We start from the raw sequence: 55,293 nt of genomic DNA, 5'->3' as shown, positions 1-55,293 counted from the left end.
CCCGCGCTAGACGCGCGGTCACGCTAATGCCCTGCGAACCAGTGGTTCGCAAGCAGGGCATTAGCGCCCATCGTTGTCCGCGTCGCCGGGCATGGCGCGCTCGGCGCGGTGCCAGGCGGCCTTGACCGCGTTCTTGGCGCGGTCCCAGGCGAGCTCGGAGTTGCCCTTGAACTTCTCGTACTCGGACTTGAGCTCATTCTCGGCCTGGTCGAAGCCGCGGTCGCCGTAACGGCCGTAGCCTTCGTAGCCGGTGCGGTACGCGCCTTCGTAGTCCTCGAACTTGCGCCCGGGCTCGTAGTAGCTCTCGCTGTTGTACTGGTTCTTCCAGTAGTTGTTCTCGGTGGTCGGATCGATGTTGCGTGGGTTCTTCTGCGTCGCCATCAGAACGTCTCCTTTGTGTCGTCCTCTGTCTCGCGGCCAGGGGATGCCTCGAGTCGGATCAGGCTAGCGACGCGGACGTTAGGCGTGGATAAAGAAAATGTCGCGACAACGTGCATATCAGTGAATGGTTCATCGCCCTACCCGTCCGCCATGGCGCCGCCCGACGCGGTTGCCGGCAAGCGCGCATAACGCCACGCGATCAACACCGCGCCAGCCAGCAACACCGCCGCGATCAGAAACGGCGCGCCGGGCAGGTGCAGCGGCGCGAGCTCGCCGATGAACAAGCCGAAACTGCCGGCGAAGATCGCCGGGCCGATGATCCCGGCCAGGCTCACCAGGCTCATCAACGCGCCCTGGATGCGGCCCTGCACGTCGGCGCCGACCTGGCGCGTGATCAACGCCTGGGTCGCCGGCGCCGCGAGCGCCCACAGCGCGCTGATCGGGATGCCGACCAGGAACATCCAGCCCACGCCGGCGAAGCCGTAGATCACGAACCCGACCACGCCGCAGCCCAGGCCGAACATTAGCGCGCGGCGCTCGCCCAGGCGCTTGACCACGCGCCCGACCAGCACCGCGTTGACGATCACGCTGCACACGCCGACGGCGGCCAGCACCCAGCCGACCTCGCGCGGGCCCCACTGGTACTGGTAGTCGGCGAACAGCACGAAGATGCTCGGGTACACGTAGTGCGCGAGGTTGGCGATGAACACCACCGCCGCCAACCCGAACACCTGCGGGTAGCGCTTGAGCAGCAGCAGCGACCCCAGCGGGTTGGCGTGCGACCAGTCGAACTTCACCGCGCGTTTTTCCGCCGGCAGCGATTCGGGCAGCACGAACAGGCCGTACAGGAAGTTCAGCAGCGCCAGCCCGGCGGCGAACCAGAACGGCAGGCGCAGGTCGACCGCGCCGAGCCAGCCGCCGATCAGCGGCCCGACGATGAAGCCGAGCCCGAAAGCCGCGCCGATCATGCCGTAGCTCCTGGCGCGCTGCGCAGGCTCCGTGACGTCGGCGACGTAGGCATTGGCGGTGGTGAAGCTCGCCGAGGTGATGCCGGAGATGATGCGGCCGACCAGCAGCCACGGCAGCGAGTTGGCCAGCGCCATGAAGATGAAGTCGAGCCCGAGCCCGAGGCACGACATCAGGATCACCGGGCGCCGGCCGTGGCGGTCGGACAGCGCGCCCTGGATCGGCGCGGTCACGAACTGGATCAGCGCGAACACGGTGCCGAAGATCCCGACCCAGTACGCGGCCGTCGCGGTGTCGCCGCCGACGAAGTCCTCGATCAGGTGGGGCAGCACCGGAATGATCACGCCGAACGCGAGCACGTCGATCAGCACGGTGACGAAGATGAAGATCAGCGCGGCGCGGCGCGCACGCGGGGCAGAGGATGCCATCGGGAAATGGTGGGGAACTTTGGGAGGCGCGCAGTCTAGCGCGGCGGTGCTCTTGAACTGCAGACGCGTGGCTGTCGTAGATCCGAGCCTGCGCGGATCGGATTGTCACCCGTGCAGGAGGATGCCTTCGCCGCGACGGGCAGCAGCGATCCGAGCAGGCTCGGATCTACAGCGGCGCGGAGGCCGCGCGGCGAGCGGCTACGCGCCGGCCTGCGCCTGGTGCGCGCGGTCCTCGCGGAAGTTGTTCGGCAGCCGGTTGTGGATCGCGCAGGCGGCGACCGCGGCGTGGCCGACCGCGACGCTGATCTGGTTGAGCGCGCTGACGATGTCGCCGATCGCGTAGAGGCCGTCGACCGAGGTCTGCTGGTGCTTGTCGACGACCAGCGCGCCCTCGTCATCGCAGCGCGCACCCAGCGCCAGCGCGAGCGCCGACTGCGCGTCGCCACCGAGCACCGGGTACAGGGTGTCGAAGCGCCACGGCTCGCCGTGCGCGAACTCGACCACGCAGCCGCGCTCGTGGCGCAACGCGCTGGCCGGCGGCAGCAGCGCGACGTGCGCGCGCCGTGCGCGCGCGGCGTGCTCGGCATCCGGTTCGCCGTCCTGCGAGCGCACCACCGCGACGCTGCGCGAGAACGTACGCAGGAACAACGCGTGCTCGATCGCCTGCTCGACCGGGCCGTACACCGCGATGCGCTCGTCGCTGGCCTCGAAGCCGTCGCAGACCGCGCACAGGCGCACCGCGCCGCTGTCGATCGCCTCGTCGAGCTGCTCCATCGCCGGCATGCGGTCGACCACGCCGCTGGCGAGGCAGACGTAGTGCGCGCGCCACTGGCGGCGGCCGTTGCCGGCGATGAAGTCGTCGCCGTCGCGCTGCAGGGTCTCGATGCGGCCGTCGATGATCGGCACCGCGAAATCCTGCGCCTGCGCGCGCAGCCGCTGCAGCAGCGTGCTGCCGGCGACGCCGCCGGGAAAGCCCGGACAGTTATGGCTGGTCGGGATCCAGCGCGCACGGCTGTGGCCGTCGTCGACCACCAGGATGCGGCGATGGAAGCGCGCGAGGTAGGTGGCGGCGGTCAGGCCCGCGGGGCCGCCGCCGATGACCAGGCAGTCGAGCGTGGCGGCCGGCGCGGCGCTGCCGCGCGCACGCCGGTTGTCAGCGGCCGGGGCCGACGTCGATGAACTGGAGGAATTCGGCGCGGGTGCGGGCGTCATCACGGAAGCTGCCGAGCATCTTCGAGGTGATCATGCTGACCCCGCGCTTGTGCACGCCGCGTGTGGTCATGCACTCGTGCGCGCCCTCGATCACCACCCCGACGCCGCGCGGCATCAGCACGTGCTGGATGCAGTCGGCGATCTGCGCGGTCATCTTCTCCTGCACCTGCAGCCGCCGCGCGTAGGCCTCGACCACGCGCGCGAGCTTGCTGATGCCGACCACCTTGCCGTCGGGCAGGTAGCCGACGTGGGCCTTGCCGATGATCGGCGCCATGTGGTGCTCGCAGTGGCTCTCGAACTCGATGTCGCGCAGCACGATCATCTCGTCGTAGCCGGCCACTTCCTCGAAGGTTCGCGCGAGGTACTCCGGCGGGGTCTCGGCGTAGCCGCTGAACCAGTCGCCGTAGGCGTCGACCACGCGCTTGGGGGTGTCGATCAGGCCTTCGCGGCGCGGGTCGTCGCCGGCCCAGCTCAGCAGCGTGCGGACGGCGGCCTCGGCCTGTTCGCGGGTCGGCTTGTCGTCGGCGTTGGGTCCGGGGCTGGCCATGGTGGGCATCGCGATGGGGGACGCGCATCGTACTCCACGCGCTCGCTGCGACGACAACGCGCCATGTAGAAAGCGGGGCCGCTTTCGCGGCCCCGCTGGGTGGATCACTTTTTTAGGTGTGGCTCAGCGACCGGCCACCGCTGGACGCGGCGGCGTTCTTCAGGACGTGCGCCAATGGCGCAAAAGCGTCCCTTATCGCCCATCCCGGTCCGCGTCGCCGGGCATCGCGCGTTCGATGTGATGCCAACCGTCGCGCACGGCGCCGCGGGCTTCGTTCCAGGCCAGGCGCGAGTCGGCGCGGGTCGCGTCCCACTTGCGCTCGAGGTCGCCTTCGACATCCTCGAACTTCTGGCCGCGGTACTGGCCGTAGGTGTCGTAGCCGTACTTGTAGGCCGGCTCGTAGTCGGTCCATTCGCGGCCGGCGCTGTAGTACGGGGTGTTGCGGTATTCGTTCTTGAAACCGCTGATGTACTCGGTCGGGTTGACGGCTTCGGCGATCGAATCACCGGCCTTCGCGCCCATCACGCCACCGGCGATCGCGCCGACCACGCTGCCGACCGGACCGGCCACCGAACCGACCGCCGCACCGGTCACCGCGCCTGCTACCGCACCCGTGCCTGCACCGAGGCTATGGTCTTTCTTGACGTCGCTCATCTCGTACTCCGTTTGACTGGTGGGGGAACCTGCGCCCACGGCGCCGGTGCCATCCAACCTAGTCGCGCCCCGGTGCAACCCGAGTGAAGCGCGCGCAGAATTTTCTGAATGGCATAAACCGTTCAGCCGCGATTGCGGCATCTTTCCCAGTCAAGATTTCCGCAGCGCCTGCCGTGCCGACGCGCGAGGACGCGGCGATCAGAACGCGCTCGACGCCGACTCGCGCGCCTCGCCGATCAGCGCCGACTCGCGTCCGGGCAGGTCCATGCTGACGGTGTTGCGGCCGACGCCGCGCGCGCTGCGCAGCGCCTGCGCGGTGCGCGCGAGCAGCGCCGGCACCGACTCGCCGCGCTGAGAGCTGGCCATGCCGATGCTGACGCTGACCGCGATCTCGTGGCCGTCGATGCGGAACGGGCGCAGCGCGAAGCTGTCGGCGACCCGGCGCGCGAGGTGGTGGCAGTCTTCCGGCGGGCAATTGGTGACCACCGCGAAGCCGTCGCCGGGCATGCGCGCGATGGTGTCGTCGGGGCGCAGCACCGCGCGGATGCGCACCAGCGCCTGCTGCAGCACCGCATCGCCGACCGCGCGGCCGTAGCGTTCGTTGATTTCGCCGAAGCGGTCGAGGTCGAGCTGCAGCACGCCGTAGCTGCGTGCGCCGAGGCTGCCCAGTTGGTGCCAGGACTCGAGCATCTGCTCGAGCGCCTCGCGGTTGAGCGCGCCGGTCAGCGGGTCGCGGCCGAGGGTCTGTTGCGCGAGCACCGCGATCCGGTGGCGGTTGGCCGCGTGCTGGCTCAGCGCCAGTGCCAGCACCGCCGATTCGATCACCGCCGCCAGCGGCAGCGCGCGCTCGGCCCACGGCGCGTTGACGAGGCCCAACTGGTTACTGGCGGCCAGCGCCGCGACCGCGAACAGCGGCGTCCAACCCAGCAAGTAATAGCTGGCGTAGGTGGCGCCGCGCTGCCAGGCCAGCACTGCCACCGCGAGCAGCACCGGCACCGTGCAGATCAGCAGCGCGTTGCCGACCAGGTAGTACCAGCCATGCACGCGCGCGCCGCCGAACAGCAGCGTCGCCAGCAACGCCAGGTGCGCCCAGAACAGCACCTTGACCGCGATCGCGCCGCGCGGCAGCAGGCGGTCGAGTTCGAGGAAGCGCCAGGTGAACACCAGCTGCAGCGCCACCGCCAGGGTCGCCATTGCCCAGTTGCCGGTCGCGCCATAGGCGGCGAGGTTGGCCAGGCCCCAGATCTCGCCGGCGTCGCCGGACAGCAGCAGCGCATGGATGCCCGCGGCGGTGAGGTAGCCGGCGTAGCTCAGGTACAGCAGGTCGCGGAACGCGACGTAGATGCCCAGCATCGCCACCGCCATCAGCATCAGCACGGTGAACGCGGCGATGGCGTAGCGCGCGTGCGTGCGCTGCCCATGCGCGATCTCGCCGGCGCTGGCCAGGCGCAGGCGCAGCGGCTGCGTGGTCATGCCGTTGACGCGCAGGTAGGCGACGGACGCGGCCGGCCAGCCGCTGGGCAGGCTCAGCACCCAGCCGCGACGCAGCAGCTGCGAGCCGCCCTGCCCGGATTCGCGCACCACGCGCGGCTCGGCCGCCGGCGGGTAGAAGGTGACCGGGCCCAGTCCCTGCGCGCCTTCGAGCACCAGCAGCGTGTCCTCGCCTGGGGCGATCGCCGCGTCGGTGGTCAGGCGCAGCCAGTAGCTGCCGACCCGCTGCGGCAGCACCACGCGGGCGACGCGGCCGCGCGCGCCGGCGTCGACCCGTGCCAGCACCGGCGCCGAGGCCGGCGGCCCGTCGAGGTCGTCCTGGGTCAGCAGCAACTCGGCCTGCAGCGACTGCGCCGCCAGCGGCGGCGCGCACAGGCCGGCCACCAGCAGCAGGAGCAGCACCGCACAACCGCGCACCAACTCGCGCATTCGGGACCTCGAGGCCGCCGCGCGGATGCGCGTCCGGACGCGAGTCTAGCCGGGACCCGGCGCCGGAACTGTGCGCCCGGCCCCGGCCCCGGGGGCGCGCAACCGCGCGGCCAGCCCGGACACGCGCGCGGCGTGGCGGCCGAGCGCGGCGCGCAGCACCGGCTCGCTCGCGCACAGGTGCAGTTCGCGGCGCGCGCGGGTCAGCGCGGTGTACAGCAGCTCGCGCGAGCCGCTGCGCGCGTCGGCGCGCGGCAGTTGCAGCCAGACGCTGTCGAACTCCGAGCCCTGCGCCTTGTGCACGGTCATCGCGAACGCGCCGGCGTGCGCGGGCAGCGACGCCGGGTGGAACGGCCGCACGCCGTCGGCGCCGCCCGCGAACCAGGCCACGGCCGCGCCGTCGTCGCCGCGTCCCCCAAGGGGATTTCCGTCGGGGCGCCAGCACACGCCGATGTCGCCGTTGAACAGGCCGTGGCGGTAGCTGTTCTGGGTCACCAGCAGCAGCCGGCCGTGGAAGTACGGGTTGCGGTGGGCGCCGGCCAACGCCTCCTCGATGCGCGCGTTGAGCAGGGCCGCGCCCTGCGGGCCGTCGCGCAACGCGGTCAGCAGGCGCACGCGCGCGGCCTGGGCGAGCGCGGCGGCCGGGTCGGCGGCCGCGCCGATCGCGCGCCAGGCGCGCAGCAGCGGTTCGCGGGTCGCGCCGGCCAGTGGGTCGTGCAGGTCTTCGTGGAAGTGCACGCCGGCCAGGGTGCCGGCGCGCAGCAGCGCCAAAGCGGTATCGGCGTCGCCGGCGCGCACCGCGTCGGCCAGCGGCGCCAGGTCGAGTGCGTCGGACTGGCGGTAACCGCGCCGCAGCTGCACGCGGTGTCCGGCCAGCGGCGAGGAATCCGCGGGATCGGCCGGGATGGCATCCGCGGTCGCGGCGCCGAGGAACGGGGCCAGCGCCTGCGCGGCCTCCAGCGACAGGCTGTCGCCGTCACCGGCCGCATCGACGATCGCGGCGAGCACGTCGCCGGCCTCGACCGACGGCAGCTGGTCGCGATCGCCGAGCAAGACCAGTCGCGTACCGTCGGCGACCGCATCGACCAGCTTGCACATCAGCGGCAGGTCGACCATCGAGGCCTCGTCGACCACCACCACGTCGAACGGCAACGGATGGTCGGCGTGGTGGCGGAAGCGCGGGCTGTCCGGGATCGTGCCGAGCAGGCGGTGCAGCGTGCGCGCCTCGGCCGGCAACCCGTCGCACCACGCCGGCTCGACCCCGGGCAGCGCGCGCAACGCCGCGCTCGCGGCGCGCAGGCTTTCGGCCATGCGTTCGGCGGCGCGCCCGGTCGGCGCGGCCAGCGCGATCCGCGGCGGCGCGCTGCCGGCGTGCCGGGCCTGCGCGAGCAGCAACAGCAGCAGGCGGGTGATCGTGGTGGTCTTGCCGGTGCCGGGGCCACCGGTGACCAGCAGCAGCGGCCGCAGCAGCGCCAGCGCCGCCGCGCGCGCCTGGCGGTCGCCGCTACGCGCGTCGGGAAACAGGGTGGCGAACAGCGGCGCCAGCGCGGGCGCGTCGATCGTCGGCAGGGCCTGCGCCGCGATCCGGCGCAGGCCAGCGGCGAGGCGGCGCTCGTACTCGCGGTAGCGGCGCAGGTAGAGCAGGCCTTGCTCGAGCACCAGCGGCGCGCCGGGGTCGGCGGGCGCGTCCGGCCCGGGCGTGGCGACCCAGGCCGACGCCGCGAGCGCGGCCTGCCAGTCGCGCGCGTCGGGCCACTCGACCGGGTGATCGAGCAGCAGCCCGGGGCGCGCCGGATCAAACGCGGCATGGCCGTGGCCGATCGCCAGCGAGGCCAGCGCCGCGCCGGTAAACACGCTGTCCGGCGTGTCCGCGCCGGTGTGCGCCGGGTCGAGCCGGCGCAGGCTCTGGGCGAGCGCGTGGTCGACCACGCGCAACGCGCCATGGCGGTAGAGCGCGTCGAGCAGGCTCATGCGCGCGCCTCGCTTGGGTCGTGGCCAGGCGCGGCGAACAGAGCGTCGAGCGCGTCGACCAACGCCGCGGCCGGCTGCTGCGCGTGCACCCCGGGCGAGGCCGGGTCGTGCGCATCGAGGCCGCGGCAGAACAGATAACGCACGCCGCCGAAATCGCGCGCGTAATCGTAGCCGTCGCCGAGGCGGAAGCGCAGCCAGCGGTGCAGCGCCAGGGTGTAGATCAGCGCCTGCAGCGTGTACTCGCTGTCGGCCATCGCCTGCGCGACCGCGGTGGCGTCGTACGCCGGCAGCCGGTTGGACTTGTAGTCGAGCACGTAATAGCGGCCCTCATGAGCGTAGACGAGGTCGATCTTGCCGGTCATCAGGCCTTCGAGCCGGCGCCGCGCGCCGAACGCGTGGCGCTCGCGCAGCACCCCGTGCGCGTGCAGCACTGCCAGCAGTTCGTCGACGTGGGTCGGTTGCAGCGCGAAGTGGAATTCCATCTCGGCGCGGCGCGCGTCGGCAGGCAGCTCGCACAGGCGCACGCCCTCGGGCAGGGCGACGTTGAGGGTCTGCCCAACCAGCGCGGCGAGCAGCGGCAGGCCGTCGTCGAGGTCGGCCTGCGCGTAGCCTTCACCGTGCAGCGCCGCGCGCAGCGGCGCGTCCTGCGCGGGCGGCGCGCTGCCGTCGCAGACCCCGCGCCAGGCGGCGAAATCGACGTGCTCGAGCGCGGCGTGCAGCACGTTGCCGAAGCGGCTACCGCTGTAGCGCCGGTCGAACGCGGGCTCGTTTACGGCGTCGGCCGCGCGCGGCAGCGCGTCGACGGCGCGGGTTTCGTCGGCGGCGCCGCGCTCGCCGGCCTCGGCGCGAGCCAACGGGATTTCATCGGCAGCGGCGGCGCTGCCCTGTCCGGCGGCCTCGTGGGTGAGCTGGGTGAAGCTGTACACCCACCAGTCGCGCGCCAGCGTGCGGCGCGCGCGGCGCGCGGCGGGCAGCGCGCCGGCGTCCGGTGGCGGCAGCGGCGCGAGCCGCGGCGGTGGCAGGCCGCTGGCATCGACGACGATGCCGTGGTCTTCCGGCAACGAGGCCAGATCGCCGAGCATCGCCGCCAGCGGGGTGTCGTCGTGGCGGTACAGCGGTCCGCCCGCGAGCCACAGCGCGTGGCGGGCGCGGGTCAGGCCGACGTACAGCAGGCGCGCGTCCTCGGCGCGTTCCTCGCGCTGCCAGGCCCGGGTCGCCAGCGCCCACTGCGCGTCGTCGCCGGGCAGCTGCAGCACCCGGCCATCGGCGCTCGCGTTGGTGTCGGCAGACGCCAGCAGCGCCGCCGGCACCTCGCACCAGCGCCCGGGCTTGCGCTCCTTGCCAATGCCCGCGAACGGCAGCAGCACCAGCCCGAACTCCAGGCCCTTGCTCTTGTGCAGGGTCATCACCTGCACCCGGCGCGCATCGGACTCCAGCCGCAGCTGCTGGGTCTCGTCGAAATCGTCGGCCTGGGCGATGCGCGTGCGCAGCCAGTCGACCAGGCCGTGCAGGCCGAGCGCGCGGCGGTCGGCTTCCTGCAGCGCCTCGCCGAGCTGCAGCGTGTTGGTGAGGCGGCGCTCGCCATCGCCCAGCGCGAGCAGCCGCGGCGCGTGCTGCGCGCACAGGTCGGTGACCAGCGCCAGCGGGCCGTGGCGCTGCCAGCGCTCGCGCCAGGCCAGGGCGCGCAACTGCCAGTCGCGCTGCCAGGCCGCATCGCTGTCGCCGCGCGCGATCGCGTGCGCGTCCAGGCCGAGCAGCACCGTGGCCAGCGCGGCGCGCAGGCGGCCGTCGTCGCCGGGCTGCAGCAGCGCCTCGAACAAGGCCAGCAACTCGAGCGCCTGCTCGCTCGCGTACAGGCTCTGGCGGCCGGCGGCGACCGCGGGGATGCCGGCCGCGACCAGCGCCGCCTGCACCTGCGCGGCCTCGGCGTGGCTGCGCACCAGCACCGCGATGTCGGCCGGTTGCAGTGCGCGGCCCACGATCGTCGCGTCGCCGTCGCGCGCGGCGTGCAGCACGCCATGGATCTCGGCGACGCAGGCGCGGGTAGCGAGCTCGCGCGACTCCGGCGCGCTCCATTGCGCGGACTTGCGGCCGTCGGCGGGTGGCGGCAGCGCGCGCACGGTCAGCGCCGGCGCGGGTCGGCCGGCGCGCTGGAAATCGGCGTCGGCGACCCGGCCCCCGGCGGTCACCGGCCGGAACGCGATGCGTTCGTCGACGAACGCGCCCGCGCCGGCGCGCGCGTACAGCGCGTCGACCGCGCGCAGCAGCGCCGGGCGCGAGCGGAAGTTGTGCGCCAGCGGCGGCGCGTCCTGCGCGCTCGCGGCGGCATCGAGGTAAGTGTGCACGTCGCCGCCGCGGAAGCGGTAGATCGCCTGCTTCGGGTCGCCGATCAAAAACAGCGCCGGCGCGTCGTGATCCGCGACGGTGGCCTCGTCCACCTCGACCAACGCGCCGTCGTCGCGATCCGCCGCGCCGCCGAACACGCGCGCGAAGATCCCCCACTGGCGCGGGTCGGTGTCCTGGAATTCGTCGACCAGCGCCACCGCGTACTGCGCGCGCAGTCGCCGGGCGAGCGCGGCGCCGTGCGGGCCGTCGAGGGCGGCGGCGACGCCGTCGATCAGGTCGTCGTAGGTCTGCTCGCGGCGCAGGCGCTTGAGCTGCGCGAGCCGCGCGCCGGCTTGGGCGCGCACGCGGTGCACCAGCGCGACGCCCTGCGCGGCCAGCCACTGCTCGCGCGCGAGGTCGGCGGCGAACCACGCGGCCAGCGCGTCAAACAGCGGCGAGGCCGGCACGTCGTCCTCGCGCCCGGCCTTGGCGCACTCGCGCAGGCGCGCGGGCGTGAGCTTGTCCAGGTGCGCGGCGTCGCGCACGAGGGTGCCGCCGGCCACGCCCTGCGCGAGCGACGCCCACGCCTGCGCGTAGCTGGCCGCGCGCGCCTTGCGGCCGTCGATGACCTTGGCGTCGATCGCGGCATCGAGCCGCGCGCGCGCGTCGTCGCCGTGCGCGCCCTGCGCGGCGCGCAGTGCGGCGAACGCCTGGGTCAAGCCCGGCAGCGGGTCGGGGCTCGGCGACGGCAGCGCCGGCAGCACGCGCGTGGCGCGCAGCAACGCGCCCAGGTCGGCGGCGAGCGCGTCCGGGCCGCCCGGCCAGTGCCGCTGGAGCAACTGTGCGTCGAGCGGATCGGCGCCGAGTGCGCGCCACAGGTCGGTCGCGACCGCGGCGCGCAGTTCGCGGTCGCCGCCGACCATGGTCGGGGCCACGAACGCCTGCCCGGTTTCCAGCGCGTGCTCGCTCAACGCGCGCGCACAGAAGCCGTGGATGGTGAACACCGCGGCCAGGTCGATCTCGTGCGCGGCACGTTGCAGGCGCGCGCGCAGCGCCACCGCGTCCTCGCGCTGCAGCTGCGCCTCGATCAGGGTGCGGGTCAGCGCGACCTCGGCGTTGTCGTCGTCCCGGTACGCCGGCAAGTCGGTGGCGATGCGCGCGGCCAGCTGCAGGCGCCGGCGCAGGCGTTCGCGCAGCTCCTGGGTCGCCGCCTCGGTGAAGGTCACCGCGAGCACCTGGCTCACGCGCAGGCCACGCTCGATCACCAGCCGGGTGACCAGCGTCGCCAGGGTGTAGGTCTTGCCGGTGCCGGCGCTGGCCTCGATCAGGCGCAGGCCGCGCAGCTCGAGGTCGAGGTAGGGGTCGCGCGCGACGGCGCCGGTAGCAGGCAGGTTCATGCCGTGGCCTCGTCGCTGCGGCCGTGGAGCACGGCGTCGAACACGATCGTCGCGATCGCGCGGAAGCTCTCGCCCAGCTCGTCATTGGCGGCAGTGTCGCCAAATGGGTCGCGGCCGCGGAGCGCGAGGCGCGCGCTGGCGGTGCTCGCCTCGCCCCAGCTGCGGTCGCTGCCGTGCCACTGCTGCTCGGCCTTGCCCCAGCCGTCCTTGCCTTGCGCGTGCGCGTCGTACCAGAGCCAGCCGGCGCGCGGCCCGAACGGCAGCGGTTCGCGCAGGCCGTGGCGGCGCAGGGTCAGCAGCGCGCGCAACGCGGCGCGCGCCGCTTCGCGTGAGATCGGTTCGCGCCGGTGCGGGCCGGGGTCGCCGGTGCTGCCGGCGAATTGCAGCAACGCGTGCGGTTCGCCCAACGCCGACAGCACCAGCCAGTCGAGGCCGTGCGCGACCTGCGCCGGGCCGTGCAGCTCGTCGAAGCGCAGCCGCACGAGCGCGTCGGAATACAAGCCCTCGACGCAGCCGTGCAGGCGGGTGCCGTCGAGTTCGAGTTCGAACGTGCGCGATTGCGGCAGCGCCGGCTGGTCGTAGGTGTCGCGCCACTGCGCGAACGCGTCGGCGTACGGCCGCACCTCGCCGAGCAGGGCCGCCAGCTGCTGCCGGCCGAGCGGCCCGGACGGCAGCAGCGCGCGCGCGCGCAGGTGGGCGTGCAGCGCGTCGCCATCCAGCGCGCGGTCGCCGGCGACGCAGGCGTCGAACACCGCCTGCTGCAGCAGCTGCCGCTGCAGGCCGCGGCCGGGCAGCACCAGCGGCTCGACGTCGTCGGCGTGATCGGCCTCCTCGGGCAAGCGCAGCGCGAGGCGCTGGCGCAGGAACGCCGCCGGCGGGTCGCGCAGGAATGCGCGCAAGTCGGCCAATGCGACGTCGCTGTCGACCTCCTCGCTGCGCGCGTCCAGCGGTGCGGTGAGCCAAGCGCCCAGCTCGTGGCGTTCGCCGTGGCTCGCGGCCGCAGCAGGACGCCATTCGCTGCGGTAGCTGAAGCGGCGCGGCTCGGGCTCGCCGCCGGCCTCGTCGGCCGCGCCGAACGCCGCCGCCGCGAACGGCTGCAGCGGCTGGCGCACCACCAGCGCGGCGCGCGCGTCGTCGCCGGCGTGGTAGCGCGCGGCGGCGTCAAGCAGCTCGGCCACCAGCACCGACGGCTCGCGCTCGCTGCCGTCGCGCGGGTCGGCGCCCAGGTAGCTGAGGTAGAACACCTCGCCGGCCGCGGCCAGCAGTTGCAGGAACAGGAAGCGGTCGTCGTCGCGCAGCGAGCGGTCGCCGCGGCGGCGTGCGGCGGTGTCCAGTTCGGCGGTGAGCTGGTTGAGGCCGCCGCTGGGGTCGCGACGCGGGTAGTCGCCGTCGTTCATGCCGAGCAGGCAGATCACCCGGAACGGGATCAGCCGCATCGGCACCATGCGCCCGAAGCTGACGCCACCGGTGAGCAGCGGCGCGCGCGTGTCGGCTTCGGCCAGCACGGCCTGGAAATGCGCGCGCACCACGTCCGGCGGCACCGGCGCGTCGAAGCCGGCGGCCTGCGCGTCGGCAGCGAACGCGTCGAGCAGCGTGCGCAGGCGTTCGAGCGTGCGCTGGTCGGCGGGCTGGCGCGGCAGCTCGGGCAGCAGCGCGTCGAGCAGGCCGAGCAGGCGGTCGCGCCATTGCGACGGGGTCATCGCCGAGGCGAACGCGCGCTCGTGCCGGGCGAGCACGCGCAGCACGCGGATCAGCGCGCCGAGCGCGTCGAGCGCGCTGCCTTCGATGTCGGCGTAGGGCGCGACGCCGGCAATATCGACGTCACTGCCACTGGCATGGCCAAGCAGCAGCCGATCGAGCGCGAACGCCCAGGTGCTGGCGTCGTCGGCGGGCGCGTCGTGGCGCGCGCGGTGCTCGGCGTTTAGCCCCCAGCGCGCACCGGCGGCCTGCAGCCAGCCGCGCAGGCGTTCGAGTGCGGCGGCATCCAGGCCCGCCTGCTCGGCCAGCGCCGGCGTCGCGAGCAGGTCGAGCACCTCGTTCAAGCCGAAACGCGAGACCGGCAGCGCCAGCAGGCGCACGAACACCTGCGCCAGCGGCTCGGCCGCGAGCGGGCTGGTGTCGGCCAGGGTGTAGGCGATGAACTCCGCGCGCCCGGCGAGGCCACCGAACACCGCCTGCACGTGCGGCACGTACGGGTCGATGTCCGGCGCCAGCACCGCGATCTCGCGCGGCTGCAGCGGCGGGTCGAAGCGCGGGTCGTCGAGCAGCCCGCGCAGCTGGTCGTGCAGCACCTGCACCTCGCGCAGCGGGGTGTGGCAGGCGTGCACCTGCACGCTGGGGTCGTCGCGCTCGATGCCGGTGCGCCACGGCATCGGCGGCGGCGCGCGCCGGTGCAGCAAGTCGCGCTGCAGGCGTTGCAGCAGGGTGTCGGCCTGCGGGCGGTCGTCGTCGCGTTGCTCGGGGTCGGCGTAGGCGGCGATCTCACCGGACGGGTGCACGACCTCGTAGCCACCGAGCACCGCCATGAAGTCGCGCCCGGCCGCGCCCCAGGCCTGCAGCAGCGGGTTGTCGTCTTCGCCGCCAAAACCGGCGTCGTCGCCGTGACGCAACCGCTCGGCCAGCGTGCGCAGGTCGCCCCAGTACTTGCGCGTCGGCGTCGGCAGGTAGAAATGCAGGGTGCCGACGCGCGCCTGGCTCGCGATCACGCGCAGCACGTCCGGCGAGACGTTGAGCGTGGCGAACGCGAACAGCCGCGACGGCAGCCCGGCCGGCAGCGGCGCTTCGTCGCCCGCAAAGCGCGCCAGGTAGTCGTCGATCCGCCGCGCCCGGTGCATGCGACCGCCGGCGATGCGCCGCCACAGCAGCGCCTGCGGATCGCGCGGCGCCTGCCCGGCCTCCCAGCGCAGCAGCCAGTCGCGGCGCCAGGCCTGGTACTTCTCGAACGTCGCCGCCAGCTCGCCGGCCAGCGACCACGGCTTGAGCGGGTCGTCGCCGCCGCTGCCCTCGAGGTAGGCGCGCAGCGGCCGCAGTGCCGGCTCGCGCAGCACTGCCGGATCGGACAGCGCCGCGTACAGCCGCCAGCGCAGCGCGTCGGCATCGAGGTCCTCGCCGCGGCCGGGCACGTTGGCATCGAGCGCGCGCTGCACGAACTCGCCGGGGGTGAGGAACTCGAGGTTGGCGGCAATCCCGTGCGCCTGCGCCAGCGTCGCCTGCAACCAGCGCCGCATCGCCACCTGCGGGATCAGCACCAGGTCCGGCGCCAGCAGCGGCTGGCCCGGCGCCGGCGTGCGCAGCTCGGTGGCGAGCAATCCGGCCAGCACGTCCAAGGCATTGGAGTGGTAGAGGCGGAAGTCGGGCGCGGCGGGCATGGCGCATCTTGCCGCAGGGGCGTCGCAGCCGGCGAGATCCGCGGTTGCCGTTGGGTTTGATCTCGGGCTCTTCGCTTTGTCCGCGCCGTAGAGCTCGCCGACAAATCGCCGGGAGCGATTTGGACCGCCGCAGGCGCCCGCGAAGCGGGTGAGGCACATGGATGTGTCGAAGTCCGCACCGGAGGGCAAAGGGGGAAAAGGCGCCCTTGTCTGAGCGCAGCGAGTTGGGGCGCCGTACCCTTTGCTCGAGGAGCGCAGGGAACCGGAGACGGCTTCATCGTCTCCGGCGAGCGTCCGGCGCCAACGGTTTTGGTTACTTTTGCCAAGACAAAAGTGACTCGCGCGCGCAGCGTGCGAAAGCTTTTGATCCTGTAGTTGATCTTGCTCTTCGCTCGGATCAAATCTGCGAAGGAGAGCAACGGCACAGCTAAGTCACTGGATCCCCGCCTTCGCGGGGATGACGAGCAACCACACCGGCACCGAGTACTCGCCGTGCGCCCCCGCCCGCCCCCTGCGACAATGCCGGCCCGCTACAACCCACGTTCAGCCAGCGCCCGCCAAGCTGCGCACGTTTTGCGTGCCTGTCCGGCCGCGCCCCTATAGAAACGCATGACCGACGCCCCGCCCATCGTCCGCCTCACCGACCTGCGCCTCGATCGCGGGGGACGGGCGGTGCTGCGCGACATCAATCTCAACGTTCCGCGCGGCAGCATCACCGCGGTGCTGGGGCCTTCGGGCAGCGGCAAGTCGACGCTGCTGTCGGCGCTGACCGGCGAACTGGCGCCGGCCGCCGGCACGGTCGAGGTGTTCGGCCAGGCCGTGCCGCAGGCCAAGCGCGCGCTGCTGGAGCTGCGCAAGGGCATTGGCGTGCTGCTGCAGGGCAACGGCCTGCTGACCGACCTGACCGCGGCCGAGAACGTCGCGCTGCCGCTGCGCGCGCACACCGACCTGCCCGACGCGGTGATCCGCACCCTGGTGCTGATGAAGCTGCACGCGGTCGGCCTGCGCGCGGCCGCCGACGCGTACCCGCGCGAGCTGTCCGGCGGCATGGCGCGGCGGGTGGCGCTGGCGCGCGCGCTCGCGCTCGACCCGCCGCTGATGATCTACGACGAGCCGCTGACCGGCCTCGACCCGATTGCCTCGGGCGTGGTGATGGCGCTGGTGCGCCGCCTCAACGACACCCTCGGCCTGACCAGCATCGTGGTAACCCACCACGTCCACGAGACCCTGCCGATTGCCGACCACGCGATCGTGATCGCCAACGGCGGGATCGTGTTCTCGGGGTCGCCTGCTGAGCTGGAAGCCTCGTCGGACCCGCTGGTCCACCAGTTCCTCAAAGGCGAGCCGGACGGTCCGATCGCGTTCGATGCCGCCCCGCGCACCGCCAACGCCCCCGAGACGGACCCCGCCTGATGCCCTTCGTTGCCGCCACCCGCTCGGTCGGCCGCGCCGGCCTGTTCACGCTGTCGGTCCTGCGCGCGTCCCGGCCCAGCGCCGACCTGCTGCGCGAGCTGGTGCGCGAGATCTACAAGATCGGCGCGCGCTCGCTGCCGATCATTGCCGTCGGCGGCGCGTTCGTCGGCCTGTCGGTGACCCTGCTCGGCTACCGCGCGCTCGACACCTACGGCGCCAGCAACCAGGTCAGCGCGATGCTCGGGCTGGGCCTGTACCGCGAGCTCGGCCCGGTGCTGACCGCGCTGCTGTTTATCGGCCGCGCGGGTTCCTCCATTGCCGCGGAGCTGGGGCTGATGCGCGCCACCGACCAGATCACCGCGCTCGGGCTGATGGCGATCGACCCGGTCGGCAAGGTCGTCGCGCCGCGCTTCTGGGCGGCGGTGCTGTGCGTGCCGCTGCTGACCGGGTTCTTCTGCAGCCTGGCGATCGCCGCCAGCTACTTCCAGACCGTGCACGTGATCGGGCTCGACGCCGGCACGTTCTGGCAGGTGCTCAAGGACAGCGTCGATTTCGTCGACGATTTCCTGATGGCGTTCGTCAAGTCGGCGGTGTTCGGCGCGACCGCGGCGCTGGTCGCGGCCTACGTCGGCTTCCACGCCGAGCCGACCATCGAGGGCACCTCGGTCGCGACCACCAAGGCGGTGGTCAACGCCTCGCTGCTGGTGCTGATGTTCAACTTCGTCATGTCGGCGTTCCTGTTCAAGTGAACCCGACCTTCCAGGTGATCCAATGACTATCCGTGCACCGCGTATCGAATTCGCCGTCGGCGCGTTCCTGCTGCTGGCCCTGGCCTCGCTGCTGGTGCTGGCGATCGCCTCCACCAACGGCAACTGGGGTTTCGGTGGCAGCGACAGCTACACCCTGAAAGCGCGCTTCACCAGCATCGGCGCGCTGCGCCCGAACGCGCCGATCAAGATCAGCGGCGTCTCGGTCGGGCGCGTGGCCGACATCCAGGTCGACCCGGTCAAGTACGACTCGGTGGTGACCCTGGCGATCGACAACAAGTTCAAAGACCTGCCGGGCGACACCGCCGCCGGCATTTTCACCAGCGGGCTGCTGGGCGAGAGCTACATCGGCCTGACCCCGGGCGGCGACCCGGAGCCGCTCAAGCCCGGCGACGAGATCTACCTGACGCAGTCCGCGGTCGACCTGATCCAGATGGTCGGCAAATACATGTTCAGCGGCGGTGGCGCTAAGCCGGGTGACAGTGCACCCGACGCGGCCGGCTCCGATCCAGTGACGCCCGATTCGGCCAATGCAGATCCCGCCGCTCCCGACCTCCCCCAGGAATGAACCTTATGAAGCGCAGCCTCCTCACCCTCGTCATCGCCTCGGCCCTGCTCGCCGCGGCCCCGCTGGTGTTCGCGCAGAAGGCAACGGTCGCGGCCAAGGCCACCGTCAAGGCCGGCTCGCCGAGCCAGCTGGTGCTCGACAACTCCACCCGCATCCTGACCACGCTGGAAGCGCGCCGCCCGGAGTTCACCAAGAACCGCGCCGCGCTGAGCCGCTTCGTGTCCAGCGAGTTCAACCAGATGTTCGACCGCGACTACGCCGGCCGGCTGGTGCTGGGCGTGCACGGCCGCGGCGCCTCGGAGGCCGAGGTCAAGCTGTTCGCCGACGCGCTGGCCGACAACCTGATGCAGCGCTACGGCTCGTCGTTGCTCGACTTCAACACCAAGCTCAAGGTGCGGGTGAAGTCGGAAACGCCGCTGCGCGGCGGCGCGATCGTCAAGGTCGCTTCGGAGATGCTGCGCTCGGGCGGCGAACCCATCCCGGTCGACTACCTGATGCGCAAGAGCGGTTCGACCTGGAAGGTGTTCGACGTGATGGTCGAGGGCGTGAGCTTCGTGCAGACGTTCCGCACCCAGTTCGACGCGCCGCTGAAGCGCAAGTCGATCCCCCAGGTCGCGGCCGACCTCAAGGCCGGCAAGCTGCAGGCGGACGCGAACTGAGCATGGCCGCGACGGTTGCCCCGGGCAGCGGCGTGCAAGCCAGCGTGCGCCGCGACGGCGACGCGCTGGTGTTCGCCGGCGCGCTCGATCGCGCCGCGGTCGCCGCACTCTGGCGCCAGCTGCCGCCGCTGCGCGCCGGCGTGCGCCGGATCGAGCTGGCCGCGGTCAGCCACGTCGACAGCGCCGGCCTGGCGCTGCTGGCGGAGCTGGCCGATGGTGCAGCGGGCGGCATCGCCGTGACTGGCACGCCGCCGGGCCTGGCCGAGCTGCGTGCCGCGTACCGGCTCGATGAGCAGCTGGCCTACGCACGCTGAGCGCGCCGGTCGCGCGCTGCCGCGACCGGCTTGCACCCCGCCCCGTTTACACTGCCCGCATGCGCCCCCACGCCCGCTCCCTGTTCGCCCTGGCCTTGCTGGCCACCGCTCCTGTGTTTGCGCAAGTGTCCGCGCAGGACGCGCCGACGCCGGCCTCCGCGCCACCGGTCGCCGAAGCACCGGCCCTTGAGCTGCAAGCGGCCGAACCGCCAACCGCCGATGCGTCAGACGCGCCAGCGGCCGATGCGGTCGCCGAAAGCCCGGCTGTCATCGCTCCGGCGGCAGCGGCCACGGCACCGCCGGCGAACGGCGCCGACCCCCGCACCGACGCCGAACGCGAGTTCGACGCGCTGTACGCCCCGAAGGAAGTCCCCTTGCGGGATGGCAATGGCGACCAGGGCTACGACCCGGTCGCCGACCCCACCCTGCCCGCGCCGGCCAACGTGCCCGGCAGCTACGACCCGTGGGAGCGCTACAACCGGCAGATGCACCGCCTCAACAACGCGGTCGACCGCCGCGTCGCGCGGCCGCTGGCGCGCACCTACGTCGCGGTCGTGCCGCGCCCGGTGCGGCTGGGCGTCAGCAACTTCTTCAACAACCTCGGCCAGCCGCTGTCGGCGGTCAACGCCCTGCTGCAGGGCAAGCCCAGGCAGGCCGCGCAGTCGCTGGGGCGGTTCGCGCTCAACAGCACGCTCGGCATCGGCGGGGTGTTCGACCCGGCCTCGGACGCGCAACTGCCGAACAAGGGCGAGGACTTCGGCCAGACCCTGGGCGTGTGGGGCTGGGAGCGCTCGCGCTACGTCGAGCTGCCGCTGTTCGGCCCGCGCACCGTGCGCGACGTGGTCGGCATGGTCGGCGACGCGCCGCTGAGCCCGCTGCGCCAGGTCGATGCCGACAAGGTCCGCATCCCGATCCAGGGCCTGCAGCTGGTCGACGTGCGCACCCAGCTGCTGTCGACCGACTCGCTGCGCGAAGGCGCCGAGGACGACTACGCGCTGGTGCGCGATGCGTGGAGCCAGCGCCGCAACTACCAAATCTTCGGCGACCGCCAGACCCAAGACGGCGACCGCTTGCCCGACTACCTTCTGGAAGAGAACAACCCGACGGTGCCGGTCGACGCGATGCCGGTGATGCCGACCGACGGCGGTTGAGCCGTTACGCGACCGACTTCGCTTGCCGGTAGGAGCGGCTTCAGCCGCGAGCTGTTGCGGTACATCGAGGTCCGGAATGCGTTCGCGGCTGAAGCCGCTCCTACGCCCCGAAGGAAGTCCCCTTGGGGGACGCCGCAAATCAAGCCCCCTTGGGCGGACGCCCCGCAGGAAGTCCCCCTTGGGGACGAGCCGCCGCGACGGCCGCTAGACCGTGTCGTCGTCCGGCTCGGCGTCGGTGCCCAGCAGCTGTTGGCTCTGTTCGAACGGCAACGCCTCCACGTCGCGCAGCTTGCCGGTCAGCACCCGCGTCCGGCGCTGGGTGTCGTCGATCTTGTTGCCGGCCTCGACCAGCTTCTTCTTGACCCCGTCGAGCACCTCGCCGAACTTGCCGAACTCGGTCTTGACCGCGCCCAGCGTGCGCGCGATCTCGCTCGAACGTTCCTGGATCGCCAGCGTGCGGAAGCCCATCTGGAAGCTGGTCATCAGCGCCAGCAGCGTGGTCGGGCCGGCGACCGCGATGCGCTGGTCGCGCTGCAGCGCATCGACCAGGCCGGGGCGGCGCAGCACCTCGGCGTACAGGCCCTCGGTCGGCAGGAACAGGATCCCGAACTCGGTGGTGTGCGGCGCGGCGATGTACTTCTCGCGGATGCGCGTGGCTTCCTTGCGCACCGCGCGCTCGAGCGCGTCGCCGGCCGCGCGCGCGCCATCGGGATCGCCCTGCTCCTGCGCATCGAGCAGGCGCTCGTAGTCCTCGCGCGGGAACTTGGCGTCGATCGGCAGCCACACCGGGGCGTCGCCGGTCGAGCCGGGGAAGCGCACCGCGAACTCGACCCGCTCGGCGCTGCCCGGCACGGTCGCGACGTTGGCCGCGTACTGGTCCGGCGCGAACACCTGCTCCAGCAATCCCGCTAGTTGCACCTCGCCGAACACGCCGCGTGACTTGACGTTGGTCAGCACCCGCTGCAGCCCGCCGACGTCGGCGGCGAGCTTGCCCATGTCGCCCAGCCCCTGGTGCACCTGCGCCAGCATCGTGGTGACGTTGCCGAAGCTCTCGCTCAGGCGCGTCTCGAGCGTGGCGTGCAGCTTCTCGTCGACGGTCGCGCGCATCTGCTCGAGCTTGGCGGCGTTGTCGAGCTGCAGCTCGCGCAGCTTCTGTTCCAGGGTGGCGCGCATCTCGCCCAGGCGCAGTTCGTTGCGCTGGGTCATCTCGTTGAGGCGCTGGCCGAGCGACTCGGCGAAGCGCTGCTGCAGCTCCGCGCCTTCCGCGCGGCCGCGGCGCGCGTCCTCGGTCAGCGCCTCGCGCAGCACGTCCAGGCGCGCGTCGGTGCGCACGGTCAGTTCGGTGAGGCGGCCGCCGAAGCCGTCGATGCGCTGCTCCTGCTGCAGCGACATGCCTTCCAGCTGCTGGCGCAACTCGCCGCGACCCTCGCGCTGCTCGTCGCGCAGCGCCTGCTCGAGCCGCGCGCGGTGGCTTTCGAGCACCGCGTCGGGTTTGCGCAGCAGCAGGATGACGAGCAGGACGATCGCGATGAGCACCGCGACAAGGAGGGCGACCAAGAGCAATGAAGTTTCAGGCATGCGGCCAGTGTAGCCGCGCGCGTCTCAGGGGCCGCGACCCGGCAGGCGTCCGGCAACGTTGGCTGGGTTGGCTCCATCAACCCAGCTGGCGTCGGGATGAGGCGCTGGGTTGATGGAGCCAACCCAGCCTACGCGCTACGTGCCCCGTGAAAACCTGAGCCACGCGGTGGTCGTTGCCTCGACTGGGATACCGCGCTCAATCGTCATTGTTTCCAGCATCTCGGCAGGCCAGCCTGCGTCTGCGTCCCAAGCGCCTTGGGTGCGACGAATGCCAATCGTTTGTTGTTCCCGTGCAGCACGAACCATGTGCAACCCGCCCCCAGTTCGATGTGGGTGATCTCCTGCCAGAAGATTCTGCGGTCGCTGAAGGGCGAGCAACGCGCGATGTAGTGTGGACCCACCGTGGTCGTGCCGAGCATGCTAACTGCGCAGAGCACCATCAGGCCTGCGGCGATATAGGCCAGTGAGTACTGGGTAAGCGCGCCGAGGACGGCGAAGAAAACTGCCATGCCCAGGGCAATCATTGCTTGCGGGACTTCTGAGAAGTGATGAGTGTCGGTATTAACGACATTCAATCCAGCACCCGGCAGAACACGGCTTTCAGGTAGCGCGACTCCGGCACCTGCGCCAGCCACGGGTGGTCGGCGCCGGCGCCGGCCACTTTCAGGATCTGCACGGTGCGGTTCGAGTAGAACGCGGCGCGGCGGATCATGTCGAGGAACTGGTCCTCGCTGACCAGGCCGGTGCACGAGAACGTCGCGAACAGGCCGCCGGGCTTGACCACGCCGAGCGCGAGCTTGTTCATGTCGAGGTACTTCTTCAGCGCCGGGATCACCTGCTCGCGGTCGCGGGTCATCTTGGCCGGGTCGAGGACCACCACGTCGAAGCGCTCGCCGGCGTTGCCCATGTCGCGCAGCCACGGAAAGATGTCGGCCTGCACGAACTTGATGTGGGCGCCGTTGAGCTTGGCGTTGCCCTTGGCGATCTGCAGCACGTCGTCGTCGATGTCGACGCCGACCACCTCTTCGGCGCCGCGCACCTTGGCATAGACGCCGAAGCCGCCGGTGTTGCAGCACAGGTCGAGCACGCGCTTGCCCGCGCATTGCTGCGACAGCCACTCGCGGTTCTCGCGCTGGTCGGCGAAGAAGCCGGTCTTGTGCGCGCCGGCCGGGTCGGCGCGGAACTTCACGCCGTACTCGGTGATGATCGACGGTGCCGGCGGCTCGGTGCCGCGGAAGTCGAAGCTCTCCTGCTTCTGCACGTGCTCGTCGGCGAACATGTAGAAGCGGCAGCCGGGGAACTGCTCGCGCAGCGCGGCCTGGATCCACTCGCGGTGACGGAACGCGCCGGCGCTGAAGAACTCGAGCACCAGCAGGTCGCCGTAGCGGTCGACCACCAGGCCGCTGATGCCGTCGCCCTCGCTGTGCACGACGCGCCAGGCGTCGCTGACCTCGTCGAGCTTGAGCACGTCGCGGCGCAGGGACACGGCGTAGGCGATCTTGCGCGCGAACCAGCCGGCGTCGACCGCGACATTGGGGTCGTTCTCGAGCATGCGCAGGGCAATGCGCGAGTGGCCGTTGTAGAAGCCGCGGCCGATCCAGTCGCCGTCCACGCCGACCACGTTCACGATCTGGCCGGATTTGGGGCGGACGGCGGGTTTCTCGACCAGGCGCTGGAAGATCCACGGGTGGGTGGATTTCCAGGCGTTCTTGAGGTGGACGGTGGGGGTTTCAGTGTTCATCCGGGCATTGTACCGGCCGCATTGCGCATGCCCGGGGGCTTGGGTAGGATCGGCGCTGAAGGGGAGTAGCTCCCAATCGCTGGCACCGTCATTACGAGCGCAAGCTCCGGTCCAGCGGCAGGCCGCCCAGGCGCCCTGTGAGTCAGACCTTCGCCGTCCCGCGGCGAAGGTGCATTCCAGACAACCGGAAGCCCGGACCGCGGCCACACGTGTCGGTCGGGAGTCATCCATGGAAACCATCGGTAGTCCGTTGTTGTGGGGCGCCTTCGCGGCGCTCGTCGTCATTGCGTTGCTGGTCGACCTGGTGCTGATGCGCCACGGCGGGCCGCACAAGGTCACGTTCCGGGAGGCCGCACTGTGGAGCGTCGGCTGGGTCGCGCTGGCGCTGGCGTTCAACGCCGGGCTGTGGTGGTACGTGACCGAACAGTCCGGCGCGATCGTGGGCAACCGGGTCGGGCTGGAGTTCCTGACCGGGTACCTGGTGGAGAAGTCGCTGGCGGTCGACAACATCTTCGTGTTCCTGATGCTGTTCACCTACTTCGCGGTGCCCGAGGAGCAGCGCCAGAAGGTGCTGATCATCGGCGTGCTCGGCGCGATCGTGCTGCGCGCGGGGATGATCTTCCTGGGGGCGATGCTGCTCGCGAAGTTCCACTGGGTGCTGTACGTGTTCGGCGCGTTCCTGCTGCTGACCGGCATCAAGATGCTGTGGGCGGCGGGCAAGGCGCCGGACCTGGAGAAGAACCCGATCCTGCGCTGGCTGACCGGGCACCTGCCGATGACCCGCAACTACCACGGCAGCGCGCTGTGGATCAGCGAAGGCACGCGCCGCCGCTACACGCCGCTGTTCATCGTGATCGTGATGATCGGCATCACCGACCTGATCTTCGCGGTCGACTCGATCCCGGCGATCTTCGCGATCACCAGCGACCCGTTCATCGTGCTGACCTCCAACGTGTTCGCGGTGCTCGGCCTGCGCGCGATGTTCTTCATGCTCGCCGGGATGGCCGACCGCTTCCACCTGCTGCCGTACGGGCTGGCGCTGGTGTTGATCTTCATCGGCGTGAAGATGCTGGTGATCGATATCTACAAGATCCCGGTGCTGTGGTCGCTGGCGGTGGTCGCGGTGACGATCGGCGCGACGATCGTGCTCAGCCTCGCGCGCCCGCCGCGGCCGCCAGTGGCGGAATGAGCGTCACGGATCGGCATCGCGACCCCGCGGCACACCCGCTGCCGCGGGGTTGCAATTGGCCGGTGCGTCGCCACCCATGGTGGGATGCACCTGCCAACCCCCGAGCAGCCGCCCGACAGCCCGGACCAGCGCGCGTCCGATCGCCGCCGCCTGCTGCGCGCGCTGAATGCGAGCCTCGCGTTCGTGCTGGTGCTGGTGGCGGTGTTCAGCGCGCAGGGGCAGTTCGATGTCGCGGCGTGGACGGTGCAACCGTGGGCGTGGGATGGCTGGCGCGGCCTGCTCGCGGCGCCGCTGCTGCACGGCTCGGTCCAGCACCTGGCGACCAACGCGTTCTCACTGCTGCTGCTCGGCACGCTGGCCGGGGTGGTCTATCCGCGCGCGACCCTGCGCGCGCTGCCGCTGATCTGGCTGGGCTCGGGGCTGGGCGCGTGGCTGTTGGGCACGGCGGGCTCGCACCATCTCGGCGCGAGCGGGCTGACCCACGGCTTGATGTTCCTGCTGCTGGTGCTCGGGCTGCTGCGCCGGGATCGCCCGGCGATTGCCGCGGCGATGATCGCGTTCCTGCTGTACGGCGGGATGCTGCTGACGATCCTGCCCCGCGAACCGGGGATCTCGTGGCAGGCGCACCTGGGTGGCGCGGTCGCCGGCGTGCTCGCCGCCGGGCTGTTCCGCCAGCGCGACCCGCAGGCGCCCCGCAAGCGTTACAGCTGGGAGGACGAGGACGACAGCACGGTGCCCGCGCACGACGAGCTCGAACGCTCCGGTCTGGAGTTGCCGGCGCCGCGCGACGTGCCGGTGCTGTGGCGGCGGCCGCCGGAGGAGCGCGGCGTGGTGCTGCGGTTTCCGCCGCGACGGGAATGAAGCCATCGCCGATCAGCCCACGCGGACTCGGGGCTGCGGTGATTTCGGCGTGCCAGCTGTGAGTCGCGCGAAGCCGATCTCAGGACGAACTGTCGACTGCCGCATCGTTCCTAGCACTCGTCGCAGGGCACGAACCCCAATTCATGGCCGGTCGAGGTGAACAGGGTCAGGACTTTCCGGTCGAAGCGGTAGCGGGCGGTTTCGCTGAGCAGGCTGGTGAATTCCCCTTCGCGACGCAGCGCGGCCGGGTTCGCGCAGTCCGTGCTCGTCATCGCCAGCGATGGCACGGACAGCCGATCCTCGCGCGCGAGGTAGGTGGCGGTGTAATCGCGGCAACCCGCGTGCCCGCGCAGGGTCGACTCGGCGAACCGCAGCGTGATCGCCTGTGCCGCCGGGTGCGCGCGGCTGGCGCCATCGATCGTCACCAGCCGCCAGCCGCTGCCCGCCAGCAGCGCCGGATCCATCGCGAAGCGCGGCAGCCGCTCGAACGCGAGCAGCGGCTGGCCGTCGATGTCGGTCGCCAGCAGGCGCGTGCCCTCCCGATGCAGTGTCACCGCGGCCCGCAACGCCGCGTAGTACTGCTGCGACTGCAGCAAATGCGCTTCGCTCTGGCAGCCGCGCGCGGAGCTCTCGACGCCGCCCAGCAACTCGAACGAACGCGGATTGCCGGTCGGCGTATCCCGGAACTTCATCCCGTACCAGTTGCAGCCGTCGTAGCCGCCGAGCAGGTCGCGGCCGATCTCGAGGTTGATGTGCGAGTCCTCGACGAGCGGCTTGCCGCGCAGCCGGAGCAGCGTCCACTGCGTATCGGCCAGCTGCGACGACATGACCCGCACCGGCTCGCCGGGCGACGTGCCGGTCGCGGGCGTCGGCGCCGGTGACGCCGCAGGCGGGGTTTTGCCGCCGTCGGCCTGCGGCGCGGGCGCGCAGGCCGCCAGCGCCAGCGCGACCAGCACTGCCAGATGCCACGACGCGAGCGCCAAGGTGGGCGACGCCCGGCGCGACGAGCCGCTGCTGCAAGCCTTCATCACGGGCTACTCCCGGTGGTGGTCCGTACACCCAAGACCATGCGGCGATGGGCGTGAGCCGCGCGCGATGCTAGCGTCGGCTTTTCCGTCCGGGTCGCCTGCATGAAACGCGCCGCGATTGCCTTGCTCGTGCTGTTGACCGCGTCGTGCAAAGGCGATCGCCAAGACCTGTCTGCGGCCGCGCCGGATGCGGCGAGCGCCGCCGCCACGCGGATCGAGGCCGACGTGCGCTTTCTCGCCGATGACCTGCTCGAGGGCCGCGAGGCCGGCACCCGCGGCCACGAACTCGCGGCGCTGTACGTCGCGCAGCGCCTGCGCGCGATCGGACTGTCGCCGGCCGGCGATGGCGGCAGCTACTACCAGCGCGTGCCGCTGCTGCGCGCGACCCGGGTCGCCGATGGCGGCAGGCTGGTCATCACCCGCCACGGCGCGAGCACCGCGCTGACGTTCCGCGAGCAGTTCCTGCCGGCGCTCAACTACAACGGCGGCGACATGGCGGTCGAGGCGCCCGCGGTGTTCGTCGGCCAGGGCGTGCACGCGCCCGAACTGCGGCACGACGACTTCCGCGGCGTCGACCTGCGCGGCAGGATCGCGGTGCTGTTTGCCGGCGCCCCCGCATCGTTCGACCCCGACCGCCGCGCGTTCCATTCGTCGACCCGCGAGAAGCTGCGCGAGCTCAGCGCGCGCGGCGCGGTCGGCGCGGTGTTCGTCGACACCGACGCCGACGAGGCGCGCTCGCCGTGGTCGCGCGCGATGCAGGCCTGGGACAAACCCGGCATGTGTTTACGCCGCGAAGCAAGTCCCCTTGCGGGGCGCGCGGCTGATGGCGGCGGCATCGACACGTTTCCGCAGCTGCGCGTGGTCGCGCACGTCAGCGCCGCCGCCGCGGATGCGGTGCTGGCCGGCGACGGACGCAGCGCCGCGCAGCTGTTCCGCGCGGCGAAGGACGGCACGCTGAAGCCGTTCGCATTGCCCGGCACGATCGCGCTCGCTGCACGGACGGCGATCGTGCCGGTCACGTCGCGCAACGTCGTGGCGCGGCTGCCCGGCAGCGATCGCGCCCTGGCGAGCGAGCACGTGCTGTTCAGTGCGCATCTCGACCACGTCGGCATCGGCGCGCCGGTCGATGGTGACCGGATCTACAACGGCGCACTCGACAACGCGCTCGGCGTGGCGGTGATGCTGGAGGCCGCGCGGCAGCTGGCGGCGCTGCCACGCCAGCCGAAGCGCTCGCTGCTGTTCGTCGCGCTGACCGCGGAGGAGAAGGGCCTGCTCGGCGCGGAGTGGTACGCACGCCACCCGACCGTCGCGCGCGGTTCGCTGGTCGCCAACGTCAACATGGACATGCCGATGCTGCTGGTGCCGACCGACGACATCGTGCCGGTCGGCCTGTCGCATTCGACCCTGGAACCGCTGGTGCGGCGCGCAGCCAAGGAAGTCGGCGTGGCGCTGTCGCCGGACCCGTTCCCGGAGCAGACGATTTTCGTGCGCAGCGACCAGTACGCGTTCATCCGTGCCGGGATCCCGGCGGTGTACCTCACCGCCGGTACCGACGCCACGCATGCGCGCGATGACGCCAGCCTCGCGATGCAGGTCTTCCTGCGCGACCACTACCACCAGCCCAGCGACGACGTCACGCAGCCGATCCAGTACCCCGACGCCGCGCGCTTGGCGCGGCTTAACGCGCGGATCGGCGCGCTGATCGGCGATGCCGCGCAGCGGCCGGCGTGGCACCGCGGCGACTTTTTCGGCGAGCGTTTCGGCCGCACCGCAACGCCGGCGCCGACGTCGGCGCAGTGACCTTCGGCCGATGACGATGGCCGCCGGCGTGCGCACAGTGCAGCGCGCGCCACCGGCGTGATCGCCGCCACCGCCCTTCCTCCCTTTGCTCAAGGACCGCGTCATGACCCAGTGGTACTTCGTCGCCCCCAACAGCGCGCAGCGCATCGGTCCGCTCGATGACGCCGGCGCGCGCGCGCATGCGCAGCGCCACCGCGACCACCAGTGCTGGCGCGAAGGCCTCAGCGGCTGGCAGCCGGTGCGGGCGATGCCGGAGTTCGCGACCTCCGACGACGCGCCGCCGCCGCACATGCCGCCGCTGCCGTCTGCGTCGGGCAGCCAGCGCGCGCGCAGCGACGAGATCGACTACCGCATCGTCGGCAACGACATGCCGTTCGTCGAGGTCGAGCTCGACCCCGGCGAGAGCGCGATCGCCGAGGCCGGCGCGCTGATGTACAAGGACGCCAGCGTGCAGATGGACACCGTGTTCGGCGACGGCTCGCACAGCGGCCAGGGCGGCGGCTTCATGGACAAGCTGCTGTCGGCCGGCAAGCGCGTGATCACCGGCGAGAGCCTGTTCACCACCATGTTCACCCACACCGGCACGGGCAAGGCGCGGGTCGCGTTCGCGGCACCGTACCCGGGCACGGTGCTGGCGATGAAGCTCAGCGACCACGGCGGACGCCTGGTCTGCCAGAAGGACAGTTTCCTGGCCGGCGCGCGCGGGGTCACGGTCGGCATCCACTTCCAGCGCAAGATCCTCACCGGCCTGTTCGGTGGCGAAGGATTCATCATGCAGAAGCTCGAAGGCGACGGCTGGGTGTTCGTGCATGCCGGCGGCACCCTGGTCGAGCGCGACCTGGCCGCGGGCGAGCGCATTGACGTCGACACCGGCTGCGTGATGGCCTACCACCCGTCGGTGACGATGGACGTCAAGGCGGTCGGCGGCATCAAGAGCATGCTGTTCGGCGGCGAGGGCGTGTTCCTGGCGACCCTCACCGGGCCGGGCAAGGTCTGGCTGCAGTCGCTGCCGTTCTCGCGCATGGCCGGGCGGATGCTCGCGGCCGCGCCGCAGGGCGGCGGCAAGGATCGCGGCGAAGGATCGGTGCTGGGCGGGTTGGGGCGGCTGCTGGACGGCGACAACAACTTCTGAGGGTTGCCACGCCGCCGGCCCTCACGCCGTGCTGTTGCGACGCTCACTCGGCAACGGCTCGCGCGCCGCCAGCGGCTCGCGCGCGGGCCGGCGCCAACGGTTCGCCTGCAGCCGCAACCGTGCCCACAGCAGCGACCACGCCGGGCGCGGGTCGTCCCAGCGGAACACGTGGCAGTGGGCGTGCAGCCACTGCCGCGCGGCGCGCCATCGCGACTGGTGGACGCCGGCGGCGAGCACCGCCTTGAGGTCGCCGTCGAGGTTGACGCAGCCGGCACCAGTGACCGGCGCGCGCGCCGGGCGCGTGACCGGCAGCCCCTGCGCGTCCTCGTAGGCCATCGCGCAGACGTTGACGCCGCAGCGCGCGGCGAACTCGACGTACCACCACGCGCGCGTGTTGATCTCCAGGATGCGCAGCTCGCCACTGCGCGCATCGCGCTTGAACTCGGCGCTGAAGATGCCGCGGTACCTCAGGTCGGCCAGCAGCGCTTCCAGATGCCCGACCGCCGCGCCCAGCTGCGCCAGCGGCACGCTTTCGCAGTACGAGCTGTTGCCGAAGTCGGCCGGGTAGATCCGCCAGCGACGGCGCGCGAACAGCCCGGTCAGCGCACCTCCGGCATCACGGAAGCCGTCGATGAAGTAATGGTCCGAGGCCCGGCCCGGCACGTACTCCTGTGCGATCAGCGCGAAGCCCTGGCTGTCGAGCCGGCTCCAGATCGCCTCGAACTCGGCGCGGGTCTTGGCCCAGATGCCCTTTGCGCCGATCGCCTGGTTGAAGCGCTGCGAATCGGCGGGCTTGATGAACACCCGGTCGAGTTCGTCGAACGGGATCGCGGCGATGTCGGCCGCGCTGGCGATGGTGAAGGTGCGCGGATGCGGCACGGCGGTGGTCGCCAGGTAGCGGCCGAAGCGCGCCTTGTCCTGCAGGATCTCCAGGCTCGCGCGCGGGCTGGAACTGACCGCGAAGCGTTTGACCAGATCGCCGTGCGGCAGGTCGGCCAGCCACAGCGCCGCGTCGTCGCGCCCCGGCACCAGCACCGCGCCCGGCAGCGGCAGCGCGCGCAGCCGCTCGGCGGTGCCCGCATCGGTGGAGCCGTCCCAGCCGGGGCCGGGCACCGGCCGGTACCAGCGCGAATGCGTCACCAGGTCGTCTTTCGGGCATGCGACGTAGGCGGGAATGCCGGCCAGCACCAGCGAGCGCAGGGTTCCCAGGCCGGTTTCACCGCGGCCGACCACGATCGCGGGCATGCGGCGGCCCGGCATGCCGCCCCGTCCAGACCCACCCATCCATCCCCCTTTGCGACAGCGCCCCGTCGGGTCGGCTGGTTGCCGATCCCGCCCTGCGCGTCTGCCCCTGTTCCTGCCCGTGCCACCGGTGCCGCCAACGCGCACCGCTCCTGGCAAGGGCAACGTGCCCGCCACCGCCGATCGGACAGGGCGCCAGGTGACCCGGCCCCGGGCGCTAGGGCTCGCGCGGTCCCGGCGATGCCCAGGAAGGGGCGATCGACTGGTCCGGCGCGTCGGGCACCGCCGGCACGGCCGGCGCGCGCCCGATCAGGGCGAAGCCCGGGTCGCTGGGCACGTCCTCCAGCGCCGCGAGCGCGTCTTCCAGCAGCCGCACTTCATGGCCCTCGAGCGCCTCATCGATCGCGTTGCTGCTGGCCAGCCCGCGCTCGAGCAGGTAGACCAGCACCTGCTGCACGCTCCAGCCGCGCGCGTCGGCGATGCGCTGCACGCAGGCGAGCAGGCCCGGTTCGATGTCCCGCAGGATCAGGTCCGACATCCGCCCTCCTCGATCCCCGTCCGCCGCGTCCGTGGCGTGGTAGGCGACTGCCACTGTCATGCCCCGGCCGCATCGCAGCGCACGATGCCGTGAGCCGACGTCCACGCCTTGTCAACGCGACCGCGCCGATCCGGCGGCCGCATTCTTGCTCGGGAGCCGCCCCGGCGCTGTCGCTCAGCGCGCCGGCAACGGCAGCCCGCGGAACGCCTTGACCGTGCGCAGCACGAAGCTGGAATTGACGTCGGCGACGCCGGCCTGGTTGAGCAAGCGGTCGAGCAGGAAGCGCGAGAAATGTTCCAGGTCGCGCACCGCGACCTGCAGCAGGTAGTCCATGTCGCCGGTCAGGGCGTGGCAGGCGACCACCTCGTCCCACTGGTCGACGAACGCGGTGAACGCCGCGATCGACTCGGCATCGTGGCGACCCAGCTGCACGCGCACGAACGCCTGCAGGCCCAGGCCGATGCGCTCGGGATCGACCTGCGCGGCGTAGCCGCCGATCACCCCGTCGCGCTCCAGGCGCTGCACCCGGCGCAGGCAGGCCGACGCCGACAGGTGCACGCGCTCGGCCAGCTCGGCGTTGGTCAGGCGACCGGCGCGTTGCAGTTCGGCCAGCAGCAGCAGGTCGGTGCGGTCGAGGTCGACGGCAGGCATGGTCGTGCAAGATTTTCGTTAATGACGCAAGAATCATGCGCCAGCGCCGGGAATGGGCGCAACAACGCAAGCCTGTTGCGCGATCCGGCGGTTACATTGCAGAAGGCGCCGGCTTGCCGGCACCGCCCACGTACCCAGGACCGCCGATGAATGCCACCACGCCCAGCCGCGTCGAACACCAGCTCACCGACAAGGGCTACGTGCCGGTCTACACCACCTCCGTGGTCGAGCAGCCGTGGGACAGCTACAGCGCAAGCGACCACGAGGTCTGGGCAACGCTGTTCGCGCGCCAGCGCGAGCTGCTGGTCGGCCGCGCCAGCGACGAGTTCCTGGTCGCGCAGGACGCGATGGGCATGACCCCGGACCGCATCCCGAAATTCGACGACCTCAACGCGGTGCTGCGCGCGGCGACCGGTTGGGAACTGGTCGGGGTCGAGGGCCTGCTGCCGGAGCTGACCTTCTTCGACCACCTCGCCAACCGCCGCTTCCCGGTGACCTGGTGGATCCGCACCCCCGAGCAGCTCGACTACCTGGCCGAGCCGGACCTGTTCCACGACCTGTTCGGCCACGTGCCGCTGCTGATGAACCCGGTGTTCGCCGACTACATGGCCGCCTACGGCCGCGGCGGCGTCAAGGCGCACGCGATCGGGCCGGAGGCGCTGGTCAACCTCACTCGCTTGTACTGGTACACGGTCGAGTTCGGCCTGATTCGGCAGAAGGACGGCCTGCGCATCTACGGCAGCGGCATCATCTCGAGCAAGGGCGAGTCGATCCATTGCCTGGAGAGCGACGCGCCGAACCGAATTGGTTTTGACCTCGAGCGGATCATGCGCACGCGCTACCGCATCGACACCTACCAGAAGACCTACTTCGTCATCGACAGCTTCGAGCAGTTGATGGAAGCCACGGGGCCGGACTTCACCCCGATCTACGCGCGGCTGGCGCAGCACGAGTCGATCCCGGCCGGCGACGTGCTGGCCACCGACGCCGTGTTCCACCGCGGCAGCGGCGAAGGCTGGCTCAACGACGGCGACGTGTAGGGCGGGTTTTCAACCCGCCATCGCCATCCCCGCGTGCCGCGCCAGCGACGCTCCGGGTGAAGGTAGGTCGCCTCGAATACGCGACGGCGGGTCAAACCCGCCTACGCCGCACGTGCCATCTCAGGCGCGGCGCCGCGGGCCTTCGGCTTCCAGCGCCGGTCGATCACCACCTTGGCGATGATTGCCACCACCACCGGCCCGAACCACGCGGCGTAGTGCAGCGCGGCGCCATCGATCGCCGGCAGCAACCTGGGCAGGCCGATCGCGAGGAACGCGATGTGGGTGGCGATGCCGTTGCCGAGCATCGCGCTGTAGTGCTCGACCAACCACCAGCGCGGTTGCGCGGCCAAGCGTTCGCGGTGGCGGCGCTTGCGCAGCATGTCCTGGCCGGTGAACAGGCCGATCGCCGAGAACCCCATCAGCAGCGGCGCGCCGGCCTTGATGCCCAGCGCCAGCACGCCCACCCCGGACAGCAGGCACAACCACGCGAAGCCAAGGTAGACCGCCGGTCGCGGTGATGACCACCAGGTAGGCCAGGAACGTCGCGATCACCGGTTGGCCTTGCGCGAACTTGACCGCCGCCATCGGCAGCGCGGTGACGATGATGCCGAGCATCGCCAGCAGGTAGCCCTGGCCGACGCGGCGGTGCAGCGGGCTGCCCTTGCGCAGGACCGCGGCCGACCAGAACGTCAGCAGTGCGGCGACCCCGACCGTGGCATGGGTGGCGACGAGGATCTGGTACGCGGTCATGACGGCGGCTCCGTGGCAGGGTGTGCACAGGCTGCGCGGCGGCCGCGCGCGCTCGCAGTGCCCGCGGTCATCGGATTGACCTGCTGAAAGTCACTTCCCGGCGCCATCCCCGGCGAGGCATTGCGGACTACGGATCTTCCGGCCCGGCCAGCCATGGCCGGGCGCTCGCCGGAGCAGCGCGGCTGTGCCGCGGTCATCGGTCGACCTGCTGAACTTCACTCCGATGCCATCCCTGGCGTCGCGTTACGAATCTCGGATCGTCCGGCCCGGCCAACCATGGCCGGGCGCGCACCGGAGCAGCGCGACAGTGCCGCAGCCATCGGGTCGACCTGCTGAACTTCACTTCGATGCCATCCCTGGCGTCGCATTACGAATCGCGGATCGTCCGGCCCGGCCAGCCATGGCCGGGCGCGCGCCGGAGCAGCGCGGCAGTGCCGCGGTCATCGGGTCGACCTGCTGAAGTTCAGCCGATGCCATCCTTGGCGTCGCATTACGAACCTCGGATCGTCCGGCCCGGCCAGCCATGGCCGGGCGCTCTTCAGCGCGGCGCGGCATGCCGCGCCAAGCACGCGCTGAATCGCCCTGCCGGAAGTCACTTTCGACGCGCGTGCCATTGCGACGTGCGGCCGCGCGCCGCAGCATGGGTGCATGTCGCGCTCCGGCCATCCGTTGTTCCCCGTCGCCCATGCCACCGCGTGGCACACGCGGCTGCGGCTGCTGATCCATCCGTTCAATATCGCCGGGCTGTTCACCTGGGGCGCGGTCGCGTTGTCACTGCGCTGGATCAAGCCCGAGTTGCTGGCCAGCGCGTGGGCGTTGTTGCTGGTGTACCTGGCGGCGATGCTCGCGCACGAACTGGCGCGCGCGCGCCGCCCGCTCCTCGCCGATGCGCTGCTGTGGCTGGAAGCGCTATGCGCGCTGGCGCTGATCTGGCTCGACCCGCGCATCGGCACCGCGCAGGTGCTGCTGGTGGTGTGGACCGCGCAGATCGCGGCGTGCTGGTCGCCGCGCGCGGCGCTGGGCGCGGTGCTGCTGGCCAATGCCGCGGTGTACGCGATCCTGCGTGCGGCCGGACACGACGCGCCGCTGACCATCGTCGCGCTGTACGCGGGCTTCCAGGCCTTCGCCGCGCTGTGCGCCTACTACGCCACCGCCGCCGAACGCGTGCGCGACCAGCTGGCGCTGGTCAACGCCGACCTGCTCGCGACCCGCGCCCTGCTCGCCGACAGTGCGCGCGATGCCGAGCGCCTGCGCGTCGCGCGCGAACTGCACGACGTCGCCGGCCACAAGCTCACCGCGATGACCCTCAACCTGCGCGCGCTGGCCGCCGACCCCGCATTCGCCGGCCGCCACGAGGTCGCGGTCGCGCAACAGATGTCGGCCGAACTGCTCGGCGACATCCGCAACGTGGTGCAGGCGCTGCGCGACACGCGCGGGCTCGACCTGGCCACCGCGTTGCGCGCGCTGGCCGCGCCGCTGCCGCGGCCCGCGCTGGCGCTGTCGATCGACGACGACGTCCAGGTCACCGACGCCGCCACCGCCGAAGCGGTGCTGCGGCTGGTGCAGGAGGCGCTGACCAACGCCGCGCGCCACGCCGACGCCGACACGGTGCACGTGCACCTGCGGCGCGACGGCCGCCGGCTGGCGCTGAGCGTCGAGGACGACGGCCACCTGCGCGGCCCGGTGCGCGAGGGTAACGGCCTGGCCGGCATGCGCGAACGCATCGCCGCGGCCGACGGCACGCTGGCCTTGTCGACCAGCGCGCGCGGCGCATTGCGGATCGACGCGAGCCTGCCGCTGTGAACGCGGCGCCATGCCTTCCGGCCTGCCTGCGATGAACGCGCCGCTGCGCAGTGCCGAGCGCCGGTCATGAGCGCACCACTGCGCATCGCGCTCGCCGACGACCAGGCGCTGGTGCGCGCCGGCCTGCGCGCGCTGCTCGAACGCCACGGCATTCAGATCGTGTTCGAGGCCGGCGATGGCGAGGCGCTGCTCGCGCAACTGGCGACGCAACGCGTCGACGTGGTGCTCAGCGACATCCGCATGCCCGGCATCGACGGCATCGAGGCGCTGCACAAGTTGCGCGAGCGCGGCGACCCCACCCCGGTGCTGCTGCTCACGACCTTCGACGACAGCGAGCTGCTGCTGCGCGCGACCGAAGCCGGCGCGCAGGGCTTCCTGCTCAAGGACGCCGCGCCCGAGGACCTGCGCGACGCGATCGCGCGCGTCGCCCGTGGCGAGACGCTGCTGCAGCCGGTCAGCACCGGCCCGGTGCGCGCGCGCTACCAGTTCCACGCCGCCGACGCGCCGAAGGAACGCTTCAGCGAGCGCGAGGTCGCGATCCTGCGCCTGCTCGCCGGCGGCTACTCGAACAAGGAGATCGCGCGCGCGATGTTCCTGGCCGAAGGAACGGTCAAGAACTACGTGTCGGTGATCCTGGAGAAACTCGACACCCGCGACCGCACCCGCGCCGTGCTCAAGGCCATCACCCTGCGGGTGATCTGAGCGCACGTCGCGCCGCGGGTGACCGGATCACTGCGGCGCGCCGACCGCACGCAGCTAGGCATCGAGACCGCGCAACGGATCGTCGATGAAGGTCGCGCCGGTCGCGGTGCACGCGGCGATGCGGTCCGGACGGAAGTTGCGGAAGCCGCCGCGCAGCCGGCACCAGGCGCCGCGCGTCCAGCTGCCGCCCGGAAACTGAGGCACGGCGGTTCGCGCGCGCGCTACTGCGCGCCTCGCCGTCGGGTAGTCCAGACAGGGCGCGGGCACGGCCGCTGGTCGCCGCGGACGGCGTATTGGCCAGTAACGCCCGACCTGCGGCCGACCTCACCGGCCGCTCACAAGCGCCTGCCGATCATCGCGGTCAGCGCAGGGCCGATCTCAGCGCCTGCGACCCGCCCCTTCGAGAATCGCTCCATGACGATAGGCGCCGACGAACTGCTCACCGAACTGGCCCGCGCCGACGCGAGCCTGGCCCTGGCCGTACGCCGCGCCGGGCAGGGCTGCGAGCCGGAGTTCGAACGCCGCCTCGACGGCCACGCGCGCAGCCTGCGCGCGCTGCTCGACGGCAACGGCGCCGAGGTCGCGACCGATACCGTCGAGGCCGCCAAGCGCGTGCTCGACGCCGCCGACCCGGCCGCGCCCTTGCTGATGCTGGCGATGGCGCGCGAGACCCTGACCGCGCTGGTGCGCCGGCAGGCCGCGCGGTTGACGCAACAGGCCGCATAACCGCGGTTCGAAACCGCGGACGGCCCACGGGTCCGGGCTGAAGCCGCGCCCGCACATCGGCGACAATGGCGCCCCCGTTGCCGCCCGCCTGCGTCCATGTCGAATCTCGCACCCCACCCCGCCCCGACCCCCACCGCGTCGACCGGCGCCGTGTCGCTGACCCGCTACCTGATCGAGGAGCAGCGCGCCGGCCGCATCAGCGCCGACCTGCGCCTGCTGGTCGAGGTCGTCGCGCGCGCCTGCAAGACCATCTCGATCGCGGTCGGCAAGGGCGCGCTCGGCGGCGTGCTCGGCGAGGCCGGCGGCGCCGGCAAGGCCAGCATCAACATCCAGGGCGAGGCGCAGAAGAAGCTCGACGTGATCGCGAACGATGTCCTGCTCGAGGCCAACGCCTGGGGCGGCCACCTCGCCGGCATGGCCTCGGAGGAAATGGACCACTCGGTGCCGATGTCCGACGCCAGCCCGCGCGGCAACTACCTGCTGCTGTTCGACCCGCTCGACGGCAGCAGCAACATCGACGTCAACATCTCGGTCGGCACGATCTTCTCGGTGCTGCGCTGCCCCGACGGCGTGACCAGCCCGGTCGACGCGGACTTCCTGCAGCCGGGCACCGCCCAGGTGTGCGCCGGCTACACCACCTACGGCCCGAGCACGATGCTGGTGCTGACCGTCGGCAACGGCACCCACGCGTTCACCCTCGACCGCGAGGTCGGCAGCTTCATGCTGACCACTCGCGGCATGACGATCCCGGCGCAGACCCGCGAATTCGCGGTCAACATGTCCAACCAGCGCCACTGGCAGGCGCCGATGCAGGCCTATGTCGGCGACCTGCTCGCCGGCAAGGACGGCCCGCGCGGCAAGGATTTCAACATGCGCTGGGTGGCCTCGATGGTCGCCGACGTGCACCGCATCCTGACCCGCGGCGGCATCTTCACTTACCCCCTCGACGCCAAGTGCGCCGACAAGGGCGGCAAGCTGCGCCTGATGTACGAGGCCAACCCGATGAGCCTGCTGGTCGAGCAGGCCGGCGGCGCGGCCAGCACCGGCCGCCAGCGCATGCTCGAGGTGCAGCCGGTGCACCTGCACCAGCGGGTGCCGGTGTTCTTGGGATCGAAGCACGAGGTCGAGGCGGCGGTGGCCTACCACCACGCCCACGACGCCGCGCACGGCGGCTGAATCCGGCTCGCGGTTCAGGTAGACGGTGCGGACCGCCGCGCCCGGCGTTGTGTTTGCGGGGTTTGGTGCGATTGACTCGCTCATGTACCTGAACGCGACACGGTCATCGGCTTGACCGCTAACGGTCACCACTGGCGTTGATAACACTTGCCCGGAGGAGTCGTGCGCGGACCACGCGCCGACGGGCAAGGAGCAGGAGATGTCGAACGATGGATCGCGCGTACCCGGGGTTCGCGAGTCTGGATCCGACGAGGCCGTGCCGCGAGACGCGAGCGACCGCGAACTGATCTATGTCACGCGGGGGACGGCGGGACGGGTGCTCACGCTGGGCCGCCTGCAGCAGCTGGGGTGGCGCCTGCACCGCGCGCCGGATGCACGCAGCGTGCTGCGGATCCTGCAGCGCGACCTGCGGCACCCGCACGCGGCGCTGATCGACCTGCGCGAAGGCTTCAGTACGCAGGAGCTGGCGGCGTTCGGGCCGGCGCTGTCGGCCAGCAACGTCGGCTGGGTCGCCGGCATCGATGCGGGCCAGCTCGACGACGAGCCGGTGCGCCAGCTGATTCGCGACTACTGCTACGACTACGTCACCCTGCCGTGCCCGGAGGCGGTGCTCGACACCATCGTCGGTCACGCCCACGGCATGGCCACCCTGGCCTGCGAGCGCGCCGAGGCCACGGCCGAGCCCGGCATCGACGGCATCATCGGCGACAGCCCGGCGATGCGCGCGCTGTCGCGCACGCTGCGCAAGGCAGCGCTGACCGAGGCGCCGGTGTTCATCGCCGGCGAGACCGGCACCGGCAAGGAACTGGCGGCGATGGCCGTGCACCGGCAGTCGCGCCGCCACGCGCACCCGTTCGTCGCGATCAACTGTGGCGCGATCCCGCATTCGCTGGTGCAGTCGGAACTGTTCGGCTACGAGCGCGGCGCGTTCACCGGCGCGCAGGCGCGCAAGCTCGGCCGCATCGAGATGGCCAACGGCGGCACCCTGTTCCTCGACGAGATCGGAGACCTGCCCCTGGAAAGCCAGGCCTCGCTGCTGCGCTTCCTGCAGCAGGGCAGCATCGAGCGGCTGGGCGGCCACGAGCAGATCAAGATCGACGTGCGCATCATCTCCGCCACCCACCACGACCTCGACGCCGCCGTGGCCGATGGCCGCTTCCGCGCCGACCTCTACCACCGCCTGTGCGTGCTCCGCCTGCAACAGCCGCCGCTGCGCGACCGCGGCGGTGACATCGACAAGCTTGCCGACCACGCGTTGCAACGTTACTCGCTGGAAGGCCAGCGCATGCTCAAGGGCTTCGCGCCGTGCGCGCGCCACGCGCTGCACAGCCACCCGTGGCCGGGCAACGTGCGCGAGCTGATCAACCGCGTGCGCCAGGCGGTGGTGATGGCGGAAGGCCGGCTGATCACCGCCGCCGACCTGCACATCGATAACGACAGCAGCCGCCCGCCGCCGACCCTGGACGAGGTGCGCGACGCCGCCACCCGCGATGCGATCGAGCGCGCGCTCAGCCGCAACCGCGGCCGGCTGATCGACACCGCGCGCGAACTGGGCGTGTCACGGGTCACCCTGTACCGGCTGATGGTCCGCCACCGCCTGCGCGCGGGCGACGCGGAGGAGCCGCACTCGGTCAACGTCGCCTGAGCGCCGCTCGAAGGCGGCCGCACGCGGTCATTGCGGCGAACGCGGGAGGCCCGGCGGCGCAGGCCCTTGACGTCGGCGGCTTGGGTTGCACGGCTTAGGGTTTAAGCTGAAGAACAGCGCCCGGGCTTGCAGGCGTGACCGGGCGACGCGGCCTCCGGATAACCGCGCTCCTCGATAGCCAAGCCGCGCGAGCGTCTGTGCCCGCCGGTTGCTGCGATCGGCCGATCGCGGCAGGTGCGCTCAGAACGAATGCGAGGCGCGCAGCCCGAACACGAAATTGGGCGCGTCCGGGGTCAGCCCGGCGGCGAGCTGGCCGTTGATCGTCCAGCCCGACGGCAGCGCGTAGGTCGCGCCGATGTTGAGCGTGGTCGAGTTGCTGGAACTGCCGGCCACGCGCTGCTCGCGGCTGCCCGGCGCCTGGGTGTGGGTGGCGCCGGACAACGCGCTGGCAACGCTGAGGCTGACCGCGCTGCGGTCGTTGAGCGCGATCGCCAGGCCGCCGCTCAGCGCGATCGTGTTGCCCAGGGAAACGTGCGCCGGCGATACCTGGTCGAGCACCGGCGAGATGTCGTCGAAGTCCTGCGGACGGTTCCAGGTGTAGCCCAGGTTGCCGAACAGGATCACCGGGTCGTAGGTGCGCAACGCCGAGACGTTGAACGTCGTGCTCCAGATGCCGGTGCCGGTCGGCAGGTTTTCCGGCACGTTGAGGTTGTTGTTGGTGCCGTCGGGCTGGATCAGCTTGAGCCCGAACGGGTCGCGCCCGCTCGGCCCGCGCACGCGCAGGCTGGTGACCAGGTCGGGCCAGCGCGCCGACTCCTTCACCAGCTGGTAGTACGCCGCGACGCTGGCGTCGCCGATCCCGCTGGAGCGCATCTGCACTTCGCTGATCGCGGTCGACGACCCGCCCGCGCCGGCGCTGACGAAGCGGGTGTCGCGCCAGACGTAGGGCAGGCTGAACTCGAGGTTGAAGCGGTCGGTCAGGCCGTAGCGGCCGGTCAGGTCGAGCGTGCCGACCGTGGCCTTGGACTGGTCGAGGTTGATCGTCCCCAGGAAGATCGCGTCGAGCGCGAGGAAGCCGCTGAGCGCGAGCTGGCGCCGGTCGTAGTAGCTGTAGGTCAGGCCGGCGTCGAACGTGAAGCGGCGCTCGAACAGCGGCGCGTGTTCGTTGACCACCAGCGCCTTGTCCTGTTCGCGCCGCGCGGCGTCCTCCTCGCGGCGTGCCTCGCCGACCTGAACCGGCTCGGCGGCGGCGGCGGGCGCGGGCGGCGGTTCGGCGGCGGGCGGGCTGGTGGCCGGGATCGCGGCCGCGTCCTGCGCCAGGCTTTCCAGCGTGCCGGCCGGCGCGCCCACACCGCGGCCGCGTTGCGCCAGTTCGAGGTCGTCCACCTGCCGGCGCAGGCGTTCGATCTCGCGCTGCTGCGACTGCAGCAGGTCGCTGAACTGCTGCAGTTGCGCCTGCAGCGCCGCCGGATCCACGACGTCCAGCGCGGTGGTACTGGCGGCGGGATCCTGCGCGGCATGGGCGATTTGGGCGGTACCGGCCAGCGCGAACGCGATGGCCGCGGACAGTGCGGCGTGCAACGGGCGCAACCTCATCTTGTCTTCCCTGGCAAAAACCGGGCCACGCTGGAACGCGCTGCCTGTCTCAACGGCCCAAGGCGGACAAACCGGCCAGCGCCTGCTGGATACCGAGCTGGTGCTGCATGTGCACCGGCATCGCCTCGGTCGCCAGCCGCAGGTGCAGCTGGTTGCTGCCCACCAGACCGTGGCCGGCGAGCTGGCCGACCTGGCTGATCCGCCCGGCTTGGCCGTCGACCCCGGCGTTGAACTGCTGGCCCAACCGCGCGCCCGGCCCAGCCACGCCCAGTTGCAGGCCCCCGTCCTCGAAGCTGATCCGCGCCGTCAGTGGCCCGGCGCTGGCCTGGCTGGAGGCGAGTCCGTTGAAGTGGGTCGTCGCCGCGGTCGTGGCGGAGGGCTCGAAACTGATCGTGGTCAGGTTGGCCATAGCGTTGCCGTCGCCGGCGATCTGGCTGACCTGGCCGATGCCGTTGACGCGCACGGTCTCGGCGCCGGTGGTACTGGCAGGGTTGCCGGCGGCGCTGGCCGCTCCGTGCTGGCCCGCGACCGCGCCGCTGCGGGTGTCGACCTGCACCTCGAAGCCGTTGCCGTCGCGGCGGATCGACAGCGAGCCCGAAGCGCTCGCGCTGCCTTGCTGGGGCGTGTGCAGGGTGGACACCAAGTCGACCCGCAGGCCGACCAGCATGTTGGCGCCGAAGTACTTGCCGCTAACCTGCGACAAGGTGAGTTCGTCGACCACCTGCGGGCGTTGAGGAGGCAGGGCAGCCGCGGGTTGCGCCGCGGCTGCCACTGCCACGAGGACCGGGAACAGGGCACGGGGGAGTGTATGTCGGTTCACGGAACCCTCGATTCTTGGATACGCTGCCCGGCTTCAGAACAGGTCAGCGGCGACCAGGCCCAGCTCGACCACGCGCGGCGGCGTGGTCGCGCGGTCCAGCGCGTCGACCCGCCGCTGCAGCGCCGGCGAGGTGCGGTTGTTGACCAGGTAGGAGTCGGCCAGCAGCGGCCGGTCGGCGATCACGGCGAACACGATGCCGTTCCAGTTCTTGATGAAATCGCCCTCGAACACCACCCGGTGCCCGAGCGCGGGGTCGGCGATGAACACGCGCCCGGCCTGCGCGCCCTTCACCAGCACGAAATGCTTGTAGCCCTTGATGTCCATCAGGGTGATGACCGGCATCTTCAGCCGGTACAGCGCGTCGGCGTCGATGCGGAAGCCGTGACCTTTCAACCCCAGGCTCTCTACGTAGCGCTTCATGTCGAGCATCGAGAAGCCGTTGGCGACGATCTGCCGGGCGTCGACGCCGACCATCATCCGTTTGATCAGCTCGACCTCGGACACGTCCGCGTAGCCGTAGCCGTACTGCAGCAACGTCGCCAGCGCGGCGGTGCCGCAGCTGAAGTCGTAGCGTTGCGGCACCAGCTCGCGGTAGCGCAGGTCACGCAGCGTGCGCACCTGCTTGGTTACCGGCACGCTGCCGATGCGGCTGGCGTCGAGCGTGGCCTGGGCGGCGACCGGGGCCGCCAGCGCCAGCGCCACGGCCGCCAGCAGCGCGCGCGCGCCGGCGCGTCGAAGCCGCTGTGTCCACGTGACCTGTCCGCGCATGCCCGATCCCCGTTGCGATGAGTGCCGGAGGGCGCCGCCGTTCGCTGGCGGCGCCCTTCGGCGATGGTGCAGGACCCGCGCTGGCCGGCAGGCCGGCGCTGGAGGCGGCATCCTGCCGCCTCCGTGCAGCGCGGTTGTGACGTGTGCTGCGCTTACTTGGCGCAGGTGACGCAGGTCGAGGCGCTGGCGATCGCCAGGCTGTTGTGCTGCAGGTTGCCGACGCCGGAGGCGATGTTGACGCCGATGTTGCCCGAGGCGCCGTTGAGCGCGCCGCCGTCGAGGCTGGCGGTCAGGTTCAGGCTCGGCAGGAAATCGAGCGAGATCTCGTTGCCGTCGGCTTCCTGGTTGCTGTCGGAGGTCGCATAGGCGACGGTACCGGCGCTGTTGGTCGAGGCGGCCAGCGCGTTGGACTGCGCGTTGCCGACGCCGGCGGCGACGTTGACGCCGATGTTGCCGGTCGCGCCGGCCAGGGCACCGTCGGTCACCGCGGCGTCGTAGTCGTTGAACCAGGTCGCTTCGGCGGTGTTGTCGTAGGCGGTCTGGTCGGAGAACACCATCGCCGAGGCGTAGGTGGCGTCGGCGTTGGAGTCATCGGTCAGCGACGACAGCGCGGCATCGTTGGACTGGGCGTTGCCGACGCCGGCGGCGATGTTGACGCCGATGTTGCCGCTGGCGCCGTCCAGTGCCGAGCCCATCGTCGCGCTGAGGTTGGAGTCGCCGGTCAGGTGGTTGCTGAACAGGCCGCCGGTGAGCTGGGTCTGCTCGACCACGGCGCCGGAGCGCGCGCTGACTTCGACCGAGCCGTCGATGAACACCAGACCGAAGGTGTCGGTGATGTCCCACAGGCTGGTGACGTTGTCCAGGAACGCGTCGTCGGCGTCTTCGACGGCCAGCGCCGGGCCGGCCACGAACAGGGACGCCAGACCGATGGCAAGCAGGGTGCGATGCAGTTTCATGTATTGCTCCTAGGTTGTTTTCTTGGACACTCGTGGTGGTGTTGCAACGTTCAAAGCGCGCCCCGGGGCAGCTGGAGCACGATGGCGTTGACCGAGGCATTGCCGACCCCGGCCGTCTGATTGACCTGCACCACGCCCTGGCTGCCGCGGAAGGACCCGCCATCGATGGCGGCCTCGCGGATCGCGGACGCGGTTTCAGCCCCCTCAGTTCGGTTGTCGCCGGCGACCGCCGCGAGCGCGGCGTCGTTGAGCACGACGATGTCGCCCGCGACCGACGCGGCGGGGTCGCCGTGGCCGATCGCGAACAGGTTCAATTGCGCGTTGCCGCTGCCGGCGGCCTGGTTGAGCGACACCAGGCCCGCGCTGCCGGCGAACGATTCCGCACCGATCCGCGCGCTGGCCGCGCGTTGGCGCAGCGCGGTCGGCAGGTCGGCCTGCGGGCGCTGGCGGGCGTGCAGCCCGCCCAGGCCGCGGCCGTCGCCGGCGATCGCGAGCGCCGCCAGGCTGGCCTGCGTGTTGCCGCTGCCGGCGGCCTGGTTGATCGCCACCCGGCCGCTGGCGCCGATGCCCGCGGCGTCGTGGATCCGGGCGTGGTCGTGGCCCGATGCGGCAGGCGCCGCTACCTGGGCCAGCGCCAGCACCGGAGTCAGCGCCGCGGCGACCATCGTCGCCGCCCACCCAGCGCGACTCACGGTCCGCCGCCTTGCTGCGATGCATTCCCCGCTCCGAGCGCGGGCAGCAGGCTGCCGGTGACCAGTCCGCCCAGGCCACGCGTGGCGCCCGACGCGGCAGTGCCGACCGACGCGCCCGATCCGAGCGGCGCCGAAGCCGCGGCGTGGCCGCCGAAGCGCGAGGCGCCGCCGAACGCAGGCAGGGACTGGGCGAGCAGCGAACGCGCCGCGCCTCCCGCATCGACCCCGACCGAGCCGCGCTGGTCCAGGTCGGTGCCCAGCACCAGGTCCAGGGTCTGGCCGAGGGTGTCGTGGAATACCTCGCCGGGGAACACGGTGGCCTGCGCCTGCACCGGATGGTCCGCCAGCGGAATGCCGCGGTAGGCGATGCGCGGCTGGACCGTGCGGGTGATCACCAGTTGGTGGTTGCGCGCGGCTGCCGCGGGCGCGCCGGGAAAGGCTTGCGCGCGCGCGCCGGGGACCGCGAACGGCCCCAACGACACGACCAGGGCCAAGGCCCCCAAACCAGACAGCGCCGCAGACTTCCTGACCAACAACGCAATGACCGACATGTGCACTCCGTGGCTCCCCCCCACGCTGCCGATGGCAACGCGGACACGAGGGAACCCAGAGCGAGATCCATGCCAACCAAGCAAGTCGTTGTATCTGCAGGCTTTTGTATCGCAGGGTCGCGCTCGTTGGCGCGCTCGCGACGCGAAACGTTGCAGGCTTGCAACGTCTAGCCACGCGCGGCCCTGGCGCGGAGCGCGTTCAGCTGCGCCCAAGCATGGCCCGAAATCCGCTAAAGCATGGGTTATGCCAATTCCGGACAGAGCCGCAGGGCCTGGTGTTGCATTTTTAAACTGCGGTTTTCGCGTGCGAGGATGGCCGCTTTCCCCGCGCAATGCGTTGCGCCGCCCGCTCCGGACGCCCGATGTCGACCCCCTCGCCGATTACCACCGCCACGGCCACCGCCGCCACCGCCGCCGCCGACTTCATCGAGGTCTATCCCGAGGCGCTCGATGCCGCGCACTGCGCGGCGCTGGTCGCGCGCTTCGCCGCCAGTGGCGACGTGCTGCCGGGCAAGGTCGGCGGTGGCGTCAAGCCCGAGCTCAAGGACAGCCTCGACCTCACCATCAGCGGCCACCCGCAGTGGCGCGACGCCGAGGCGGCGCTCAATACCGCGGTGTTCAAGGGCCTGCTGGCCTACCTGCGGCGCTACCCGCACACGCTGATCGCGCCGCTGATGCTGGAAGTCCCGAGCGCCGACGGCACGCGCCACCGCCTGACCCCCGAACGCATGCTGGCGATGGACGACGCCGAACTCGCGCCGCTGGCGCAGACGGTGTTCCGACCCGGCGCGATCAACCTGCAGCGCTACAGCGCCGGCCGCGGTGGCTACCCGTACTGGCATTGCGAGCTGTACCCGCGCGACCCGGGCACCGAGACCCTGCACCGGCACCTGCTGTGGACGGTCTACCTCAACGAGGATTTCGCCCAGGGCGAGACCGAGTTCCTCTACCAGCAGCGCAAGATCGCGCCGCGCACCGGTGCGCTGCTGATCGCACCGGCGGCGTTCACCCACACCCACCGCGGCAACCGGCCGCACGGCGGCGACAAGGTCATCGCCACCAGCTGGGTGCTGTTCCAGCGCGCCGAGCAGTTGTTCGGTGCGTAGGGCGGGCTCAAGCCCGCCGTCCCCGTCGACAGCGTTTGCGAAGGTCGAGCGTCAAACAGCGAACGCGATTCCTCGCAATCTGGCCGTGGCGGGGTGGCGGGCTTGAGCCCGCCCTACGGCGTGCGCGGGTGGTTGAGCACCAGCCAGTACAGCCCGACCTGCTTCACCGCCCACACGAACTGCTCGAAATCCACCGGCTTCTGGATGTAGCTGTTGACCCCCAGCGCGTAGCTGGCCTCGACGTCGAACGGTTCGGCGCTGGTGGTCAGCACCACCACCGGCAAGGTGCGCGTGGCCTCGTGGGAGCGGATTGCCTGCAGCACCTCGCGGCCATCGACCTTGGGCAGGTTGAGGTCCAGCAGCACGATCGACGGCAGGTCGTCGGGCGAGCGGTCGGCGTAGGCGCCGCGCGCGAACAGGTAGTCGAGCGCCTGCGCGCCGTCGCCAACCACCACCAGGTTGTTGGCGATCTTGGCCTCGTTGAACGCCAGCCGGGTCAGCTCGACGTCGTCGGGGTTGTCCTCGACCAGCAGGATTTCCTTATGCATCCGATGTTTCCTTGGCCGGCGTGCGCGCCGCGGGGGCGGCGACCGCGGGCATTTCCAGGGTGAAGGTGCTGCCGAGCTCCGGTTCGGACTGGGCGAGGATGCGGCCGTCGTGGCGTTGCGCGACGCGTTGCGCGATCGCCAGACCCAGGCCGTGGCCACCGCCCTGCTCCGGCCCGTGCAGGCGCTGGAACGGGGTGAACAGCTTGTGCGCATAGCGCATGTCGAAACCGTGGCCGTGGTCGCTGACGCGCATGCGCACGGTGTCGCCCTCGCGCTCGCCATCGACCTCGATGCGGATCGGGTCGTGCCCGCGCGAGAACTTCCAGGCGTTGTCGAGCAGCTGGGTCAGCAGCAGCTTCAGCAGGCGTTCGTCGCCCCAGCCCTGCAGGCCGGGCTGCACGGTGACCTGCGCGTGCTGCTCCGGATCGGCGTCGTGCAACTCGGCACAGACCCATTCGGCGAGCAGGCTCAGGTCGACCTGGGCCGGCTTGAGTTCGGCGCGGGTCGCGCGCGACAGCTCGCTCAGCGCGCCGAGCAGGCCGCTCATGCGTTGCGCCGCGGCGCGGATCCGCACCAGGTAGTCGCGGTCGGTGTCGTCGAGGCGGGCCTGGGCGCGCTCGGCCAGCAACGCCGAGAAACTCTCGATCGAACGCAACGGCGCGCGCAGGTCGTGCGACACCGCATCGACGAACAGCTGCAGCTGCTGCTGGGTCGCGGCGAGCGCGTCGGCACGCTCGGCGGCGTGGGTTTCGACCCGCGACTCGGCCGCGCGCTGCGCGGTGAGGTCGCGCAGCTGCAGCAGCAAAGATTGTGGCGCGCCGTGCGGGTCGCGCATCGCCGCGACGTTGGCATACACCCAGACCACCTCGCCATTGCGGTGCAGGTAGCGCTGGGGCGCATCGATCACCGCGATGCGGCCGTCGACCAGGTCGGTGATCGCGGCGCGCGACGGCTCGACTTCGTCGGGGTGGGTGACCGCCGACGCCGGGCGCCCGATCAGTTCATCGGCGCGGTAGCCGAGCATGCGCTCGAGGGCGGGATTGACCTCGAGCCAACGCCCGTCGAGGTCAACGATCGCCATGCCGATGCCGGAGGCCGCCATTGCCAGCTGGAAGCGGTCGGGATGGGTGTCGCTTGGCGATGGCAGGGGGGTCGACATGGCAGATCGGTGGCTCACTTACAGGGCGCGAGTGTAGCCGCGCGCCGTGATGGGGCGGTGCATACGCGTCGTAAAGGGGTAGGCACAATGCAGGCATGGAGCTGCAACAATTCCTCTTCCTGCTGATCCTCGCGGGCGCGCTGTACCTGTTCGTGAGCGAGCGCTTGCGCGTGGACGTCACCGCGATGCTGACGCTGGCCGCGCTGGTGGTGAGCGGCATCCTCGACGAGAAACAGGCGCTGTCGGGTTTCGCCAGCGAGCCGGCGATCATCGTCGCGGCGGTGTTCGTGATCTCCGGCGGGCTGGCCGCAACCGGCATCACCGAGCGCATCGGCCAGTGGATCGGGCACGCCGCCGGCCGCAGCGAGAGCCGCGCGATCGCGGTGGTGATGCCGACGGTCGCGGCGATGGCGTCATTCACCCACCACGTGATGGTGACGGCGATGATGCTGCCGATCCTGACCCGCTTCGCCAAGGCGCGCGGGCTCTCGGCGTCGCGGCTGCTGATGCCGATGTCGTTCGCCGCCTCGCTGGGCACCACCCTGACCCTGGTCAGCGCGCCGGCGTTCCTGCTCGCCGACAACCTGCTCGAGCGCACCGGCGCGCCAGGGTTGGGGATTTTCTCGATCACCCCGATCGGGATCGCGCTGGTGGCGATCGGGGTGGGCTACATGCTGCTCACGCGCTGGCTGCTGCCCAAGCGCAGTGGCGAGTCCGGCGACGACGAATACCTGCGCCTGGACCGTTACCGCACCGAACTGGTGATCGTCGAAGGCTCGCGCTGGAACACCCGGCCGCTGGCGGAACTGCAGAAGGCGCTGGGCGACAAGTTCCGGCTGCTCGGCTGGCTGCGCGACGGCAAGCCGCGCGAGGACCTCGGCGGCGGCAGCCCGCTGCTCAAGGGCGACGTGCTGCTTGTCGAGGCCTCGGCCGACGCGCTGGCGTCGCTGCACGACGACGGCGGCCTGGACCTGTACGCGATCGCGCGCTTCGGCGACACCGCCACCGGCGACGGCGAGCCGCAGCTGGTGCAGGCGGTGGTCGCGCCGGGCTCGGAGTTCATCGGCCGCAGCATCCGCGAGCTGGATTTCGCGCGTCAGTTCCACGCGGTGATCGCCGGGCTGTGGCGCCGCGGCGCGGCGATGTCGGCGCGGCTGGCCGACGCGCGCCTGCGCGAGGGCGACCTGCTGGTGCTATGGGGCCGGCCGTCGCGCTTCGCCGACCTGGCCGCGCACCACGGCTTCCTGATGCTGGTGCCGTTCGCCGGCGAGGCGAGGCGTCGCGTGCGCGCGCCGCTGGCGCTGGTGATCCTGGCGCTGACCGTCGTCGCGGCGGTCAGCGAGTGGTTGCCTGCGTCGCTGGCGTTCCTGTTCGGCGCGGTCGCGATCGTGGCCACGCGCTGCGTCGACATCGGCCAGGCTTACCGCGAGATCGACGTGCGCGTGTTCGTGATGATCGCCGGGGTGATCCCGCTGGGCATCGCGATGGAGCAGACCGGCACCGCGCAGCTGCTCGCGCAGGGCCTGCTGCATGTGGTCGCCGGCTGGTCGACGCTGTCAGTGCTGCTGGTTGTGTTCGCCGCCGCGGCGCTGCTGACCCAGATCCTGTCCGACTCGGCAACCACGGTGCTGCTGGGGCCGGTGGCGGTGTCGCTGGCGGAATCGATCGGCCAACCGCCGACGCCGTTCGTGGTGTGCACCGCGCTGGGAGCGGTGGTCGCATTTCTGACCCCGATCGGCCACCACGGCAACCTGCTGATCCTCGGCCCCGGCCAGTACCGCTTCGCCGACTTCGTCCGCGTCGGCCTGCCGCTGACGCTGCTGTGCGCGTGGGTCAGCGCGTGGATGGTGCGCTGGCTGTGGCTGGACGGGCCGTTGTGGCCGTGGGCGATGGGCCCGCTGTGACACGCGTGCAGGGTGGTTCTGCTTTTGTGTGTCGGCAGCCACATCACAAGGTTAGCCGCGACTTGCTTTGCTCTGACTCGTCATCCCCGCGAAGGCGGGGATCCAGTGACTTACGACTTGCTGTTGCCGTTGCCGTTGCTGTTGCCGTTGCTGTTGCTGTTGTTTGCCCTTGATCCCTCATCCCCAACCGCAGGGATGTGCCCAAACCCGAAGGGCGGCCGGCATGGATGCCGGGCGTTTTCCGATGGAGGCAGGATGCCGACTCGGAAAGTCCGCGCAGGGCTACGTGCGCCAGCGGGAGGTTTGTCAGGGAAGGGCCTTTCTTTGGTTACTTTCTTTGGCCCTCGCAAAGAAAGTAACTCGCCTTCAGGCGAAAGCTCTTGCCGTTGCTACTGCTTCGCAGTCATGCGAAGAGCAAGTTCAACGACAAGATCAAGGGCTTTCGCACGCTGCGCGCGCGAGTCACTTTTGTCTTGGCAAAAGTAACCAAAACCGTTGGAGCCGGACGCTCGCCGGAGACGATGAAGCTGTCTCCGGTCCCCTGCGCTCCTCGAGCAAAGGGTACGGCGCCCAAACTCGCTGCGCTCAGACAAGGGCGCCTTTTCCCCCCTTTGCCCTCCGGTGCTCGGCGGGCTCTACGGCGCCAGTCAAAGCGAAGAGCCTAGGAGCAACGGCAACGGCGACAGTACCTGCCATCGCCTCAGTCTTCACGATCGACGCAGACAGCGCTGCTGCTAGCTTGCTTCAGACGGCCACCAGCCCACGGCCACAAAAAAGCCCGGCCGAAGCCGGGCTTTTCCGCATATGGCCGATCCGCGCTAGCGGACGGCCGCCACAACCGCTTAACCGCCCGGGTTGAACCCGATCGTACGGCGCGTGGTCACCGGTGCATCGACCGGCTGGAAGCGCCAGCGGCGCACCGCGTTGACCGCCTCGCGGTCGAAGATGCGCGCCGGGTTGGAGCGCACCACCCGGGCGGCGGTCACCGAGCCGTCGGTGCCGACGGTGAACTCGACCTGGACCTCGCCCGACTGGCCGGCGCGCAGCGCGTCGGGCGGGAACTTCGGCGCCGGCGTCGACAACGCCCGCAGGTCGGTGGCCGCGGCGCCCGGGCGGGCGGCGGCGGCCTGGGTCCGCTGTGCAGCGGCAACGCGGTCGGCAGCAGCCTTGTCGGCGGCGGCCTTGTCCGCAGCCGCCTTGTCGGCCGCGAGCTTGTCCGCGGCCGCGCGGTCGGCGGCCTGCTTGTCGGCGTTCTGCTTCGTGGCCAGCTGCGCGGCAGCCTGCTCCTGCTGCTTCTTCTGGTCCTCGAGGCGCTGCTTCTCGAGGTCGGCCAGCTTCTTGGCCTCTTCCTCGGCGGTCAGCGTCTTCTCCTGGGCGCGTTGCGCGGCGGTCGCCTGCTGCGCAGCTATGTTCGCCTTCAGGCGGGCCAGCGCCGGGTGCTGCGCGTCGGCCTTCTCGAGCAACGCGGCCAGGCGCTGGGCCTCGGCGAAATCGTCGCGGGTGACGCTCTGCTCGGTGGCGATCACCGTCATCGGCAGCAGGTCGGTCAGCGCGCTCGCCACCGAGGCATCGCCGGGTTGCTTGTCGCGCAGCGCGAGGTAGTACTCGACCGCGTTGTTCTCGGCTGGCGCGTACAGGCGGTTGTCGCTGTAGGCCTGGCTGGCGGCGTCGCGTAGCTGCTCGACGGTCATGCTCGCGACCTTGGCCGACACCGCGGTTTCCGGCGTCACCGCCGGCGCGGCGGCGGTCGGGGCAGCGGCGCCGTCGGGCGCGGCCTGCTCCTTGTTGCACGCCGCCAGCACCAGGCCCATGGCCAGCACCAGCGACACTTTCGATAGGACGGACCACCGGCGCGCGGGCCGGGTTTGGATAGCGAAAATCATTGGCAGAACTCCCCTGAAGTGCGCGCTCGACCGGGCGCACGGTGCTAGGAAGAGCCAGCGGCCGGCGTTTGTCAAGCGCCAGCGAACCGCGCGCACGCATCTTTGCGCACGCCTCGAAAAAGTGTGACTTCGGTGCCCGCGATTCAGTCGCGCAGCGGCCAAAGCTGACGCATTCGGTCGCCCCCACGCGGGAGCCGGGCGCCTTCGCGCGCGCCGCGGATCGCGCGCCTGCGAGCCGCGCCTGGCCGCGATTCGCTGGCCGCGGCTGCGAGAATGGCGGCCCGGATTTCCCGGTCGCGCGTCGCCGTCGGCGTCGCACCGCGGAACCGTTCGAACCTGGCAGGGCACGCATGCGCATTGGCATCGATTTCGGCACCAGCTACTCGGCCGCCGGCGCGCTGGTCGACGACCGCGTGCAGCTGGTCCGCTTCGGCGACGCGCTGCAGTTCCGCACCACCGCGTTCTTCCCGCACGCGATCCCCGACCCGAACGACTTCGCGCTGACCCCGGCCCTGGAAGCGCAGGTCGCGCGCCTGCTTGCCAGCGCCAAGGCCGCGCAGACCCGCGCGCTCCACCGCGCAAACTTGCTGCGCGCGCAGGCCCAGCAGGCGCCCGTGGCGCGGCGCGCCGAGGCGCTGGCGCTGGTCGCCACGCCGTCGCTGCGCAGCGACGAGCAGTTGCGCCGCGAGGCGGTCGTCAGCGTGCGCCGCCACTGGCTCGAGCAGCAGATGCAGCAGGCGCGCGCGTCGGCGGCGTCGCTGCAGCACGCGGTCTATGGCGACGACGCGATCGACGCCTACCTCGCCGAAGGCGGCGGCCACCTGGTGGATTCCCCCAAGTCGATGCTTGGCTACCGGCTGCACGGCGCGGCGCGCCACACGATCCTGGGCATCGCCACCCACATCCTCGAACACATCCGCCTGACCGCCGGGCAGCAGCTGGGCACGGTGGTGCGCGGCGCGGTGATCGGGCGGCCGGTCGAATTCCGCAGTTCGATGGGCGAGGCCGGCGGCGTGCAGGCGCTGGAGATCCTGCGCGAGGCCGCGAGCGCGGCCGGCTTCGACGCGGTCGAGTTCCTGGAAGAGCCGGCCGCCGCCGCGTTGGACTTCCACCGCAGCCAGGCCGGGCCGCAGCGCGCGCTGATCGTCGACGTCGGCGGCGGCACCACCGACGTCGCGTTTGCGCAGCTCGGCGGGCGCGCGGCGCGCCCGCGGATCCGCGGCGCCTGGGGCATCGCCGAGGGCGGCGTCGATGTCGACCTGGCGCTGAGCCTGCGCCGCTTCATGCCGTTGTTCGGCAAGGACCTGAGCGCGGTGCCGGTGCACCGCTACTCCGAGGCCGCCAGCGTGCACGACCTGCAACGCCAGCGCGATTTCCGCCGCTGCCGCTTCGACGACGCACCGGCGCCGTTCGCCTCGCGTCTGGCGGCGTTGCAGGCCGCCGGCAACACGGTGCGGCTCAACCGCAGCGTCGAGCTGGCGAAGATCGGCCTCAGCGAACACGCCTCGTGGCAGGCGGGACTGGACTACATCGAGCCGGGGCTGGCCGCGAGCGCGACGCGCGAGCACCTCGAAATCGCCGCCGCACGCTTCCTCGGCGGCCTGGAGCGGCTGCTCGCGCGCGTGGGCACGCAACTCGATGCCGCGCCGACGACGCTGTTCGTGACCGGCGGCATGTCGCGCGCGCCGTACGTGCGCGCCGCGGTGCAGGCCGCATTCCCCGACGCGCGGCTGGTCGCGGGCGACCCGTCGCTGGGCGTGGTCAGCGGTCTGGCGGTGGCCGCCGGCGGCCGGCCGCGGACGAGTGCGCGGCAATCATCCCGGTCGCGCGAGCCTGGCGCGGCGCAGTTTCCCGGCACCCGCTAGGAGCGGCTTCAGCCGCGAGCCTTGCTCCATCACCGCCGAAGCTCGCGGCTGAAGCCGCTCCTGCACGCCGGCGGCGTCGGTGAGTGGCGATGGCAGTTACGCCTGTCGCCAAGGCCGGCTACTTGCCGATGCAGAAGCTCGAGAAGATCTGCCCGAGCAGGTCGTCGGCACGCACCCGGCCGGTGATCTCGCCGAGCGCGTCGTGGCCGTGGCGCAGCGATTCGGCCGCCAGGTCGAGCAGTTCGTGGTCGAGTTGCACACGCGCGTCATCGAGTTCGTCGCGCGCGCGCAGCAGCGCATCGACGTGGCGCGCGCGTGCGGTGAACGCGCCCTCGCCGGCCTCGGCGCCATCGCCCTGGGCGAGCTCGCGCAGGCGCGCGTGCAGCGCGTCGAGGCCGGCGCCGGTGCGGGCCGAGACATACAGATGATCATCGTCGGGCGCGGCCTGTGCCGCGTCGCGGTCGGCGTCATCGAGCAGATCGGCCTTGTTGTGCAGCCACAGCCGCCGCTCGACGCCGGCGATCGCGTTGGCGACCGCGGCGCGTCCGGCGTCGGCGGCGCGCGCGTCGAGCACCACGATCGCGAGGTCGGCGCGGGCGAGTTCGGCGTACGCGCGGCGCATGCCCTCGCGCTCGATCGCGTCGCCGCCCTCGCGCAGGCCGGCGGTGTCGACCAGGGTCAGCTCGACGCCGTCGATGCGCACCACCTCGTGCAGCAGGTCGCGGGTGGTTCCGGCGATGTCGGTGACGATCGCGCGGTCGCTGCCGGCGAGCGCGTTAAGCAGCGAACTCTTGCCCGCGTTCGGCGGGCCGACGATCACCGCGTGCAGGCCGTCGCGCAGCCGGCGGCCGCGCTCGGCGGCGCGCAGCAGTTCATCGAGATCGTGCGTGACCGCCTCGAAGCGCGCGCGCAGGGCGGCGCCGCCGAGGGTCTCCAGCGGTTCGTCGGAGAAATCGATCGCGGCCTCGACGTGCACGCGGATCGCGAGCAGGCCGTCGGCCAGCGCCTCGACCCGGTGCGAGAACTCGCCATCGAGCGCGCGCCGCGCCGCGCGCGCCGCGCGGCCGTCGGCGGCGGCGATCAGGTCGGCGACCGCCTCGGCCTGGGCGAGGTCGAGCCGGCCCTCGAGGAACGCGCGTTCGCTGAATTCGCCTGGGCGCGCGTGGCGCGCGCCGAGCGCGCAGGCGCGCGCGAGCAGTTCGCGCAGCACCGCCGGGCTGCCGTGCGCCTGCAGCTCGACCACGTCCTCGCCGGTGTAGCTGGCCGGCGCGGCGAAATACAAGCCGATGCCGTCGTCGATCGTCGCCTCGGCGGCGTCGCGGAAGCGCACGTGGTGGGCGTGGCGCGGCGTCAGCGTGCGTCCGCACAGGGTTTCGGCGATCGCGCGCGATCGCGGTCCCGACAGGCGCACGATGCCGACGCCGCCGGCGCCGGGCGCGGTGGCGATCGCGGCGATGGTGTCTCTGTCGGCCATGCGGGTGGTTCCTTGCCTGGTAGGAGTTTGCCGTAGTCCGTACACGGGGTGTCGGCGGCGCAGTGATCGTGCGGTGATGCTTCCTGGCGGGCCTTCTCGAAAGAAGACCTGGTTATGGACCTGCAACCGAGACGGAATCCCGCCTGTTTTTCGTCGCCACAAACACGAAGCCCGCCAATTGGCGGGCTTCGATGAGCACACAGCGAGCGCGCTTACGCCTTCGCCGGCGCCGGCGCCTCGGCGTAGCGGCGGGTCATCCACCACTGCTGCAGCAGGCCCAGGCCGCCGTTGGTGATCCAGTACAGCACCAGACCGGCCGGCATGAACGCGA

At 71.5% G+C, this 55,293-nt stretch carries 49 protein-coding genes (1 of these 49 only partly in view); 20 read left to right on the top strand and 29 right to left on the bottom strand.

Annotated elements, in window-relative coordinates; all coding sequences use genetic code 11:
- Nucleotides 1–60 precede the first annotated feature (60 nt).
- The 9 genes from ACFQZQ_RS10665 to recC form a co-directional block, all read right to left on the bottom strand.
- Nucleotides 61–381 (bottom strand): hypothetical protein, encoded by a 321-nt coding sequence (locus tag ACFQZQ_RS10665; RefSeq protein ID WP_386812772.1) that lies wholly within the window; start codon nt 379–381, stop codon nt 61–63.
- Nucleotides 382–518: 137 nt separating this feature from the next.
- Complete coding sequence (locus ACFQZQ_RS10660; RefSeq protein WP_386812771.1) at nt 519–1,775, bottom strand: TCR/Tet family MFS transporter; 1,257 nt, start codon at nt 1,773–1,775, stop codon at nt 519–521.
- Between the two features lie 198 nt (nt 1,776–1,973).
- Nucleotides 1,974–2,987: an NAD(P)/FAD-dependent oxidoreductase gene (locus ACFQZQ_RS10655; RefSeq protein WP_386812770.1), complete on the bottom strand. Its 1,014-nt coding sequence runs from the start codon at nt 2,985–2,987 to the stop codon at nt 1,974–1,976.
- A complete protein-coding gene (folE, locus tag ACFQZQ_RS10650; RefSeq protein WP_386812769.1) occupies nt 2,929–3,534 on the bottom strand; it encodes a GTP cyclohydrolase I FolE in 606 nt (201 codons plus the stop codon). Before folE ends, ACFQZQ_RS10655 begins: the two co-directional genes overlap by 59 nt.
- Before the next feature lie 192 nt (nt 3,535–3,726).
- Nucleotides 3,727–4,188 carry a glycine zipper domain-containing protein gene (locus ACFQZQ_RS10645; RefSeq protein WP_386812768.1) on the bottom strand — a complete coding sequence of 154 codons (462 nt, stop codon included), beginning with the start codon at nt 4,186–4,188 and terminating at the stop codon, nt 3,727–3,729.
- A 198-nt stretch (nt 4,189–4,386) separates the two neighbouring features.
- Nucleotides 4,387–6,108, bottom strand: coding sequence for a sensor domain-containing diguanylate cyclase (locus ACFQZQ_RS10640; protein WP_386812767.1), 1,722 nt, complete (start codon nt 6,106–6,108; stop codon nt 4,387–4,389).
- A gap of 45 nt (nt 6,109–6,153) precedes the next feature.
- A complete protein-coding gene (gene recD, locus ACFQZQ_RS10635; protein WP_386812766.1) occupies nt 6,154–8,076 on the bottom strand; it encodes an exodeoxyribonuclease V subunit alpha in 1,923 nt (640 codons plus the stop codon).
- A complete protein-coding gene (locus tag ACFQZQ_RS10630; RefSeq protein WP_386812765.1) occupies nt 8,073–11,798 on the bottom strand; it encodes a UvrD-helicase domain-containing protein in 3,726 nt (1,241 codons plus the stop codon). The genes recD and ACFQZQ_RS10630 overlap by 4 nt, the downstream gene beginning before the upstream one ends.
- The gene (gene recC, locus ACFQZQ_RS10625; RefSeq protein WP_386812764.1) at nt 11,795–15,166 is read right to left on the bottom strand and encodes an exodeoxyribonuclease V subunit gamma; all 3,372 of its coding nucleotides are present in this window, start codon (nt 15,164–15,166) and stop codon (nt 11,795–11,797) included. The genes ACFQZQ_RS10630 and recC overlap by 4 nt, the downstream gene beginning before the upstream one ends.
- Before the next feature lie 609 nt (nt 15,167–15,775).
- Between recC and ACFQZQ_RS10620 the strand changes: the two genes are divergently transcribed.
- Genes ACFQZQ_RS10620 through ACFQZQ_RS10595 form a run of 6 tightly spaced genes read left to right on the top strand, consistent with a single transcriptional unit; the run spans nt 15,776 to nt 20,038 of the window.
- Nucleotides 15,776–16,579: an ABC transporter ATP-binding protein gene (locus tag ACFQZQ_RS10620; RefSeq protein WP_386812763.1), complete on the top strand. Its 804-nt coding sequence runs from the start codon at nt 15,776–15,778 to the stop codon at nt 16,577–16,579.
- Entirely contained in the window at nt 16,579–17,328 is a 750-nt protein-coding gene (locus ACFQZQ_RS10615; RefSeq protein WP_386812762.1) for an MlaE family lipid ABC transporter permease subunit, read from the top strand. Before ACFQZQ_RS10620 ends, ACFQZQ_RS10615 begins: the two co-directional genes overlap by 1 nt.
- 22 nt (nt 17,329–17,350) lie before the next feature.
- Complete coding sequence (mlaD, locus tag ACFQZQ_RS10610; RefSeq protein ID WP_386812761.1) at nt 17,351–17,914, top strand: outer membrane lipid asymmetry maintenance protein MlaD; 564 nt, start codon at nt 17,351–17,353, stop codon at nt 17,912–17,914.
- Nucleotides 17,915–17,919: 5 nt separating this feature from the next.
- On the top strand, nt 17,920–18,573 hold the full coding sequence (locus tag ACFQZQ_RS10605; RefSeq protein ID WP_386812760.1) for an MlaC/ttg2D family ABC transporter substrate-binding protein: 654 nt from the start codon (nt 17,920–17,922) through the stop codon (nt 18,571–18,573).
- Nucleotides 18,574–18,575: 2 nt separating this feature from the next.
- On the top strand, nt 18,576–18,887 hold the full coding sequence (locus ACFQZQ_RS10600; RefSeq protein WP_386812759.1) for an STAS domain-containing protein: 312 nt from the start codon (nt 18,576–18,578) through the stop codon (nt 18,885–18,887).
- Between the two features lie 59 nt (nt 18,888–18,946).
- Nucleotides 18,947–20,038: an MlaA family lipoprotein gene (locus ACFQZQ_RS10595; protein ID WP_386812758.1), complete on the top strand. Its 1,092-nt coding sequence runs from the start codon at nt 18,947–18,949 to the stop codon at nt 20,036–20,038.
- A gap of 204 nt (nt 20,039–20,242) precedes the next feature.
- Here the strand turns inward: ACFQZQ_RS10595 and rmuC are convergent, their stop codons facing one another.
- From rmuC to ACFQZQ_RS10580, 3 genes are all read right to left on the bottom strand, one after another.
- Nucleotides 20,243–21,616 (bottom strand): DNA recombination protein RmuC, encoded by a 1,374-nt coding sequence (rmuC, locus tag ACFQZQ_RS10590; RefSeq protein ID WP_386812757.1) that lies wholly within the window; start codon nt 21,614–21,616, stop codon nt 20,243–20,245.
- A gap of 203 nt (nt 21,617–21,819) precedes the next feature.
- Nucleotides 21,820–22,140 carry a hypothetical protein gene (locus tag ACFQZQ_RS10585; protein WP_386812756.1) on the bottom strand — a complete coding sequence of 107 codons (321 nt, stop codon included), beginning with the start codon at nt 22,138–22,140 and terminating at the stop codon, nt 21,820–21,822.
- Nucleotides 22,141–22,187: 47 nt separating this feature from the next.
- Nucleotides 22,188–23,357 (bottom strand): class I SAM-dependent rRNA methyltransferase, encoded by a 1,170-nt coding sequence (locus ACFQZQ_RS10580; RefSeq protein ID WP_386812755.1) that lies wholly within the window; start codon nt 23,355–23,357, stop codon nt 22,188–22,190.
- Nucleotides 23,358–23,586: 229 nt separating this feature from the next.
- Between ACFQZQ_RS10580 and ACFQZQ_RS10575 the strand changes: the two genes are divergently transcribed.
- Together ACFQZQ_RS10575 and ACFQZQ_RS10570 are read left to right on the top strand one after the other, a co-directional pair.
- A complete protein-coding gene (locus ACFQZQ_RS10575; protein ID WP_386812754.1) occupies nt 23,587–24,546 on the top strand; it encodes a TerC family protein in 960 nt (319 codons plus the stop codon).
- A gap of 84 nt (nt 24,547–24,630) precedes the next feature.
- Entirely contained in the window at nt 24,631–25,407 is a 777-nt protein-coding gene (locus ACFQZQ_RS10570) for a rhomboid family intramembrane serine protease (protein ID WP_386812753.1), read from the top strand.
- A gap of 110 nt (nt 25,408–25,517) precedes the next feature.
- Here ACFQZQ_RS10570 and ACFQZQ_RS10565 read toward each other — a convergent pair whose 3' ends face one another.
- On the bottom strand, nt 25,518–26,435 hold the full coding sequence (locus ACFQZQ_RS10565) for an META domain-containing protein (protein ID WP_386812752.1): 918 nt from the start codon (nt 26,433–26,435) through the stop codon (nt 25,518–25,520).
- 102 nt (nt 26,436–26,537) lie between these two features.
- Between ACFQZQ_RS10565 and ACFQZQ_RS10560 the strand changes: the two genes are divergently transcribed.
- A complete protein-coding gene (locus ACFQZQ_RS10560; RefSeq protein WP_386812751.1) occupies nt 26,538–28,235 on the top strand; it encodes a M20/M25/M40 family metallo-hydrolase in 1,698 nt (565 codons plus the stop codon).
- Nucleotides 28,236–28,338: 103 nt separating this feature from the next.
- On the top strand, nt 28,339–29,367 hold the full coding sequence (locus tag ACFQZQ_RS10555; protein WP_386812750.1) for a TIGR00266 family protein: 1,029 nt from the start codon (nt 28,339–28,341) through the stop codon (nt 29,365–29,367).
- Between the two features lie 21 nt (nt 29,368–29,388).
- Here the strand turns inward: ACFQZQ_RS10555 and ACFQZQ_RS10550 are convergent, their stop codons facing one another.
- From ACFQZQ_RS10550 to ACFQZQ_RS10540, 3 genes are all read right to left on the bottom strand, one after another.
- The gene (locus ACFQZQ_RS10550; RefSeq protein ID WP_386812749.1) at nt 29,389–30,627 is read right to left on the bottom strand and encodes a carboxylate--amine ligase; all 1,239 of its coding nucleotides are present in this window, start codon (nt 30,625–30,627) and stop codon (nt 29,389–29,391) included.
- 199 nt (nt 30,628–30,826) lie between these two features.
- Entirely contained in the window at nt 30,827–31,147 is a 321-nt protein-coding gene (locus ACFQZQ_RS10545; protein ID WP_386812748.1) for a hypothetical protein, read from the bottom strand.
- Nucleotides 31,148–31,321: 174 nt separating this feature from the next.
- Nucleotides 31,322–31,798: an Lrp/AsnC family transcriptional regulator gene (locus ACFQZQ_RS10540; RefSeq protein WP_386812747.1), complete on the bottom strand. Its 477-nt coding sequence runs from the start codon at nt 31,796–31,798 to the stop codon at nt 31,322–31,324.
- A gap of 146 nt (nt 31,799–31,944) precedes the next feature.
- Here ACFQZQ_RS10540 and phhA point away from each other — a divergent pair, with 146 nt between their 5' ends.
- Entirely contained in the window at nt 31,945–32,838 is an 894-nt protein-coding gene (gene phhA / locus ACFQZQ_RS10535) for a phenylalanine 4-monooxygenase (RefSeq protein ID WP_386812746.1), read from the top strand.
- Nucleotides 32,839–32,939: 101 nt separating this feature from the next.
- Here phhA and ACFQZQ_RS10530 read toward each other — a convergent pair whose 3' ends face one another.
- Entirely contained in the window at nt 32,940–33,320 is a 381-nt protein-coding gene (locus ACFQZQ_RS10530) for a hypothetical protein (protein WP_386812745.1), read from the bottom strand.
- 79 nt (nt 33,321–33,399) lie between these two features.
- Here ACFQZQ_RS10530 and ACFQZQ_RS10525 point away from each other — a divergent pair, with 79 nt between their 5' ends.
- The 3 genes from ACFQZQ_RS10525 (at nt 33,400) to ACFQZQ_RS10515 (ending at nt 36,093) form a co-directional block, all read left to right on the top strand.
- On the top strand, nt 33,400–33,675 hold the full coding sequence (locus ACFQZQ_RS10525; RefSeq protein WP_386812744.1) for a hypothetical protein: 276 nt from the start codon (nt 33,400–33,402) through the stop codon (nt 33,673–33,675).
- A gap of 561 nt (nt 33,676–34,236) precedes the next feature.
- Entirely contained in the window at nt 34,237–35,391 is a 1,155-nt protein-coding gene (locus ACFQZQ_RS10520; protein ID WP_386812743.1) for a sensor histidine kinase, read from the top strand.
- 66 nt (nt 35,392–35,457) lie between these two features.
- Nucleotides 35,458–36,093: a response regulator gene (locus ACFQZQ_RS10515; RefSeq protein ID WP_386812742.1), complete on the top strand. Its 636-nt coding sequence runs from the start codon at nt 35,458–35,460 to the stop codon at nt 36,091–36,093.
- 54 nt (nt 36,094–36,147) lie between these two features.
- On the opposite strand, the gene ACFQZQ_RS10510 is transcribed toward ACFQZQ_RS10515, so the two are convergent.
- Nucleotides 36,148–36,297, bottom strand: a complete 150-nt coding sequence (locus ACFQZQ_RS10510; protein WP_386812741.1) for a hypothetical protein — start codon at nt 36,295–36,297, stop codon at nt 36,148–36,150.
- A 210-nt stretch (nt 36,298–36,507) separates the two neighbouring features.
- Here ACFQZQ_RS10510 and ACFQZQ_RS10505 point away from each other — a divergent pair, with 210 nt between their 5' ends.
- The 3 genes from ACFQZQ_RS10505 to ACFQZQ_RS10495 all read left to right on the top strand — a co-directional run bounded on the left by ACFQZQ_RS10505 (nt 36,508) and on the right by ACFQZQ_RS10495 (nt 39,640).
- On the top strand, nt 36,508–36,819 hold the full coding sequence (locus tag ACFQZQ_RS10505) for a hypothetical protein (RefSeq protein WP_386812740.1): 312 nt from the start codon (nt 36,508–36,510) through the stop codon (nt 36,817–36,819).
- A 96-nt stretch (nt 36,820–36,915) separates the two neighbouring features.
- Nucleotides 36,916–37,995 carry a class 1 fructose-bisphosphatase gene (locus ACFQZQ_RS10500; RefSeq protein ID WP_386812739.1) on the top strand — a complete coding sequence of 360 codons (1,080 nt, stop codon included), beginning with the start codon at nt 36,916–36,918 and terminating at the stop codon, nt 37,993–37,995.
- A 199-nt stretch (nt 37,996–38,194) separates the two neighbouring features.
- Complete coding sequence (locus tag ACFQZQ_RS10495; protein ID WP_386812738.1) at nt 38,195–39,640, top strand: sigma-54 dependent transcriptional regulator; 1,446 nt, start codon at nt 38,195–38,197, stop codon at nt 39,638–39,640.
- Between the two features lie 240 nt (nt 39,641–39,880).
- Here ACFQZQ_RS10495 and ACFQZQ_RS10490 read toward each other — a convergent pair whose 3' ends face one another.
- From ACFQZQ_RS10490 to ACFQZQ_RS10465, 6 genes are all read right to left on the bottom strand, one after another.
- Nucleotides 39,881–41,236 (bottom strand): transporter, encoded by a 1,356-nt coding sequence (locus tag ACFQZQ_RS10490; protein WP_386812737.1) that lies wholly within the window; start codon nt 41,234–41,236, stop codon nt 39,881–39,883.
- A 49-nt stretch (nt 41,237–41,285) separates the two neighbouring features.
- Nucleotides 41,286–41,957 carry a hypothetical protein gene (locus tag ACFQZQ_RS10485; RefSeq protein WP_386812736.1) on the bottom strand — a complete coding sequence of 224 codons (672 nt, stop codon included), beginning with the start codon at nt 41,955–41,957 and terminating at the stop codon, nt 41,286–41,288.
- Between the two features lie 132 nt (nt 41,958–42,089).
- Nucleotides 42,090–42,824 (bottom strand): C39 family peptidase, encoded by a 735-nt coding sequence (locus tag ACFQZQ_RS10480; protein WP_386812735.1) that lies wholly within the window; start codon nt 42,822–42,824, stop codon nt 42,090–42,092.
- 152 nt (nt 42,825–42,976) lie between these two features.
- Complete coding sequence (locus tag ACFQZQ_RS10475) at nt 42,977–43,780, bottom strand: hypothetical protein (RefSeq protein WP_386812734.1); 804 nt, start codon at nt 43,778–43,780, stop codon at nt 42,977–42,979.
- Between the two features lie 50 nt (nt 43,781–43,830).
- Nucleotides 43,831–44,472, bottom strand: a complete 642-nt coding sequence (locus ACFQZQ_RS10470; RefSeq protein WP_386812733.1) for a hypothetical protein — start codon at nt 44,470–44,472, stop codon at nt 43,831–43,833.
- Entirely contained in the window at nt 44,469–45,023 is a 555-nt protein-coding gene (locus ACFQZQ_RS10465; protein ID WP_386812732.1) for a hypothetical protein, read from the bottom strand. Before ACFQZQ_RS10465 ends, ACFQZQ_RS10470 begins: the two co-directional genes overlap by 4 nt.
- Nucleotides 45,024–45,385: 362 nt before the next feature.
- Between ACFQZQ_RS10465 and ACFQZQ_RS10460 the strand changes: the two genes are divergently transcribed.
- Nucleotides 45,386–46,129 (top strand): 2OG-Fe(II) oxygenase, encoded by a 744-nt coding sequence (locus ACFQZQ_RS10460; RefSeq protein WP_386812731.1) that lies wholly within the window; start codon nt 45,386–45,388, stop codon nt 46,127–46,129.
- 113 nt (nt 46,130–46,242) lie between these two features.
- Here ACFQZQ_RS10460 and ACFQZQ_RS10455 read toward each other — a convergent pair whose 3' ends face one another.
- Nucleotides 46,243–46,677: a response regulator gene (locus tag ACFQZQ_RS10455; RefSeq protein ID WP_386812730.1), complete on the bottom strand. Its 435-nt coding sequence runs from the start codon at nt 46,675–46,677 to the stop codon at nt 46,243–46,245.
- Nucleotides 46,670–47,836, bottom strand: coding sequence for a sensor histidine kinase (locus ACFQZQ_RS10450; protein ID WP_386812729.1), 1,167 nt, complete (start codon nt 47,834–47,836; stop codon nt 46,670–46,672). Before ACFQZQ_RS10450 ends, ACFQZQ_RS10455 begins: the two co-directional genes overlap by 8 nt.
- A gap of 95 nt (nt 47,837–47,931) precedes the next feature.
- Here ACFQZQ_RS10450 and ACFQZQ_RS10445 point away from each other — a divergent pair, with 95 nt between their 5' ends.
- Nucleotides 47,932–49,740 carry an SLC13 family permease gene (locus ACFQZQ_RS10445; RefSeq protein WP_386812728.1) on the top strand — a complete coding sequence of 603 codons (1,809 nt, stop codon included), beginning with the start codon at nt 47,932–47,934 and terminating at the stop codon, nt 49,738–49,740.
- A gap of 842 nt (nt 49,741–50,582) precedes the next feature.
- Here the strand turns inward: ACFQZQ_RS10445 and ACFQZQ_RS10440 are convergent.
- Nucleotides 50,583–51,623, bottom strand: coding sequence for an energy transducer TonB (locus ACFQZQ_RS10440; protein WP_386812727.1), 1,041 nt, complete (start codon nt 51,621–51,623; stop codon nt 50,583–50,585).
- A 350-nt stretch (nt 51,624–51,973) separates the two neighbouring features.
- Between ACFQZQ_RS10440 and ACFQZQ_RS10435 the strand changes: the two genes are divergently transcribed.
- Nucleotides 51,974–53,488 carry an Hsp70 family protein gene (locus ACFQZQ_RS10435; RefSeq protein WP_386812726.1) on the top strand — a complete coding sequence of 505 codons (1,515 nt, stop codon included), beginning with the start codon at nt 51,974–51,976 and terminating at the stop codon, nt 53,486–53,488.
- A gap of 118 nt (nt 53,489–53,606) precedes the next feature.
- Here ACFQZQ_RS10435 and mnmE read toward each other — a convergent pair whose 3' ends face one another.
- Nucleotides 53,607–54,962, bottom strand: coding sequence for a tRNA uridine-5-carboxymethylaminomethyl(34) synthesis GTPase MnmE (gene mnmE / locus ACFQZQ_RS10430; protein ID WP_386812725.1), 1,356 nt, complete (start codon nt 54,960–54,962; stop codon nt 53,607–53,609).
- A 212-nt stretch (nt 54,963–55,174) separates the two neighbouring features.
- Nucleotides 55,175–55,293: the 3' end of a membrane protein insertase YidC gene (gene yidC / locus ACFQZQ_RS10425; RefSeq protein ID WP_386812724.1), read on the bottom strand. It continues 1,585 nt past the right edge of the window; the window shows 119 of its 1,704 coding nt (coding positions 1,586–1,704); its start codon lies off the right edge, out of view — the gene reads right to left on this strand; its stop codon occupies nt 55,175–55,177.

This window comes from Lysobacter koreensis (genome assembly GCF_042677045.1).
Taxonomy (GTDB): domain Bacteria; phylum Pseudomonadota; class Gammaproteobacteria; order Xanthomonadales; family Xanthomonadaceae; genus Lysobacter_K; species Lysobacter_K koreensis.
Note: the sequence above shows the minus strand (reverse complement) of the source record. Positions and strands in the feature narration are given on the sequence as shown.

Coding starts and splice junctions, on each gene's coding strand:
- ACFQZQ_RS10665 (WP_386812772.1), bottom strand. CDS start 381: ATGGCGACGCAGAAGAACCCACGCAACATCGATCCGACCACCGAGAAC.
- ACFQZQ_RS10660 (WP_386812771.1), bottom strand. CDS start 1,775: ATGGCATCCTCTGCCCCGCGTGCGCGCCGCGCCGCGCTGATCTTCATC.
- ACFQZQ_RS10655 (WP_386812770.1), bottom strand. CDS start 2,987: ATGACGCCCGCACCCGCGCCGAATTCCTCCAGTTCATCGACGTCGGCC.
- folE (WP_386812769.1), bottom strand. CDS start 3,534: ATGGCCAGCCCCGGACCCAACGCCGACGACAAGCCGACCCGCGAACAG.
- ACFQZQ_RS10645 (WP_386812768.1), bottom strand. CDS start 4,188: ATGAGCGACGTCAAGAAAGACCATAGCCTCGGTGCAGGCACGGGTGCG.
- ACFQZQ_RS10640 (WP_386812767.1), bottom strand. CDS start 6,108: ATGCGCGAGTTGGTGCGCGGTTGTGCGGTGCTGCTCCTGCTGCTGGTG.
- recD (WP_386812766.1), bottom strand. CDS start 8,076: ATGAGCCTGCTCGACGCGCTCTACCGCCATGGCGCGTTGCGCGTGGTC.
- ACFQZQ_RS10630 (WP_386812765.1), bottom strand. CDS start 11,798: ATGAACCTGCCTGCTACCGGCGCCGTCGCGCGCGACCCCTACCTCGAC.
- recC (WP_386812764.1), bottom strand. CDS start 15,166: ATGCCCGCCGCGCCCGACTTCCGCCTCTACCACTCCAATGCCTTGGAC.
- ACFQZQ_RS10620 (WP_386812763.1), top strand. CDS start 15,776: ATGACCGACGCCCCGCCCATCGTCCGCCTCACCGACCTGCGCCTCGAT.
- ACFQZQ_RS10615 (WP_386812762.1), top strand. CDS start 16,579: ATGCCCTTCGTTGCCGCCACCCGCTCGGTCGGCCGCGCCGGCCTGTTC.
- mlaD (WP_386812761.1), top strand. CDS start 17,351: ATGACTATCCGTGCACCGCGTATCGAATTCGCCGTCGGCGCGTTCCTG.
- ACFQZQ_RS10605 (WP_386812760.1), top strand. CDS start 17,920: ATGAAGCGCAGCCTCCTCACCCTCGTCATCGCCTCGGCCCTGCTCGCC.
- ACFQZQ_RS10600 (WP_386812759.1), top strand. CDS start 18,576: ATGGCCGCGACGGTTGCCCCGGGCAGCGGCGTGCAAGCCAGCGTGCGC.
- ACFQZQ_RS10595 (WP_386812758.1), top strand. CDS start 18,947: ATGCGCCCCCACGCCCGCTCCCTGTTCGCCCTGGCCTTGCTGGCCACC.
- rmuC (WP_386812757.1), bottom strand. CDS start 21,616: ATGCCTGAAACTTCATTGCTCTTGGTCGCCCTCCTTGTCGCGGTGCTC.
- ACFQZQ_RS10585 (WP_386812756.1), bottom strand. CDS start 22,140: ATGATTGCCCTGGGCATGGCAGTTTTCTTCGCCGTCCTCGGCGCGCTT.
- ACFQZQ_RS10580 (WP_386812755.1), bottom strand. CDS start 23,357: ATGAACACTGAAACCCCCACCGTCCACCTCAAGAACGCCTGGAAATCC.
- ACFQZQ_RS10575 (WP_386812754.1), top strand. CDS start 23,587: ATGGAAACCATCGGTAGTCCGTTGTTGTGGGGCGCCTTCGCGGCGCTC.
- ACFQZQ_RS10570 (WP_386812753.1), top strand. CDS start 24,631: ATGCACCTGCCAACCCCCGAGCAGCCGCCCGACAGCCCGGACCAGCGC.
- ACFQZQ_RS10565 (WP_386812752.1), bottom strand. CDS start 26,435: ATGAAGGCTTGCAGCAGCGGCTCGTCGCGCCGGGCGTCGCCCACCTTG.
- ACFQZQ_RS10560 (WP_386812751.1), top strand. CDS start 26,538: ATGAAACGCGCCGCGATTGCCTTGCTCGTGCTGTTGACCGCGTCGTGC.
- ACFQZQ_RS10555 (WP_386812750.1), top strand. CDS start 28,339: ATGACCCAGTGGTACTTCGTCGCCCCCAACAGCGCGCAGCGCATCGGT.
- ACFQZQ_RS10550 (WP_386812749.1), bottom strand. CDS start 30,627: ATGCCGGGCCGCCGCATGCCCGCGATCGTGGTCGGCCGCGGTGAAACC.
- ACFQZQ_RS10545 (WP_386812748.1), bottom strand. CDS start 31,147: ATGTCGGACCTGATCCTGCGGGACATCGAACCGGGCCTGCTCGCCTGC.
- ACFQZQ_RS10540 (WP_386812747.1), bottom strand. CDS start 31,798: ATGCCTGCCGTCGACCTCGACCGCACCGACCTGCTGCTGCTGGCCGAA.
- phhA (WP_386812746.1), top strand. CDS start 31,945: ATGAATGCCACCACGCCCAGCCGCGTCGAACACCAGCTCACCGACAAG.
- ACFQZQ_RS10520 (WP_386812743.1), top strand. CDS start 34,237: ATGTCGCGCTCCGGCCATCCGTTGTTCCCCGTCGCCCATGCCACCGCG.
- ACFQZQ_RS10515 (WP_386812742.1), top strand. CDS start 35,458: ATGAGCGCACCACTGCGCATCGCGCTCGCCGACGACCAGGCGCTGGTG.
- ACFQZQ_RS10505 (WP_386812740.1), top strand. CDS start 36,508: ATGACGATAGGCGCCGACGAACTGCTCACCGAACTGGCCCGCGCCGAC.
- ACFQZQ_RS10500 (WP_386812739.1), top strand. CDS start 36,916: ATGTCGAATCTCGCACCCCACCCCGCCCCGACCCCCACCGCGTCGACC.
- ACFQZQ_RS10495 (WP_386812738.1), top strand. CDS start 38,195: ATGTCGAACGATGGATCGCGCGTACCCGGGGTTCGCGAGTCTGGATCC.
- ACFQZQ_RS10490 (WP_386812737.1), bottom strand. CDS start 41,236: ATGAGGTTGCGCCCGTTGCACGCCGCACTGTCCGCGGCCATCGCGTTC.
- ACFQZQ_RS10480 (WP_386812735.1), bottom strand. CDS start 42,824: ATGCGCGGACAGGTCACGTGGACACAGCGGCTTCGACGCGCCGGCGCG.
- ACFQZQ_RS10475 (WP_386812734.1), bottom strand. CDS start 43,780: ATGAAACTGCATCGCACCCTGCTTGCCATCGGTCTGGCGTCCCTGTTC.
- ACFQZQ_RS10465 (WP_386812732.1), bottom strand. CDS start 45,023: ATGTCGGTCATTGCGTTGTTGGTCAGGAAGTCTGCGGCGCTGTCTGGT.
- ACFQZQ_RS10460 (WP_386812731.1), top strand. CDS start 45,386: ATGTCGACCCCCTCGCCGATTACCACCGCCACGGCCACCGCCGCCACC.
- ACFQZQ_RS10455 (WP_386812730.1), bottom strand. CDS start 46,677: ATGCATAAGGAAATCCTGCTGGTCGAGGACAACCCCGACGACGTCGAG.
- ACFQZQ_RS10450 (WP_386812729.1), bottom strand. CDS start 47,836: ATGTCGACCCCCCTGCCATCGCCAAGCGACACCCATCCCGACCGCTTC.
- ACFQZQ_RS10445 (WP_386812728.1), top strand. CDS start 47,932: ATGGAGCTGCAACAATTCCTCTTCCTGCTGATCCTCGCGGGCGCGCTG.
- ACFQZQ_RS10440 (WP_386812727.1), bottom strand. CDS start 51,623: ATGATTTTCGCTATCCAAACCCGGCCCGCGCGCCGGTGGTCCGTCCTA.
- ACFQZQ_RS10435 (WP_386812726.1), top strand. CDS start 51,974: ATGCGCATTGGCATCGATTTCGGCACCAGCTACTCGGCCGCCGGCGCG.
- mnmE (WP_386812725.1), bottom strand. CDS start 54,962: ATGGCCGACAGAGACACCATCGCCGCGATCGCCACCGCGCCCGGCGCC.